This window comes from Janthinobacterium sp. DSP2-3-3 (assembly GCF_049897325.1).
Taxonomy (GTDB): domain Bacteria; phylum Pseudomonadota; class Gammaproteobacteria; order Burkholderiales; family Burkholderiaceae_D; genus Janthinobacterium.
This window is the reverse complement of record NZ_JAFCWA010000003.1, coordinates 286938-342665: the sequence shown is the minus strand read 5'-3', so window position 1 is coordinate 342665 and position 55728 is coordinate 286938. Positions and strand designations below refer to the sequence as shown.

General features: G+C 62.4%; 58 protein-coding genes (2 of these 58 running past the window's edge). 29 read left to right on the top strand and 29 right to left on the bottom strand.

Annotated elements, in window-relative coordinates:
• The 8 genes from ACP7DE_RS08320 to ACP7DE_RS08285 form a co-directional block, all read left to right on the top strand.
• Window positions 1-1081 carry the 3' portion of a flagellin gene (locus tag ACP7DE_RS08320; protein ID WP_426071647.1) on the top strand. The gene continues 410 nt to the left of window position 1, outside the view, so only the last 1081 of its 1491 coding nucleotides appear in the window; its start codon lies beyond the left edge, outside the window; its stop codon occupies window positions 1079-1081.
• An 84-nt stretch (window positions 1082-1165) separates the two neighbouring features.
• Entirely contained in the window at window positions 1166-1537 is a 372-nt protein-coding gene (locus ACP7DE_RS08315; protein WP_426071646.1) for a flagellar protein FlaG, read from the top strand.
• 231 nt (window positions 1538-1768) lie between these two features.
• Window positions 1769-4450, top strand: coding sequence for a flagellar filament capping protein FliD (fliD, locus tag ACP7DE_RS08310; RefSeq protein WP_426071645.1), 2682 nt, complete (start codon window positions 1769-1771; stop codon window positions 4448-4450).
• 21 nt (window positions 4451-4471) lie between these two features.
• A complete protein-coding gene (gene fliS, locus ACP7DE_RS08305) occupies window positions 4472-4918 on the top strand; it encodes a flagellar export chaperone FliS (RefSeq protein WP_426071644.1) in 447 nt (148 codons plus the stop codon).
• Between the two features lie 3 nt (window positions 4919-4921).
• Window positions 4922-5248, top strand: a complete 327-nt coding sequence (locus ACP7DE_RS08300; RefSeq protein WP_426071643.1) for a flagellar protein FliT — start codon at window positions 4922-4924, stop codon at window positions 5246-5248.
• Window positions 5249-5265: 17 nt separating this feature from the next.
• Window positions 5266-6444, top strand: a complete 1179-nt coding sequence (locus ACP7DE_RS08295) for a flagellar hook-length control protein FliK (RefSeq protein ID WP_426071642.1) — start codon at window positions 5266-5268, stop codon at window positions 6442-6444.
• A complete protein-coding gene (locus ACP7DE_RS08290; protein WP_426071776.1) occupies window positions 6437-6763 on the top strand; it encodes an EscU/YscU/HrcU family type III secretion system export apparatus switch protein in 327 nt (108 codons plus the stop codon). Before ACP7DE_RS08295 ends, ACP7DE_RS08290 begins: the two co-directional genes overlap by 8 nt.
• Window positions 6764-6788: 25 nt before the next feature.
• Entirely contained in the window at window positions 6789-7535 is a 747-nt protein-coding gene (locus tag ACP7DE_RS08285; RefSeq protein WP_426071641.1) for a flagellar brake protein, read from the top strand.
• 143 nt (window positions 7536-7678) lie between these two features.
• Here the strand turns inward: ACP7DE_RS08285 and fliE are convergent, their stop codons facing one another.
• Window positions 7679-7981, bottom strand: a complete 303-nt coding sequence (gene fliE / locus ACP7DE_RS08280) for a flagellar hook-basal body complex protein FliE (RefSeq protein WP_426071775.1) — start codon at window positions 7979-7981, stop codon at window positions 7679-7681.
• Between fliE and ACP7DE_RS08275 the strand changes: the two genes are divergently transcribed.
• The 14 genes from ACP7DE_RS08275 (at window position 7878) to fliR (ending at window position 19680) form a co-directional block, all read left to right on the top strand.
• Window positions 7878-8222 carry a hypothetical protein gene (locus tag ACP7DE_RS08275; protein WP_426071781.1) on the top strand — a complete coding sequence of 115 codons (345 nt, stop codon included), beginning with the start codon at window positions 7878-7880 and terminating at the stop codon, window positions 8220-8222. The genes fliE and ACP7DE_RS08275 overlap by 104 nt on opposite strands.
• 86 nt (window positions 8223-8308) lie before the next feature.
• Window positions 8309-10024: a flagellar basal-body MS-ring/collar protein FliF gene (fliF, locus tag ACP7DE_RS08270; protein WP_426071640.1), complete on the top strand. Its 1716-nt coding sequence runs from the start codon at window positions 8309-8311 to the stop codon at window positions 10022-10024.
• Complete coding sequence (gene fliG, locus ACP7DE_RS08265) at window positions 10017-11015, top strand: flagellar motor switch protein FliG (protein WP_034787109.1); 999 nt, start codon at window positions 10017-10019, stop codon at window positions 11013-11015. The genes fliF and fliG overlap by 8 nt, the downstream gene beginning before the upstream one ends.
• A gap of 43 nt (window positions 11016-11058) precedes the next feature.
• Window positions 11059-11772, top strand: coding sequence for a flagellar assembly protein FliH (locus ACP7DE_RS08260; protein ID WP_426071774.1), 714 nt, complete (start codon window positions 11059-11061; stop codon window positions 11770-11772).
• An 89-nt stretch (window positions 11773-11861) separates the two neighbouring features.
• Window positions 11862-13178, top strand: coding sequence for a flagellar protein export ATPase FliI (gene fliI, locus ACP7DE_RS08255; protein WP_243136568.1), 1317 nt, complete (start codon window positions 11862-11864; stop codon window positions 13176-13178).
• Between the two features lie 32 nt (window positions 13179-13210).
• The gene (fliJ, locus tag ACP7DE_RS08250) at window positions 13211-13651 is read left to right on the top strand and encodes a flagellar export protein FliJ (RefSeq protein ID WP_426071639.1); all 441 of its coding nucleotides are present in this window, start codon (window positions 13211-13213) and stop codon (window positions 13649-13651) included.
• Between the two features lie 19 nt (window positions 13652-13670).
• Window positions 13671-14957 carry a flagellar hook-length control protein FliK gene (locus ACP7DE_RS08245; RefSeq protein WP_426071638.1) on the top strand — a complete coding sequence of 429 codons (1287 nt, stop codon included), beginning with the start codon at window positions 13671-13673 and terminating at the stop codon, window positions 14955-14957.
• Window positions 14958-15143: 186 nt separating this feature from the next.
• The gene (fliL, locus tag ACP7DE_RS08240; RefSeq protein ID WP_426071637.1) at window positions 15144-15656 is read left to right on the top strand and encodes a flagellar basal body-associated protein FliL; all 513 of its coding nucleotides are present in this window, start codon (window positions 15144-15146) and stop codon (window positions 15654-15656) included.
• A gap of 6 nt (window positions 15657-15662) precedes the next feature.
• Window positions 15663-16649: a flagellar motor switch protein FliM gene (gene fliM / locus ACP7DE_RS08235; protein ID WP_034754035.1), complete on the top strand. Its 987-nt coding sequence runs from the start codon at window positions 15663-15665 to the stop codon at window positions 16647-16649.
• A 52-nt stretch (window positions 16650-16701) separates the two neighbouring features.
• Window positions 16702-17136 carry a flagellar motor switch protein FliN gene (fliN, locus tag ACP7DE_RS08230; RefSeq protein ID WP_034754038.1) on the top strand — a complete coding sequence of 145 codons (435 nt, stop codon included), beginning with the start codon at window positions 16702-16704 and terminating at the stop codon, window positions 17134-17136.
• On the top strand, window positions 17133-17747 hold the full coding sequence (gene fliO, locus ACP7DE_RS08225; RefSeq protein WP_426071636.1) for a flagellar biosynthetic protein FliO: 615 nt from the start codon (window positions 17133-17135) through the stop codon (window positions 17745-17747). Before fliN ends, fliO begins: the two co-directional genes overlap by 4 nt.
• Entirely contained in the window at window positions 17737-18513 is a 777-nt protein-coding gene (gene fliP / locus ACP7DE_RS08220; RefSeq protein WP_426071635.1) for a flagellar type III secretion system pore protein FliP, read from the top strand. Before fliO ends, fliP begins: the two co-directional genes overlap by 11 nt.
• 10 nt (window positions 18514-18523) lie before the next feature.
• Complete coding sequence (gene fliQ / locus ACP7DE_RS08215; protein ID WP_426071634.1) at window positions 18524-18793, top strand: flagellar biosynthesis protein FliQ; 270 nt, start codon at window positions 18524-18526, stop codon at window positions 18791-18793.
• Window positions 18794-18825: 32 nt separating this feature from the next.
• A complete protein-coding gene (gene fliR, locus ACP7DE_RS08210) occupies window positions 18826-19680 on the top strand; it encodes a flagellar biosynthetic protein FliR (RefSeq protein ID WP_426071633.1) in 855 nt (284 codons plus the stop codon).
• Window positions 19681-19689: 9 nt separating this feature from the next.
• Here the strand turns inward: fliR and ACP7DE_RS08205 are convergent, their stop codons facing one another.
• From ACP7DE_RS08205 to flgB, 13 genes are all read right to left on the bottom strand, one after another.
• Complete coding sequence (locus ACP7DE_RS08205; RefSeq protein WP_426071632.1) at window positions 19690-20949, bottom strand: MFS transporter; 1260 nt, start codon at window positions 20947-20949, stop codon at window positions 19690-19692.
• A 48-nt stretch (window positions 20950-20997) separates the two neighbouring features.
• On the bottom strand, window positions 20998-21441 hold the full coding sequence (locus ACP7DE_RS08200; protein ID WP_426071631.1) for a MarR family winged helix-turn-helix transcriptional regulator: 444 nt from the start codon (window positions 21439-21441) through the stop codon (window positions 20998-21000).
• Window positions 21442-21608: 167 nt separating this feature from the next.
• The gene (flgL, locus tag ACP7DE_RS08195; RefSeq protein ID WP_426071630.1) at window positions 21609-22850 is read right to left on the bottom strand and encodes a flagellar hook-associated protein FlgL; all 1242 of its coding nucleotides are present in this window, start codon (window positions 22848-22850) and stop codon (window positions 21609-21611) included.
• 51 nt (window positions 22851-22901) lie between these two features.
• Window positions 22902-24869, bottom strand: a complete 1968-nt coding sequence (flgK, locus tag ACP7DE_RS08190) for a flagellar hook-associated protein FlgK (RefSeq protein ID WP_426071629.1) — start codon at window positions 24867-24869, stop codon at window positions 22902-22904.
• Between the two features lie 88 nt (window positions 24870-24957).
• Complete coding sequence (gene flgJ / locus ACP7DE_RS08185) at window positions 24958-25887, bottom strand: flagellar assembly peptidoglycan hydrolase FlgJ (protein WP_426071628.1); 930 nt, start codon at window positions 25885-25887, stop codon at window positions 24958-24960.
• Between the two features lie 10 nt (window positions 25888-25897).
• A complete protein-coding gene (locus ACP7DE_RS08180) occupies window positions 25898-27013 on the bottom strand; it encodes a flagellar basal body P-ring protein FlgI (protein ID WP_426071627.1) in 1116 nt (371 codons plus the stop codon).
• Between the two features lie 2 nt (window positions 27014-27015).
• Window positions 27016-27666, bottom strand: coding sequence for a flagellar basal body L-ring protein FlgH (locus ACP7DE_RS08175; protein ID WP_426071626.1), 651 nt, complete (start codon window positions 27664-27666; stop codon window positions 27016-27018).
• Window positions 27667-27716: 50 nt separating this feature from the next.
• Window positions 27717-28499: a flagellar basal-body rod protein FlgG gene (flgG, locus tag ACP7DE_RS08170; RefSeq protein WP_099408910.1), complete on the bottom strand. Its 783-nt coding sequence runs from the start codon at window positions 28497-28499 to the stop codon at window positions 27717-27719.
• 72 nt (window positions 28500-28571) lie between these two features.
• Window positions 28572-29315, bottom strand: a complete 744-nt coding sequence (locus ACP7DE_RS08165; protein WP_426071625.1) for a flagellar basal body rod protein FlgF — start codon at window positions 29313-29315, stop codon at window positions 28572-28574.
• 57 nt (window positions 29316-29372) lie between these two features.
• Window positions 29373-30920 carry a flagellar hook protein FlgE gene (locus ACP7DE_RS08160; RefSeq protein WP_426071624.1) on the bottom strand — a complete coding sequence of 516 codons (1548 nt, stop codon included), beginning with the start codon at window positions 30918-30920 and terminating at the stop codon, window positions 29373-29375.
• 54 nt (window positions 30921-30974) lie between these two features.
• A complete protein-coding gene (locus tag ACP7DE_RS08155; protein ID WP_426071623.1) occupies window positions 30975-31673 on the bottom strand; it encodes a flagellar hook assembly protein FlgD in 699 nt (232 codons plus the stop codon).
• 15 nt (window positions 31674-31688) lie between these two features.
• The gene (flgC, locus tag ACP7DE_RS08150) at window positions 31689-32090 is read right to left on the bottom strand and encodes a flagellar basal body rod protein FlgC (RefSeq protein ID WP_426071622.1); all 402 of its coding nucleotides are present in this window, start codon (window positions 32088-32090) and stop codon (window positions 31689-31691) included.
• Window positions 32091-32092: 2 nt separating this feature from the next.
• The gene (gene flgB / locus ACP7DE_RS08145) at window positions 32093-32542 is read right to left on the bottom strand and encodes a flagellar basal body rod protein FlgB (RefSeq protein WP_426071621.1); all 450 of its coding nucleotides are present in this window, start codon (window positions 32540-32542) and stop codon (window positions 32093-32095) included.
• A 191-nt stretch (window positions 32543-32733) separates the two neighbouring features.
• On the opposite strand from flgB, the gene flgA reads away from it, so the two are divergent.
• The 3 genes from flgA (at window position 32734) to ACP7DE_RS08130 (ending at window position 34325) form a co-directional block, all read left to right on the top strand.
• Window positions 32734-33429: a flagellar basal body P-ring formation chaperone FlgA gene (flgA, locus tag ACP7DE_RS08140; protein WP_426071620.1), complete on the top strand. Its 696-nt coding sequence runs from the start codon at window positions 32734-32736 to the stop codon at window positions 33427-33429.
• 111 nt (window positions 33430-33540) lie between these two features.
• Window positions 33541-33849: a flagellar biosynthesis anti-sigma factor FlgM gene (gene flgM / locus ACP7DE_RS08135; protein WP_034754089.1), complete on the top strand. Its 309-nt coding sequence runs from the start codon at window positions 33541-33543 to the stop codon at window positions 33847-33849.
• An 8-nt stretch (window positions 33850-33857) separates the two neighbouring features.
• Window positions 33858-34325 carry a flagella synthesis protein FlgN gene (locus ACP7DE_RS08130; RefSeq protein WP_426071619.1) on the top strand — a complete coding sequence of 156 codons (468 nt, stop codon included), beginning with the start codon at window positions 33858-33860 and terminating at the stop codon, window positions 34323-34325.
• A gap of 52 nt (window positions 34326-34377) precedes the next feature.
• Here the strand turns inward: ACP7DE_RS08130 and ACP7DE_RS08125 are convergent, their stop codons facing one another.
• The 11 genes from ACP7DE_RS08125 to ACP7DE_RS08075 all read right to left on the bottom strand — a co-directional run bounded on the left by ACP7DE_RS08125 (window position 34378) and on the right by ACP7DE_RS08075 (window position 45706).
• Window positions 34378-35238: a hypothetical protein gene (locus ACP7DE_RS08125; protein WP_426071618.1), complete on the bottom strand. Its 861-nt coding sequence runs from the start codon at window positions 35236-35238 to the stop codon at window positions 34378-34380.
• 73 nt (window positions 35239-35311) lie between these two features.
• Complete coding sequence (locus ACP7DE_RS08120) at window positions 35312-35674, bottom strand: translation initiation factor Sui1 (RefSeq protein ID WP_426071617.1); 363 nt, start codon at window positions 35672-35674, stop codon at window positions 35312-35314.
• Between the two features lie 51 nt (window positions 35675-35725).
• Window positions 35726-36520 (bottom strand): flagellar motor protein MotD, encoded by a 795-nt coding sequence (gene motD, locus ACP7DE_RS08115; RefSeq protein ID WP_426071773.1) that lies wholly within the window; start codon window positions 36518-36520, stop codon window positions 35726-35728.
• Between the two features lie 5 nt (window positions 36521-36525).
• Window positions 36526-37272, bottom strand: coding sequence for a flagellar motor protein (locus tag ACP7DE_RS08110; RefSeq protein ID WP_426071616.1), 747 nt, complete (start codon window positions 37270-37272; stop codon window positions 36526-36528).
• The gene (locus ACP7DE_RS08105; protein WP_426071615.1) at window positions 37254-37985 is read right to left on the bottom strand and encodes an RNA polymerase sigma factor FliA; all 732 of its coding nucleotides are present in this window, start codon (window positions 37983-37985) and stop codon (window positions 37254-37256) included. Before ACP7DE_RS08105 ends, ACP7DE_RS08110 begins: the two co-directional genes overlap by 19 nt.
• A gap of 45 nt (window positions 37986-38030) precedes the next feature.
• Entirely contained in the window at window positions 38031-38894 is an 864-nt protein-coding gene (locus ACP7DE_RS08100) for a MinD/ParA family ATP-binding protein (protein WP_426071614.1), read from the bottom strand.
• Window positions 38887-40221 carry a flagellar biosynthesis protein FlhF gene (gene flhF / locus ACP7DE_RS08095; RefSeq protein WP_426071613.1) on the bottom strand — a complete coding sequence of 445 codons (1335 nt, stop codon included), beginning with the start codon at window positions 40219-40221 and terminating at the stop codon, window positions 38887-38889. The genes ACP7DE_RS08100 and flhF overlap by 8 nt, the downstream gene beginning before the upstream one ends.
• A gap of 261 nt (window positions 40222-40482) precedes the next feature.
• Complete coding sequence (gene flhA, locus ACP7DE_RS08090) at window positions 40483-42579, bottom strand: flagellar biosynthesis protein FlhA (RefSeq protein WP_426071612.1); 2097 nt, start codon at window positions 42577-42579, stop codon at window positions 40483-40485.
• On the bottom strand, window positions 42576-43769 hold the full coding sequence (gene flhB / locus ACP7DE_RS08085) for a flagellar biosynthesis protein FlhB (protein ID WP_426071611.1): 1194 nt from the start codon (window positions 43767-43769) through the stop codon (window positions 42576-42578). The genes flhA and flhB overlap by 4 nt, the downstream gene beginning before the upstream one ends.
• Window positions 43770-43908: 139 nt before the next feature.
• A complete protein-coding gene (locus ACP7DE_RS08080; protein WP_426071610.1) occupies window positions 43909-44907 on the bottom strand; it encodes a fumarylacetoacetate hydrolase family protein in 999 nt (332 codons plus the stop codon).
• Between the two features lie 88 nt (window positions 44908-44995).
• Entirely contained in the window at window positions 44996-45706 is a 711-nt protein-coding gene (locus ACP7DE_RS08075) for a pseudouridine synthase (protein ID WP_426071609.1), read from the bottom strand.
• 257 nt (window positions 45707-45963) lie between these two features.
• On the opposite strand from ACP7DE_RS08075, the gene ACP7DE_RS08070 reads away from it, so the two are divergent.
• Entirely contained in the window at window positions 45964-46350 is a 387-nt protein-coding gene (locus tag ACP7DE_RS08070) for a hypothetical protein (protein WP_426071608.1), read from the top strand.
• 382 nt (window positions 46351-46732) lie between these two features.
• Here the strand turns inward: ACP7DE_RS08070 and ACP7DE_RS08065 are convergent, their stop codons facing one another.
• The 4 genes from ACP7DE_RS08065 to ACP7DE_RS08050 all read right to left on the bottom strand — a co-directional run bounded on the left by ACP7DE_RS08065 (window position 46733) and on the right by ACP7DE_RS08050 (window position 49894).
• Window positions 46733-47734, bottom strand: coding sequence for a S49 family peptidase (locus tag ACP7DE_RS08065; RefSeq protein WP_426071607.1), 1002 nt, complete (start codon window positions 47732-47734; stop codon window positions 46733-46735).
• A 40-nt stretch (window positions 47735-47774) separates the two neighbouring features.
• Window positions 47775-48152, bottom strand: coding sequence for a Rieske (2Fe-2S) protein (locus ACP7DE_RS08060; RefSeq protein ID WP_426071606.1), 378 nt, complete (start codon window positions 48150-48152; stop codon window positions 47775-47777).
• Window positions 48149-48808, bottom strand: coding sequence for an HAD-IIIA family hydrolase (locus ACP7DE_RS08055; protein ID WP_426071605.1), 660 nt, complete (start codon window positions 48806-48808; stop codon window positions 48149-48151). Before ACP7DE_RS08055 ends, ACP7DE_RS08060 begins: the two co-directional genes overlap by 4 nt.
• Before the next feature lie 90 nt (window positions 48809-48898).
• Window positions 48899-49894, bottom strand: coding sequence for an RluA family pseudouridine synthase (locus ACP7DE_RS08050; protein ID WP_426071604.1), 996 nt, complete (start codon window positions 49892-49894; stop codon window positions 48899-48901).
• Between the two features lie 693 nt (window positions 49895-50587).
• Here ACP7DE_RS08050 and ACP7DE_RS08045 point away from each other — a divergent pair.
• From ACP7DE_RS08045 to moaA, 3 genes are all read left to right on the top strand, one after another.
• The gene (locus ACP7DE_RS08045; protein WP_426071603.1) at window positions 50588-53734 is read left to right on the top strand and encodes a ribonuclease E/G; all 3147 of its coding nucleotides are present in this window, start codon (window positions 50588-50590) and stop codon (window positions 53732-53734) included.
• An 88-nt stretch (window positions 53735-53822) separates the two neighbouring features.
• The gene (gene chrA, locus ACP7DE_RS08040; protein WP_426071602.1) at window positions 53823-55163 is read left to right on the top strand and encodes a chromate efflux transporter; all 1341 of its coding nucleotides are present in this window, start codon (window positions 53823-53825) and stop codon (window positions 55161-55163) included.
• Window positions 55164-55198: 35 nt separating this feature from the next.
• On the top strand, window positions 55199-55728 hold the 5' end (the start) of the coding sequence (gene moaA / locus ACP7DE_RS08035; RefSeq protein ID WP_426071601.1) for a GTP 3',8-cyclase MoaA. 592 nt of this gene lie beyond the right edge of the window; the window shows 530 of its 1122 coding nt (coding positions 1-530); it begins with the start codon at window positions 55199-55201; its stop codon lies off the right edge, out of view.

The following is a 55728-nucleotide window of genomic DNA, read 5'->3' as shown; positions in this document are numbered from 1 at the left end:
GCTCGACGGCAGCATGGGCACCGCCAACTTCCAGGTCGGCGCGAACGCCAACCAATTGATCTCGGCTAGCGGCGCCAACTTCCTGACCAACACCTATGGCGACAACCGCGTAGAAAACGATGCTGTAGCCGTTATCGCTACCTCAAACGTGACTGCCGGTTCGGTCAAAGTGGACGGTTCGCTGGGCAGCGCGACAATTACCACGGCGACCACCGACACGGCGAAATCGATCGCCGCCAACGTCAACAAGGCAACGGCGAGCACCGGCGTCACGGCAACGGCAAAAACCGATATGTCGCTCAAGTTGGGCGCTTCGGAGTCGTATTCGTTCACGATCGCCTCGGACAATACGGCAGCAAACGCCACCACCGTGTCCTTCTCCATGGGCGGCGGCACCACGGCTAGCGATTATGCATCCGGTATCAATGCGATCAATGCCCAGACCTCCAAAACGGGTGTGACGGCACAATATGACGCCACGAATAGCGGCATCAAATTGACCAATGCCTCTGGCAATGATATCAGCCTCACCAATAGCAAAGCTGCTGGCAACACCGTCTTCGCCACGGCGACCTATAAAGTCGACACGCCAACAGTGAAAGACGCGCTGACGACCTCGTTCACGGGCTTGACTGCAACCGGCACCAGTGCGGTAGCAAACGGCCGCATTACGTTCGACTCGGAAAAAAGCTACCAAGTCACGGATACCACCTCGGGCCTGTTGCCAGCAGGTGCAGCTGGCGCCAAGGGCGCATCCGTCTTGAAAGACGTCGCATCGCTGGATGTGACCACCTTCGACGGCGCGCAACTGGCCCTGAAAATCGCCGACGCCGCGCTCGCTTCGGTGAACAGCCAACGCGCCCAGTACGGTGCTTTGCAATCGCGCTTCAGCTCGGCGATTTCCAACCTGCAATCGACCACGGAAAACCTGTCCGCATCGCGCAGCCGCATCGTCGATACCGACTTCGCTGCGGAAACGGCCAACATGACCCGCGGCCAGATCCTGCAACAAGCTGGTACGGCCATGCTGGCGCAAGCGAACTCGCTGCCAAACGGCGTCCTGAGCCTGCTGCGCGGCTAATCTCCGATTAGTCAGGCAACAGCGTAGGACTCTGATTCCCCTGCCGGATTTTTTCGGCAGGGGAATTTTCACTAGGAGAGCACCATGACTATCGACACGATAGCGGCCGCCTCCGCGGCCAGGATGGACAAGAGTTATGTGTCTGCGGACACACCGCCGGCGCGCCCGGCAACGCTACGGGCCGCTACGGAAAACGGCACGGTTACACCACAGCAAGCCAGCAAGGAGCCCAGCCGGGAGCAGCTGGACAAGGCGGTATCGGCGCTGAACCAATCGTCGCAAATGAAGACGCAAGGCCTGGAGTTTTCCATCGATGAAGACAGCCAGCGCACGGTGGTGAAGGTCATCGACCAGGAAACCAAGGAAGTACTGCGCCAGATACCCACCAGGGAAGCCATGGAACTGGCCAAGACCTTTGACTCGACCAAAGGCTCGCTGATCAGTCAAAGCGCATAGTGATGGCGTTGCACACCGACTTGCAACAGCGTGGCAGCACGCATTGGCACGACCACGGGGCACGATAGCTTGGCTATCCGGCCCCGTCTTTTCGTTGTAAATTCAGTAACAACCACCTTTCTCTCGCCCGATTTTCTGCTCCCGCTGAAAACAGCGCGGTAAATCCCCCTCTCAAGTCTTGATTGATTCTGCCGATAACAGCTTATATTAGCGTTTTCCTAGGAGCATTCAGTGGCCATCACACCTACACTATCATCCGTTGGCATCGGCGCCGGCGCCAGCGGCCTGGACGTGGGCGCCATCATCGAAAAACTGATGACCGCTGAAGCGGCCCCCCTGGATACCTTTGACAAAAAAACGGCTTCCTATCAGGCCAAGCTCAGCGCGCTGGGCACCCTGAGCGGCGCCGTCAGCACCTTCCAGGGCTCGCTGTCGGCGCTGACCAATTCAAACAACTTCCGCGCCGTCAGCGCCACGCCGTCCGATCCGCTGGTGCTATCGGCCAGCGCCGGCGCCAAGGCCGTTGCGGGCAACTACAACATCAATGTTTCCCAGCTGGCCCAGGCGCAGACGCTGACGTCGGGCGGCATGGCCAGCAAGCTGTCGACCATCGGCAGTGGTGCCAAGACCACGGTTTCCTTCCAGCTGGGCTCGCTCGCTGGCGGCACTTTTGGTGTAACGGGCACGGTACTGAGCGGCAGCACCCTGCTCACGGGCGTGAGCAACGGCTCGGTGATCATCAATGGCACGGCCATTCCGACGGACGCCGGCACCAAGAGCGCACGCGCGCTGGCGGACGCCATCAACGCCAAGAGCAGCACCACGGGCGTGACCGCCACGGCCCAGCCAACGGCCAGCAACGCCAGCATGTTCAGCGGTTTCGGCAATATTGCCACCGGCGCGGACGGCACCTATTCGCTGTCGGTGGGCGGCATCGAGATCGTTACGCAGGGCAATGGCGTCGCCGCAGGCGGCGGCATCACTGCCGCCTCGCTCGATACGACGCTGGCAGGCCCGAATGCCGTCTCGAATGCGTTGGCTGCGGCGAATATTACCGTCACCGGCAAGGCCGCCGACGGCAACTTGCAATTCACGCGTGCCGATGGCTCCAACCTCAACATCGAAGAAGTGGTCACGGGCAGCGTCATGGGTGGTATCGGACACGCCGCCAATGCCGTCAACGATGGCTCGAATGTCACGCTTGCCAGTTCGATCACCCTGGCCTCGGGCAATGCCAGCCCCATCACCGTCGCCGGCAGCAACCCCGCGGCAGCCGGGCTGACCGCAGGCACGGGCGGCAGCTACATGAACACGGGCTTCACCCAAGATGGCACGCAGGCAACGGGTTCGGTGGTGATCGACGCCACCAACAACAACTTGCAAGGCATACGCGACGCCATCAATAACGCGGGCCTGGGTGTCACCGCCAGCATCGTATCGGACGGCACGGACAAACCGTATCACCTGGTACTCAGTTCGAGCAAGACGGGCGCCAATTCAGCCATGAAGATTTCGCTCAGCGGCAGCGATGGTCAGCCGGCCGACAGCGCCCTGAGCAATCTGCTGTCCTATGACGCTTCCGGCACGCAAAACCTGAAGCAAAACAGTGCCGCGCAAAACACCAACTTCAGCGTCAACGGCATTGCCATCACCAGCAGCTCGAACAGCGTCGATTCGGCGATCGAAGGCGTCACGCTGAGCATTACAAAGATAGGTAATTCCAGTTTATCGGTAGCCAAGGATACAACAACGGTCAAGACCAGCATCACCGCCTTCGTCAAGGCCTACAATGATCTGAACACCTCGATCAGCAAGATGACGGCCTTCAATCCCGATACCAAGAAGGGTGGCATTTTAATGGGCGACTCGACCGTTCAATCGATCCAGAGCCAGTTGCGCAGACAACTGGGCGCGCCGATTACAGGGTTGAGCAGTGGCATGAACACCTTGAGCCAGGTCGGTATTTCCTTCCAAAAAGATGGCAGCCTGACACTCGAGGCAAGTAAACTCGACAAAGCGATCAGCGCCAACTTCGGCGATATCGCCGGCCTGTTTTCGGCCATCGGCAAGGCCACCGACAGCAACGTCGCCTTCACCAGCTCGACGGCCGCCACCAAGCCAGGCACCTATGACCTGAGCATCACCACCATGGCCAGCCAGGGTTCGCTCACGTCCGACGGCGTATTGCCCGCCAGTACCACGATTGCCAGCGACACCACCTGGAATATCACCCTGAACGATACGGAGCCATCGGCGGCCAAGAATACGGCCCAGGTGTCGATACCGGCTGGCACCTATACGCCCGCGCAGATGGCATCGCTGATGCAATCGTCGATCAACGGCGTGAAGGCTTTTTCAGACAATGGCGCGACGGTCTCCGCGTCGATCGACGGCACCGGCAAACTGGTCCTGGTGTCGAGCCGCTATGGCTCCATATCGAACTTGGCACTGAGCAACGGCACGGGAACCGGCACGGAAACCCTGTTTGGCGCGGCCAAGCCCGTCAAGGGGGCCGACGTGGCCGGCACCCTGGGCGGGCAACCTGTGGTCGGCTCCGGCCAGACACTGACGGGCGCGCCCGGCTCGCAGGCGGAAGGCTTGAAAATTGAAGTGACTGGCGGCACCACCGGCTCGCGCGGCACGGTCAGTTTCTCGCAAGGCTATGCCTACCAGTTGAACAACCTGGCCACGTCCTTCCTCGGTACAAAGGGCATGATCACCGGGCGCACGAGCGGCATCAATGAAACCCTGAAGTCGGTGGCGGCGCAGCGCGACAAGTTCAGCGCGAAGCTGACCGACATCGAAGCGCGCTACCGCGCCCAGTACTCGCGCCTGGACGTATCCCTGAACAAATTGCAGGGCACGCAAACCTATTTGACCCAGCAGCTGGCCGCCATCGCCGCCAACCGTTAAGCCCCATCATCAGGAGAATATATGTTTGGAACCCAACAACGCGGCGTCAACGCCTACGCCAAGGTCGGCCTGGAAACGGGCATCGTCTCGGCCTCGCCGCACAAGCTGATCGTGATGCTGTACGACGGCGCCCTGGTGGCCGTGCTCAGCGCGCAGGTGCATATGAAATCGGGCAATATTCCGGAAAAGGGCAAGTCCATCTCGAAAGCCATCCAGATCATCGACAATGGTTTGCGCGCCAGCCTGGACAAGGAGGCGGGCGGCCAGATCGCCGAAGGCCTCGACGCTCTGTACGAGTATATGAGCGCGCGCCTGCTGATGGCTAACCTGAACAACGATATTCCCCTGCTGGAAGAAGTGCAGCGCCTGCTGACCGACTTGCGTGAAACCTGGAACGCCATCGGCACCACGCCCGCCGCCATCCCCGGCGCCGATTTGAAACGTATGCCCAGCCTTGCGAGCGCCTGACCCATGATGACCCATCAAGAAGTCCTGACCACCTACGAAACCATGCAGTCCCTGACGGGCCGGATGGTGACCGCCGCCAGCAACGCCGACTGGGACGCGCTCGAAGCGCTGGAGCAGCAAGTGAGCGCGCATGTGGAAGCGCTGAAGGCGAATGAAGCAAAAGTCGTGCTGGAAAGCGCCGGCCGCCAGCGCAAGGTCGCCCTGATCAAGCAGATATTGGAAGACGACCGCAAGATCCGCGACCTGACCATGCCGTGGATGGCGCATTTGTCCAAGCTGATCAACAGCACCGGCACCGAACGGCGCCTGGCCAACGCCTACGGCGCGTAAGCGCACACGGGGGCGCCATGTTGCCGAAGATGGAAGCCATCGGCATGACGCCCTTGACCCCGGTCAAGGCCACGCGGGCGACCGATGCCGTCGCCGACCCGCGCCAGGCTGAGTTCCAGCGCTCGCTGCAGGGACTGATCGGCAAATCCATGCAGGGCCAGGTGCTGGCCCGCATGGGCGACGGCAGTTACCTGGTGCGCGTCGCCGGCACCCCGGCCCGCATGCAATTGCCGGCCGGCGCCCAGCCGGGCACGGAGATTCCGCTGACCTTGATCGGCATCAACCCCCGCCCCTCTTTTCAAATCGGCGCTCACCGCGATCAGGCCGCCAATCCACTGCTGACCTACGCCGACGCCGATGCAGAACCCGACGCCTTTGACGCGCGCGGCGCCCAGGCCGGTGCAGCCCAGGCGGGCACGCGCGCCAGCAGCACGGCCGCCACACTGCTCAGCCGCGCACCTCTGACGCCGGCCAATTTGCTGCCCGCCCTGGCAGGCGATACGCCGGCGCCGGAACTGAGCACCACCGCGCGCGCCATCAGCACCGTGCTCAGCCAGGCGGAAAGCGTGCCCGGCGCGCCCCTGGCGCTGGTCGGCAAGACGCCGCTGATGGCCACGCCGGGAGCCGATCCGGCGCAGGTGGCGCAAAAGCTGCGCGACACGGTCGGCAGCAGCGGCTTGTTCTATGAATCGCATGTGGCCGAATGGGCCGAAGGCAAGCGGCCGCTGGCCTCGCTGCTGCTGGAACCGCAAATGCAAAAGGCCGCGCCGGGCGAGACGCCCAAGACGGGCACCGACCTGGCCTCGGCGCAACTGATCAATTTGCAGTTGCATACGCACGAACAGGCGCGCGTGCAATGGCAGGGCGAAGCCTGGCCCGGCCAGAAGATGCAGTGGGATATCAGCAAGGATGCGCCGGAAGGACAACAGCACGAAGGGCGCGACGGTGACGAGGAAGCGACGGCCTGGCGCAGCAATGTGCGCTTCCAGTTCCCCCTGTTGGGCGACCTGGCCGCGCACGTGGTGTTGCAGGGCGGCCGCGTGCACATCCAGCTGCAAGCGGGCAGCGAAGGCAGCGCCGACACCTTGCGCCAGCATGCGGCGCGGCTGGAAGCGTCGCTAGCCGCGGCCGGCTGGCCATTGTCGTCGTTGACGATCGCCGGCAAGCCCGAGGGGGCTGGAGAAGATGATGCTTGACGACACCAAGCGCAAGGTGCCGCAGACGGCCGTCGCCCTGGCTTACCAGAGCGGCACGCCGGCGCCCAAGGTGGTGGCCAAGGGCAGCGGCCTGATCGCCGACCAGATCATCAGCACGGCGCGCGAACACGGCGTCTTCGTGCATGAATCGAAAGAATTGGTGGCGCTGCTGATGGATGTCGACCTGGACCGCCAGATTCCGCCCGGCCTGTATCGGACGATTGCGGAACTGCTGGCCTGGTTATATCATATTGAAACTGCGAAGGGCGGCCCCATCCCGCCGCCGCCCGACACCAGCGTCAACCTCACCGATACATAGACAGGCATCAATGCAAGCACATATTATGGATTCCGGCCTCGAAAACTGGCATGACTTTGAAGTGGAATCGCGGCGGGAAATCATCGCCTTGCTGCGCAGCATCAGCGAAAAGAGCCAGCTGATCCGCATGCTGATCCACGGAGAATCCGATGTGTGCGTCACCTCCATCCTGGAAGTCGATGCCGAACGCAATAGCGTCATCCTCGACCGTTCCGTGAACGCCGACCAGAATCGGCGCATGGTGGCCGCCACCGGCATCTCGTTTGAAACCTCGCTCGACAAGATCCGCATCCTGTTTGCCAGCGCCCTGGTGGAAGAGTGCCTTCACGGCGGTACGCCCGCCTTGAAAATTGCCATTCCGGAAACATTGATCCGCTTGCAGCGGCGCGAGTATTACCGCATGAGCACGCCCGTGAGCAATCCCGTGCGCGTCTCGATTTCCCTGCCGCCCTCGCTGGGCGGCGCCGACACCCTGTTTCCGCTGGCCGACATCAGTTGCGGCGGCATCGCCATCCTGGACAATAAACTGATACTGGGCGAGACCATCGGCAGGGACTATCCCGGCTGTCGCATCGACTTGCCCGACGTCGGCATCGTCACCGCCACCTTGCAAATTCGCAATTCGCTGGACATGACCTTGCTGAACAATAAGCTGAACCGCCGCCTGGGCTGCCAGTTCGTCGACCTGCCGCGCAGCATGCTGGCGCATGTGCAGCGCTATATCACGCGGCTGGAGCGTGAAAGGAATGCACGCATGGCGGGGTTGGGTTAACACCTTACAAACCTACTGCGCGTCGCCATTTGCGGCCTGCGATGCTCACTGTACTAAAGTACAGTTCCGCTTCTCAGCCACAACTGGCTTGCACTCGCTACGGTTTGCAAGGCGTTCGTGACATACGAATACACTTGCCTGTATCAAACTTGCATATTCATGATCTCGTGATACGCCGACACTAATTTATTGCGCACCTGCACCGTCGCCTGGAATTCGATGCTGGACTTTTGCATCGACACCATCACATCCGACAGGCTGACCTTGTCGTCGCCCATGGTAAAGCGCTGGCCCAGCGCCGACGACGCCTTTTGCGCGCCGCTCACGGAGTCCAGCGCGCTCTTGAAGGCATCGGCAAAATTCACCTTCGCCGCCGGCATCTCGGTCTGGATCGCCGGTATTTTCGCCTCCGGCCGCGTGGCCGCCGACTTCAGTTGCGCGATCATCGCCTCGATCCTGCTGCTGTCGATACCGCCTGTTTTCACTTTGCCTCCCGATTCTCGTCGATTCCTGCCTGTTGCTTCCGGAGAACAAAACTCCAGTCAGCAAGGCAACGACGGGTACAATAACTTCCGTCACCTGTTGCCAAGGTTCCACAATACCAGTGCCAACGCCAGCCGCTCGGCCGAGCAGGCGGCAAAAGCGCCTTCTGTTTGGACGATTGAAGCGCGTGACAGTGGCGGATAATTCTGCATATCGCCCCCTCCTCCTGAGGAAGCGGCCCGCACGCATCACCCGATACCCGTCAATAACACGCGCCCCGGAAGGCAATCATGGCAGTAGCCGAAGAAATCGATGTGAACCGCTTACCACAGGAACCGGCGCCTGCCCGTTCGCCCGTGGAGTCCGTGCAAGCCTTCGCCAAGACGCCGATGGGCAAGAATTTCCTGCGTGGCCTGGGCGTGGCGGCACTGATTGCCATCGGCGTGGCTCTGTACATGTGGAACCAGCCACCCGAGTACAAGGTCCTGTTTTCCAACTATACGGACCGCGACGGCGGCGCCATCACCGCGTCGCTGGACCAGCTGGGCATCAAGCACAAGTTTTCCGAAGGGGGCGGCGCCATTCTCGTGCCCACCGAGCAAGTCCACGACGCGCGCCTGAAACTGGCCGCGCAAGGCTTGCCGAAAGGCGGCAACGTCGGCTTCGAGCTGATGGAAAACCAGAAGCTGGGCGTCTCGCAATTTTTGGAACAAGTCAATTTCCAGCGCGCGCTTGAGGGCGAACTGGCGAAATCGATCGAATCGGTATCCGCCGTCGACACGGCGCGCGTCCACCTGGCCTTGCCAAAGCCATCCGTCTTCGTGCGCGAACAGCAAAAACCGACCGCCTCCGTGCTGCTGAACCTGCATCCGGGCCGCGGCCTCGACCAATTACAAGTGAGCGCCATCGTGCACCTGGTGGCCTCCAGCGTGCCGGAATTGCTGCCGATCAATGTCACCGTGGTCGACCAGGCCGGCACCTTGCTGTCGAACCAGGAAAAGGACAAGGACCGTGCCAACGGCATCAAGAGCCTGGACCCGAACCAATTAAAGTACGTGCAGCAATTGCAGCAAAGCGTGATCAAGCAAGTCGAATCGATCTTGCTGCCCATCGTCGGCGAAGGCAATGTGCGCGCCGAAGCGACGGCCGATGTGGATTTTTCGCAAAGCGAGCAGGCGGCAGAAACCTACAAGCCGAACTCGCCGCCGGAAGCGTCCACCATCCGCAGCCAGCAAACGAACGAATCGACGGGCGCCGGCAATGCCAACCCGTCCGGCGTGCCGGGCGCCCTGTCGAACCAGCCGCCTGGCGTGGCCACAGCGCCATTGACGGCCGAGGCACCGGGCGCGGCACCGGGCGCACCGACGGCACCGACCCAGAAAGAATCGACGACAAATTACGAAGTTGACAAGACCGTGCGCTACGAGCAGAAATCCATGGGCGGCTTGCGCCGCCTGTCGGTCGCCGTCGTCGTCAACTACCGCCGCAGCTTCGACAAGGATGGCAAGGTCACGGTCAAGCCGATTTCTCCTGCTGAAATGGTCCAGATCAATAATCTGGTCAAGGAAGCGATGGGCTACAACAAGGAGCGTGGCGACAGCTTCAGCGTGGCCAACTCGCCCTTCGACGGCATCGATCGCGCGCCGGAAGGCAAGCTGGAGTGGTGGCGCGACCCGGCCAACTTGCCGCTGGCCAAGGAACTGGCGAAATTCCTCATCACGGCCCTGATCCTGCTGTATATCTTCATCAAGATCGTGCGCCCGATGCTGCGCCCCGTGATGCGCAAGATCGACGATTTCGGTGCCCCACCGCCCGTCATCGAGCCGGAACTGAGCAAGGACGGCGCAGAAAACGAAGTCCTGCTCAGCGAAGCCGAGCTGGAAGAACTGGAAGAAGATACGGCCCGCGGTTATCGTGAAAACCTGGCGATGGCCAGGAAACTGGCACAGGAAGACCCGCGCGTGGTGGCCAACGTAATCAAAGCATGGATAGGCAATAATGACTGAGACAACGGGACTGCAAAAAGCATCCATCCTGATGCTGGCACTGGGCGAGAGCGAAGCGGCCGAGGTCATGAAATTCCTCGGCCCGCGCGAAGTGCTGAAACTGGGCGCCGCCATGGCCACCATGAAGGGCATTGCGCACGAACAGGTGGTCGAGGTGCTCGACGACTTCCGCGCGCAGACGGAACTCAATTCCACGGTCGGCCTCGATTCGGACGAATATATCCGCCAAGTCCTCACCAAGGCGCTGGGCGACGACAAGGCGTCCGTGCTGCTGTCGCGCATCCTGGGCGGCAAGGATGCGTCCGGCATCGAATCGCTGAAGTGGATGGATTCGCAATCCGTGTCCGAGCTGATCCGCAACGAACACCCGCAGATCATCGCCACCATTCTGGTCCACCTGGAACGCGACCAGGCCTGCGAAATCCTCGGCCATTTCACGGACCGCCTGCGCAACGACGTGGTGCTGCGCATCGCCACCCTGGACGGCGTGCAGCCGGCCGCCTTGCGCGAACTCAACGATGTGCTGACGAAACTACTGTCCGGTAACGAAAACATCAAGAAATCGTCGCTGGGCGGCGTGCGCGCGGCAGCCGAGATCCTCAACTTCATGAGCGGCGAGCAAGAAGGCTCCGTGATGGACAATATCAAGAACTACGACAACGACATGGCGCAAAAGATCATGGACGAAATGTTCGTGTTCGACAACGTGATCGACATCGACGACCGCGGCATTCAATTGCTGCTGCGCGAAGTGCAGTCGGAAATGCTGATCATCGCCCTGAAAGGCGCCTCGCAAGAGCTGCGCGACAAGATCTTCAAGAACATGTCGCAGCGTGCCGGCGAGATGATGCGCGAAGACCTGGAGTCGAAAGGCCCCGTGCGCCTGTCGGAAGTGGAATCGCAACAGAAACAGATCCTGCAAATCGTGCGCCGCCTGGCGGACGAAGGGCAGATAGTACTGGGTGGAAAAGGCGAGGATTCGTTTGTCTAATTTAATACCCAAAGAGCAACAAACCGCATACCAGCGCTGGGAAATGACCTCGTTTGGCGACGAGCGTCCCAGCGTGGTGGCGGCGCGCAAGCTGCTCGAACCGGAGCCGGAAGCACAATTCGACCCGGGCGTTGATCCATACGGCGAGCTGCACGAAGAAGAGCTGGCCCCGCCGCTCGAGTATCCGACGCAGGAAGAACTTGACGCCATCCGCGAAGAAGCGCGCGCCACGGCCTTCGATGAGGGCCGCGCCGCCGGCTATGCGGAAGGCCACGCGGCCGGGCATGCCGATGGCCATGCCGCGTCGTATGCGGAAGGCAAGGCGACATCTGCCGTGGAGTTGGCGCATCTGCAAACCATCGCCGTCGACTTCGGCACAGCCGTGCACCAGGCCGATGAACTGATCGCCAATGACGTGATGGAACTGGCCTTGCAACTGGCCAAGGGCATGCTGAAAGCGGCCTTGCCCGTGCGCCCCGAGCTGATGCTCCCGATGGTGCGCGAAGCTATCGAATACTTGCCCGTGCTGCAACAACCGGCCTTGCTGATGCTTAATCCGGAAGACGCGCAAGTGGTGCGCGACGGCATCGGAGATGAGCTCGACAAGGGTGGCTGGCGTGTCATCGAAGACCCCAGCGTGGAGCGCGGCGGTTGCAAGATCGACACGGCCAGCAACCAGATCGACGCGCAGACGTCCACCCGCTGGCAGCGCCTGACACATGCGCTGGGCAAAGACCTGGACTGGCTGGCGCCGTGAGCGAGCCCGTCAAAGGCCCGGCTGCCCATGCGGCGCGCTGGCGCGCCTACCTGAGCGACTGTTCGGCCGTGGTCGGCTTCGTCGAACCGATGCAAATTTCGGGCCGGGTCACGCGGGTCGCCGGCCTGGTGATGGAAGCGGTGGGCCTGCGCCTTGCCGTCGGCGCCGCCTGTACCGTGCCGCTGCCGAATGGCGGGCGGGTCGAGGCGGAAGTGGTGGGTTTTGAAGGCGAGCGCCTGTTTTTGATGCCGCAAAGCGACGTCGAGGGCATCGTGCCCGGCACGCGCGTGTTTTCCGTCGAACCGGCCATTCCCCGCCCGGGCAGCGTGGCGCACCCGCGCCGCCGCCCCAGCGACCGCGCGCGCCACCTGCCGGTGGGCCCGCAACTGCTGGGCCGCGTGCTCGACGGCGCGGGTCGCCCGCTCGACCAGCTTGGTCCCCTGCTCACGACGGACAGCGCGCCCATCAATGTGCGCCCTGCCAATCCGCTGGGCCGTGCACCCATCGTGACCACACTGGACGTGGGCGTGCGCTCGATCAATGCCATGCTGACCGTAGGCCGAGGCCAGCGCATGGGCCTGTTCGCCGGTTCCGGCGTGGGCAAGAGCGTGCTGCTGGGCATGATGGCGCGCTACACGGAGGCGGACGTGATCGTCGTCGGCCTGATCGGCGAACGCGGCCGCGAGGTGAAGGAATTCATCGAGCAAATCCTCGGTGCCGAAGGCCTGGCCCGTTCCGTCGTCGTGGCCGCGCCGGCCGACACGCCGCCCCTGATGCGCCTGCAGGGCGCCGCGTATGCGACGGCCATTGCCGAGTATTTCCGCGACCAGGGGCAAAATGTACTGCTGATCATGGATTCGCTGACCCGCTACGCCATGGCGCAGCGCGAAATCGCCCTGGCCATCGGCGAGCCGCCCGCCACCAAGGGTTATCCGCCGTCCGTCTTCGCCAAGCTGCCCGTGCTGGTGGAACGGGCTGGCAACGGCGAAGAAGGCGGCGGCTCGATCACCGCCTTCTACACCGTGCTGACCGAGGGCGACGACCAGCAGGACCCGATCGCCGACTCGGCGCGCGCGATTCTCGACGGCCATATCGTGCTGAACCGCCGTTTGGCGGAAGCGGGACACTACCCGGCCATCGACATCGAGCAATCGATTTCACGTGCTGCCCACTCGATCACCACGCATGAACACCAGCAGCAGGCGCGCAAGCTCAAGCAACTGTATTCGCGCTATGAACGCAGCCGCGACCTGATCAGCGTGGGCGCCTACAGCGCCGGCACCGATCCCGTGCTGGACCAGGCCATCGCCCTGCATGAAAAGATCGAGGCGTTTTTGCAACAGCAAATTACGGAACGGGTCAGCATGGACGAGAGCTTGGGGCAACTTACCGCTCTATTCGACTGATTAGGGCTTGCATAGCGGGAATATAATCAAGCATGGCTTCTCCTTCCCAACTTGCAACCCTGATTGACCTTGCCCAGCGCGAAACGGATGATTGCGCCAAGCGTCTGGGCGCGGCCCTGAAAGCGCTCGCCGATTGCCGCGAAAAGCTCGACATGCTATCCGGCTACCGCGATGACTATGCCCAGCGTTTTGAGGCAAGTATGAGCAATGGCATTACGCCCACGGCCTACCGCAATTTCCAGGCCTTCATGGTCAAGCTCGACAGCGCCATCCTGGGCCAGCAGCAAGTGGTCGAGCATGCGCAAGCGCGCAGCGACAATGAAAAGATGCGCTGGCAGCTGGCCGAACGCAAGCGCATGTCATACACCACCCTGAACAACCGGGCGCTGGAACAGGCGCTGAAGCTGGAAAACAAGCGCGACCAGAAAGCAATGGATGAGCACGCGGCGCGACAAGCCTATTACAAACGCTAAGCAACACTGAGGCAGCATCATGCAAACCCTGCAAAACCCGATTTCCCAGATTGTCTCGCCAAACGCCACGCCGGGCGCCGCCAACCGCAGCCAGCCGCCCAGCAGTGGCACGGCGGGCGACTTCCAGCGCACCTTGAACCGCCAGATCGAGCAACGCCAGGCCAGCCGCAATTTGGAGCAAGCAGCACCGGCGGCGCCCCGCCCCGCCAGCCCTGCCGCCACGCCGGCACCCGCCCAGGCGCCGACCAAGGAAACGAAGCCGGCGCAAGCCGGCACCGAACCGGCAGCCAACAGCGAACAGCCATCCGCGCCTGCCACCGCGGCAGCCGTGCCCGCCAGCGGCGATGCTTCCAGCACCGCGGCCGAGGCAAGCGTGCCCGCTATCGCCACCGCGACAGCACCGCAGCCAGCCGATCCGGCCGCCGAGATGCTGGCCTTGGTGGGCAGCATCCAATTAGCCATCCAGCCGCCAGCGGCAGCAGCCAAGGCCGTGCCGGAACTGCCCGCGCGCGCCAGCGTCAAGGCCGACGGCAAGGGCCTGACAACAGCGCCATTACTGGCAGCCGGCCAAGGCAGCGTCAAGGCTACCGCCACTGTCGTCGCGCAAGCCGACAGCGGCGACTTTGCCGACAGCCTGGGCCAGGCCCAGAGCAAGACAACAGCCACGCCCGGCACCAACGTGCCGACCGGCAAGGCCGAGCCGGGCAAGCTGACCATCGATGCCCAACTGGCAGCCACCGCCAGGGCTGGCACCGCCGTGGCCGAAGCTATCATCAAGGAAACGCCAGCCGACCTGAGCCGCCTGGCGGCCCAGTTGCAGCCAAGCGCGCTGCAGCAGGCTGCCGCCGCCGTGGCCGTGCCGGCAGACAAGCTGACGGGCCGGGTCGGCACGCCGGCCTGGGACCAGCAACTGGGGCAGAAAGTCGTGTGGATGGCGGCCGGCGGCGACCAGAGCGCCACCCTGACCTTGAATCCGCCCGACCTGGGTCCCGTGCAAGTGGTCCTGACGGTCACCAATGACCAGGCCGATGCCGCCTTCATGTCAGCCCAGCCCGAAGTGCGTCAGGCGCTGGAAGCGGCCATGCCGCGCCTGCGCGAGATGATGAGCGAAGCGGGCATCGCCTTCGGCAACGCCACCGTCTCGGCCGGCACGCCGGAACAGCAAAACAATGGCGAACGGGCCGCCTCGGGCGGGCGCCGCGGCAATGGCCAGGGCGGCGACGTAGCGGGTGGCGAGATCGCCATCGCGCCAGCGGCAGGCGGACGCAGCCGGCCAAGCCTGGGTGCCGTGGATACCTTTGCCTGAGGATAATTCGTCGTCCACACGCCACTGGCGCGCCCCACAGCGTAACTTTTCGTCTAAAAACAGCGAGTTGAGGGCGCTTCCGCCCTCTTTTCACCGCATCCTTCTGCGCAGAATTTGCCGATAATGACATAATGGCGTCGTGATCCACTTCCATGCACTTGAGTACCATTGAAAGCAAATCCAAAAATGAAAGCAGATCCGAAAGCAGATGCAGGCCTGGCCCCTGCCGGCGCCTCGAAAAAGAAGCTTCTGATCATCGTGCTGGCCTCGGTGCTGGTGGCCGGCGGCATCGGTGGCGGTGCCGCCTGGTACTTCCTGCATGGCAAGGCTGATAAAGAAGAATCGGCGCCCACCAAGAAGAAAAATACCGCTTCCAAGGCAGGTCCGCCTGTCTTCGTGCCGATCGATTCCTTCACCGTCAACTTGCAGCCGGAAAATGGCGAGCAATACCTGCAAATCGCGTTTACCTTGCAGGCCAGCAGCCCGGAAGAAATGGACTTGATCAAGGTCAACATGCCGAAAGTGCGCAGCCGCTTGCTGCTGCTGCTGTCCGGCAAGAAGGCATCCGAACTCAATACCGTGGAAGGCAAGCAGCAACTGGCGGCCGAAATCATCAATCAGGTGAACCAGCCGTTCGAGGACAAAGGGCCGGAGCAGGACGTGACGGACGTATTATTTACCGCATTCATCATTCAATAAGCAGCCATGGCCGATAATTTCCTCTCCCAGGAAGAAGTCGATGCCCTTTTGAAGGGCGTCAACGGAGACCAGGACGACGCGCAGGCGCCGGAAGATGTCACGGGAGTTCGTACCTACAACCTGGCAACCCAGGAGCGCATCGTGCGCGGCCGGATGCCAACGTTGGAAATTATCAACGAGCGTTTCGCCCGTCTGCTGCGCGTGGGCCTGTTCAACTTCCTGCGCCGCAGCGCCGAAGTGTCGGTGGGTTCCGTGCGCGTGTCGAAATACAGCGAGTTCATCCGCAACCTGGTGGTGCCGACCAATTTGAACCTGGTCCACATGAAGCCGCTGCGCGGCACGGCCCTGATGGTCTTCGATCCGGGCCTGGTCTTTCTGCTGGTCGACAATCTGTTTGGCGGCGACGGACGTTTTCATACGCGTGTCGAAGGGCGCGACTTTACGCAGACGGAGCAGCGCATCATTTTGCGCATTCTCGACATCGTCTTTGAAGCCTACACCAAGTCGTGGGAGCCGGTCTTCCCCGTCGAATTCGAATATATCCGCTCGGAAATGAACACGCAGTTCGCCAACATCGCCACGCCGAACGAGGTGGTGGTGGCGTCCACGTTTACGGTGGAACTGGGCTCCGTTTCCGGCCAAATCCACTTCTGCATGCCGTATTCGATGATCGAGCCGATCCGCGATTCGCTGACCTCCAGCCTGCAGGGTGAAGCGCTGGAAGTGGACAAGCGCTGGATCCGCCTGATGACGCAGCAGATCCAGATCGCCGAAGTCGAACTGGTGGCCTCGCTGGGCACCGCGCGCGTCTCGTTCGACGAAATCCTGAACATGAAAGTGGGCGACATCATTCCTCTCAACATTCCCGAACTGATCGCCGCCACCGTCGACGGCGTGCCCGTCATGGATTGCACCTACGGCGTGTTGAACGGACAATATGCGCTGAAGGTCGAAAAGTTGCTGGCGAATGCCGACAATATGAATAATCATTAAGTAATGCACTCGGGCCGCGCTGCGGTCCGCATCTGTACAACAGGAGAAACACATGTCTGACAACCAAGACGACCAAAGCGCGGAAGACGATTGGGGCGCGGCCATTGCCGAGCAGGCCAAGGCGGAAGCCGAAGCACTGCAAAACCAGGCTGCCAATACGGCCAGCGCGGCCAGCGCCGCCGTATTCAAGGACTTTTCCAAGCAGGCATCGAAGTCGGAAACACACAACGATATCGATTTCATCCTCGATATCCCCGTGCAACTGACGGTCGAACTGGGCCGCACCAAGATCGCCATCAAGAACCTGCTGCAACTGGCGCAGGGATCCGTGGTCGAGCTCGACGGCCTGGCGGGCGAACCGATGGACGTGCTGGTGAACGGCTGCCTGATCGCCCAGGGCGAAGTGGTGGTGGTGAATGACAAGTTTGGTATCCGCCTGACGGACATCATCACGCCTTCCGAACGTATTCGAAAATTGAATAAATGAAGCCTGGCCTGTTGATTTCCACCTTGCTGCCGCTGGCAGCGGCGTGCTTTATCGCCCAAGCCGCACCGGAACCTGCATCGGCACCGGCGTCCACGCCGGCGTCCGCAGCGGTGACGGCAGCAGCGCCGGCGGCCAGCACAGTCAAGCCCCCTGCCGAAGTGGCAACTGAAAAACCCGCTACCGCCGCTGAAGCGGCGCCCGCGCCTGCCGCCGCCCTGCCCGTCATGCCACCCGGCGCGCCCATGACGATGGCACCGACGAGTTCGGCCGGTAGTTTGCTGCAAACCATCCTCGCGCTGGTGTTCGTGCTGGCCCTGCTGATCGGCCTGGCCTGGTTCATGAAGCGCTATGGCCCCAAGGTGATGGGCGGCAACAACAAGATGCGCGTCGTCAGCTCGCTCAACCTGGGCGGACGCGAACGCATCGTCCTCGTCGAAGTGGCGGACCAGTGGATCGTCGTCGGCGCCTCGCCCGGCCGCATCAACGCGCTGGCCACCATGCCGCGCCAGGAAGGCGAGCCGCCGCAACTGGCCACGGCGCAAAACGGCCCCGCGGCCGCCAATTTTTCCGAGTGGCTGAAACAGACCATCGAAAAACGCAATGGGAAATAAGCAGCAGATGGCGTGGTCCAACGTGAAGACTCCCCTGACCTGGCTGCTGGCGGCCGTCGCGCTGGCCTTGCCGCTGTGGGCCATGGCCCAGCCGGGCATCCCGGCCTTCAACAGCACGCCGGCGCCGGGCGGGGGACAGAATTACTCGCTGCCGGTGCAGACGCTCATCCTGATGACGTCGCTCACCTTCCTGCCGGCGGCCCTCTTGATGATGACCTGCTTTACGCGCATCATCATCGTGCTGTCCCTGCTGCGCCAGGCCATCGGCACGCAATCGGCACCGCCCAACCAGGTGCTGGTGGGACTGGCCCTGTTCTTGACCCTGTTCGTCATGGGTCCCGTGTTCGACAAGATGTATACGGATGCCTATCTGCCTTACCAGGAAAACAAGATCAGCATGCAGCAAGCCATGGACAAAGGCGTCGATCCGCTGAAAACCTTCATGCTCAAGCAGACCCGCCAGGCCGACCTGGCCCTGTTTGCCAAGATGTCGCGCTCGCCGGCCCTGCAAGGTCCGGAAGACGTGCCGCTGCGCATCCTCGTGCCTGCCTTCGTCACGAGTGAACTGAAAACGGCGTTCCAGATCGGCTTTGCCATCTTCATCCCGTTCCTGATCATCGACATGGTGGTCGCCAGCGTGCTGATGTCGATGGGTATGATGATGATGTCACCGGCCACGATCTCGCTGCCGTTCAAGCTGATGCTGTTCGTGCTGGTCGATGGCTGGCAACTGCTGCTGGGCTCCTTGTCACAGAGTTTTTACTAGGGGAAATACGATGACACCCGAAAGCGTCATGACCCTGGGCCGCCATGCGATGGAAATCACCCTGATGGTGGCCGCGCCCATGCTGCTCGTCGCCCTCATCATCGGCTTGATCGTCAGCATCTTCCAGGCGGCCACGCAGATCAACGAGTCGACCCTGTCCTTCATCCCCAAGCTGGTCGGCATCTTTGTCGCCATCGTCGTGGCGGGCCCGTGGATGCTGTCCGTCATGCTCGACTACATGCGCCAGGTATTTACCGGCATTCCAAACCTGGTAGGCTGAGTTGCTGCAGCGCCCGCCATTGTGCTGACCTTATGCTAACCCTGTCGAGCATCGAACTGAATACCTGGATCGCAGCACTGCTGTGGCCGCTTAGCCGCATCCTTGGCCTGATTGCGGCCGCTCCCCTGTTCGGCAACGCGGCCGTGCCAGCCAGCGTGAAGGTGACCCTGGGTGCGCTGCTGGCCATGATCATCGCCCCCACCGTACCGGCCCTGCCTGCCGTCAACCCGATGTCCTTGCCCGGTTTGCTGATCCTGACGCAAGAGATGCTGGTGGGCCTCGCCATGGGCTTTTCCATCCGCATCGTGTTTTCCGCCATCGAAATGGCCGGCGAGCTCAGCAGCCTCACCATGGGCCTGGGCTTCGCCTCCTTCTTCGACCCGCAAACCAAGGGCCGCTCGTCGGCCATCAGCCAGTTTCTCGTCATGCTGGCCACGTTGATGTTTCTGACCGTTAATGGCCACCTGGTCTTGCTGGCGGCGCTGGCGGAAAGCTTTGTCAGCCTGCCGATTTCATCGAGTCCCATCAGCGGCGGCGGCTTCCAGCAGTTGGCGGCCTGGGGCGGGGAAATCTTCCGTTCCGGCCTGCAGATTTCGCTGCCCATCATCGCTGCCTTGCTGCTGACCAACGTGGCGCTGGGCATTTTGACGCGCGCCGCGCCGCAGCTGAATATTTTCGGTATCGGCTTCCCCGTCACCCTGGGCGTGGGCTTGCTGGTGATCGGCATGGTCCTGCCCTACCTGGCCACGCCCTTCCAGAACATGTTCCTGCGCGGCATAGAAACGGCGCGTTTGCTGCCGCGCGGCTTTGCCACGCGCGACCGCCCGCCCCCGCCCGCGCCGCAGAACCCCTTGCGTCCCGCGGCGCCGGCAACACCGGCGCGATGAGGCCCGGCCTCAAGACTGGTCGCTGCCGAGCGCCAGGCGCCAGCGCCGCACATCGAGATTCACACGCAACTGTTGATGTTTGACCAGGTAGCGCACGCCGACCAGCGCCGCCGCCAGGCCCGACAGGGCGGCTATGCCCAGCGCCCAGCGCGGGCCGAAGGTATCGGCCACCCAACCAACGACTGGCGCGCCCAGCGGCGTGCCGCCGGCCGAGATGGCCAGCAGGATGGCCATCACGCGGCCCCGCATGGCGGACGCCGTCGACAGTTGCACACTACTGTTGACGCTGGTGGTAAACGTTTGCGCGGCGATGCCGATGACCACCAGCATCATGCCGAACAGCCAGTAATTGGGCATCACGGCGGCCAGCGCGCAGGCCAGGCCGAACAGCGCAGCGGCGCCCAGCAGCAAGGCCAGGGTGGGCTGGCCGCGCCCGGCCGCCAGCAGGGCGCCGGCCACGGAGCCGCAAGCCATCACGGAACTGAGCACGCCATACTGGCCGGCGCCCGCATGGAAGGCCGTCACCGACATGGTCGACAGGAAAATCGGAAAATTCAGTCCGAAGGTGCCGATCAGGAACAGCATCAGCAGGATGGCCATCAAGTCGGGCCGCTGGCGCACGTAGCGGAAGCCCTCGCCCAGGCTGGCGCGCGTGGCCTTCAGGCGCGGCGCGCGGCGCAGCAATGCCACGCGCAGCAGCAACAGTGAACCGATCACGGCCGCAAACGAGACGGCGTTGATGATGAAGACCCAGCCGCTGCCGACGCTGCTGATCAACAGCCCCGCCACGGCAGGGCCCAGCATGCGCGCCGCATTGAACGAAGTGGAATTGAGTGCCACGGCATTCGTCAAATCTTCCTCACCGACAATTTCGGAAACAAAGGTCTGACGCACGGGCGAATCGAAGGCCGTCACACAGCCCAGCAGGAAAGCAAACACATACACGTGCCACAGTTGCACAAGGCCGCTGATGCACAGTATCCCGAGTCCCAGCGCCAGCAAGCCCATGGCCGCCTGCGTACACAGCAACAATTTCCTGCGGTCGAGCAGGTCGGCCGCCATGCCCGTCAGGGGCAGCAACAGTAGTTGCGGGCCGAATTGCAAGGCCATGACGATGCCGACGGCGCTGGCATTGTGCTGCGTCAATTCGCTCAGCACCAGCCAATCCTGCGCCGTGCGCTGCATCCAGGTGCCGATATTCGACACCAGGGCGCCAGCGGCCCAGATACGGTAATTGGGAATGCGTAGAGAACGGAATGTGTTGCTCATCTGGGCGTGCGGGCTCCTTGCCGGGGTCGGGGTGGATGGTTCAGCGGATCACTGCGCCAAGCGTTTGAGTAGCGCCACCGCATGGTTCAGTTCGGTGACTTCGTCCGGCGTGAGCCGGGTTTCAATGGTGCGCGCCAGCCAGTCTTCACGCGCGGCGCGGCTGGCCGCTATCCAGGCACGGCAACTGTCCGTCAGGGTCAATAGCGTCTGCCGGCCATCCAGCGGGTCGGGCGAGCCCGTCACCAGCTGCGCCTCGCTCAGCGCCAGCACCGTGGCGGCCATCGACTGGGGCCGCATGCCTTCGGCGCGCGCCAGGCTGCTGGCGGTGGCCGGGCCATCGCGCTCAAGGCGGCTCAGCACGGACGCCTGCGACATGCTGACATCCCCCAGATGCGCTTCCTCGCGCAGGCGGCGGCGCAATTTTCCGATGAGAATGCGCAAGTCGCCGGCCAGCTGCAATACGTGTTCGTGCTCTTCTTGTGGGGTGTGCATGGGAAGCAGGTAGTGGATCAACAAGCTCCACTATAACAGATGCACAGGTAGACTGCACAGTTTGCCTGTTCATCTTATCAAGAGGAGCATCTTGCGGACGCAAAAAAGCCGGGGCGGGAGATGCACTCCCTGCCCCGGCTTGCCGGTCATCCTGCGATGCCGGCCGCCTAACTGATGTAATTGAACAGCGACAGGCCCGAGATCGAGGTGAACGTTTTCTGTGCCGCCTGCAGGGTGACTTGCTGCTGGCTGAAGTTGGAAATGGCTTTGACCATGTCCAGGTCCTGCAGGTCCGACAGGGTGGTGGCGTACTGGATGTCGAGGTCGTCGCCAGCGCTGTCGAGATAATCGAGTTCCTTCATTCGGGTACCGACTTCCGCGCGCAAGGACAGTACATTGTCGTAGGCCGTGTCGAGAATATTATGCGCGACGTTCAAGCCGTTCGTCAGGCGCGCCTGGCCCGCATCGCCGCTGCCTGGCTGGCGCAGCACGCCGATCAGGTTTTTCACGGTGGTAAACAGCGATTCCTTGGCGCTCGGTTCCAGCGTAAAGCTGTCCTGGTCGGCAGGCTTGCCCGTGATGTTCACTTGCTGGCCGTCGAAGGTGATGGTGTCGCCCGCCTTGTAGGCGATGGGCACGGCGGGATTTGGCACCGTCTGGCCCAGCGTGGCGTCCGTGACGGTGTACGTGGTGACAGCGTCGGTGCCCGTGCCGGTGACCTTGAAATCGATCGAATACTTATGCCCCGTCAATACTGACGGATCCGTCACCGTGCCGCCCGAAACGATGCCCGAGCCGCCGCGCGTAAAGTTGGCGGTGGCGGCCGCCGTGGTGAACTTGCCATTGCCGGTCAGGTTATTCTCGAACACGGTGGCACCGGAATCGCTGGTAGCGAGGTAACGCGCCGAGCCCACCTGCAATTCGCGCTGGCCCTGGTCGCCCACATAAGCGGCGCCCGTCGGCGTCTGGCTGAATGGCTGGGTGGTGGATTTATAGCCGGAAAACAGGTAGCCGCCGGCGCCGTCGGCCGTGTTTGCGATGCCCATCAAGTCGGTCAGCCGGCCTTCCAGCTCCTTGGCCAGGGTATCGCGGTCGACATCCTTGAGGGAAGGATTACCGGCCTTCACGACCAGGTCTTTCACGTCGGCGATCAGCGCAGTGGTGCTGGCCAATGCCAGCTCTTCCTGCGACAGGAAATTCTTGGCGTTCGAGCGGTTCGTCACGAACTGGGTATTGATCGATTGCGACTGCGTCACTTCCAGCGCGCGCGCCGAGGCGATCGGATCGTCGGCCGGCGTCAGATTGCGACGGTTCGACGACAGCTGCATCTGCGTACGGTTCAAGGCGCCCTGCAGATTATTCAGCTGCGAGCTGCCCTGGTCATAAATCATTCGTGTGCTGATGCGCATGATGCTGCCCTTCCAGAAAGCCGCCGCGCACTACGTCGCGGCGAAAATTGATTAACGTCCCAGGCCGATCACCACATCGAACAGGGTGCTGGCGATCTGCATGACCTTGCCGCACGCCTGGTAGGACTGCTGGTAACGCAGCAGGTTGGCCGCCTCTTCGTCGAGGTTGACGCCGGAAACGGCCTGCTGCTGGGTGCTGGTCTGCTGCAGCAAGGCCAGGCTGGCCAGGCCGCTGACCTGTACTTCACGTGTCTTGTTGCCCACGAAGCTGACGGTTTGCGCATACGAACCCTGGAACGTGGCATTGCCGCCATCGAGGATATTCTTCGTCTGCAAGCCCGCCAGCAGCGCGGCGTTGCGGTTGTCGCCCACACCACCCAAGTTCGGCGCAATGGTGAATTTATCGCCCTGCGCCGGCGCGCCCGTCATGCTGACATTGATGCCGCCAAAGCTGAGGCTATCGCCTTCCTTATACGGGATGTTTGCCGTCCCGGCAGGATAGGTCGTGGTGGCGCCATTCAAGCCCTTGACTGTCACCGCCTGGCCGGCCGGGAAACCCGTCAGCGAGGTGGTCGCCTTGTCATATGTCAAGGTCAGGGGACCCGTCAGGGTATTGCCCGGGGTCAGGTATGCCTTGTCGACGGAGCCTGCACTGAGCTTGCCCGTGCCCGTATTGGCCACCGGCGCCGAGGTGGCGATGGGAGCGGCGGCGGCGATCTTGTTGCGGTCGGTGATCAGCACGGCCATGCCGGCCGCACCATTCGCCGTCGGCTTGATGACGTAGTTGTCGCCTTGGGCGGCCGTGCCCGCGATCGAGAAATCGACGCCGTCGATGGTTTGCGGCCCCGTTTGCGGATACGGATTGATGATGGTGTGTGCGCCGTCGGATTCGCGCGTCACCACATAGTTGCTGCCGTCGTATTTCAAGCTGTAATCGCTGGCCGTCAGCTTGGTGGGGTCACTGACCTTGGCCGACAGCACGGTGGTGCTGCTGGCGTTGTTGCCGCGGTCGGCGCCGATCACGGGGTCGGGTATCTTGAAGAAGTCGCCGCCCATGGCGCCATTCAAGTCCTGCCCCAGCTTGTGCTGGTCGTTGAAGGTGCTGGCCAGCGCGATGGCCACCTTGCCCAGGGAGTTCTGGACATTGTCCAGGGTGCCGCTGCGGAAATCCAGCAAGCCGCCCAGCGAGCCGCCGGTGAGGGAGCTGTCCGGCAGCACGCTGACGGTACTGCCCGTAACATAGCCCACCTCGATGCGGTTCGGGTCCGTCCGCGAAGGCGTGGCCGCCAGCTCGAAGCTGCGGTCCGCCACCACCAGCGGCTGGCCCGCGCCGATGGAAATGGTCACGGTATTGTTGGCAGCGGGTTGCACCGTCGCCTTGACGTATTTGTTCAATTCCGTGATCAGCTGATCGCGCTGGTCCAGCAGATCGTTGGGCTGGTTGCTGGCATCGACCGACAATTGGGAAATCGACTTGTTCAGCTCGGCGAGCTGCTTGGCATAGGTGTTAATCACCGCCACATTCGACGTGATCTGCGAATTGACGCCGTCGCCGATCTCCGTCAGGCGCGCGCTCAAGCCCTGGAAACGGGAAGTGAGCGAGCCGGCGCTCGACAGCAGCGCCTGGCGCGAGGCGACCGAAGACGGATTGGCGCTGAAATCCTGCACGCCCTTGAAGAAATCTTGCAGGGCGGGCGACAAGCCCGCCGTGGGATCGGCCAGCAAGTTGTCGATCTGGCTGATCTGCGTGTAATAGCTATCGAGCGCGCTGGTGGCGCTTTGTGCGGCATTCACCTGGGTGGCCATGAAACTGTCGTACTGGCGCTTGATCTGCGACACTTCCGTGCCCGTGCCGACGAAGCCATAACCGGCATAGTTCGACTGCGAAGTCTGCTGCAGCACCGTCTGGCGATTGTACCCGGGTACATTCGCATTGGTGATGTTATGCCCGGTCGTCGACAGGCCCACCTGCGCTGCAAGCAAACCGCTCTTACCGATGCTGAGTAGATTCGAAGTCATGGTGTCTTATTGGTTACCGTCAAATGTATTTACGGCAGCCGCGGCGAAAACTTGAAGCGCGCGGCTTGCACAAGGGTAGGGAGGCGGATTAACCGACCAGCGAATGCTTGATGATCTTTGTCAATTTGGCAGCGTAATTCGGGTCCGTCGCGTAGCCGGCCTTTTGCAAACCTTGGGCGAACGTGCTGGCGTCGCCCGCGCTGGCGAGCACTTTTTCATAGCGCTTGTTGTTGGTAATCAACTGCGCATAATCCTTGAAACTGTCCGCGTAGCTGTCATAGGCGCGGAATTTTTCCACCTTGCGTTGCGCCTTGCCATTGACATATTCCGTGGTGACGGCTTCTGTGACCTTGCCCTTCCAGTCGCCCGTGGCCTTGATGCCAAACAGGTTGTGGCTGCTGCTGCCGTCGCGGCTGATGATTTCGCGCTTGCCCCAGCCCGTTTCCAGCGCCGCCTGGCCCAGCATGAACTTGGCCGGGATGCCGGTGGCGCGACTGGCTTCTTCCGCATGCACGCCCAGCTTTTCCTGGAAGGCGCGCACGTGCGGCGCCTGCGTGGCGTTGGCCTTGTCGCTCAGGGTCTTGCCGGTGGCGGTGGCGCTGGCCGCGCCTTCGGTCAGGGCGCCCTGCTGCTGGCGGAACGCGGCCAGCGCCTGCGCGATACTCGACGCGCGGGGCGATGCCGCTTCCGCCGTGCCATCGACAGCCAGCGCCTGGCTGGACGATGACAGTTGCCGCATCAGCACGTCCGCCAGGCCCGTGCCCCGCTTGGCCAGGTTCTGGCTCGTCTGCTGATCCAGCATCGAGGTGTACATCTTGCTTTGCTGGCTATCCATGATGCCGTCCTGCGGCGAGGCTTCGCGCATGCTTTTCATCATCATATTGATGAACATGGCTTCAAATTGCGTGGCTGCCTCTTTCAGGGCGGCAGGGTCCTTCGCCTTGGCGGACTGGCGCAAGCCATCCATGCCCTTGACGTCATAGGCGGCGGTATTGCTGAGGTCGGTTTGGCTGATCATGGCGTACCCATCAAATGATTTCAAGTTCGGCGCGTAGCGAACCTGCCGCCTTCATCGCCTGCAGTATGGCCAGCAAGTCTTGCGGCGAGGCGCCGATGGCATTCAAGGCTTTCACCACGTCGGACAGCGAAGCGCCGCCCTTGACCAGCATGACCTTGCCCGGTTCCTTCTTGATATCGATCTGTGCCGTCTGCGTAACCACCGTGCGCCCGCCCGACAAAGGCGCCGGCTGGCTCACCTGCGGCTCGACATTGATGGTGACGGACAGGTTGCCGTGCGAAATGGCGCATGTTTCCAGGGTCACGGATTGGTTCATCACCACGGAACCGGTGCGCGCATTCATGATGACCTTGGCTGCCAGGCGAGCCGGATTGACTTCAATGCTTTCCAGCTGGCCCAGGAAGGTCACACGCTGGTCGCTGCCGCCCGGCGACTGCACCTGGATCACGCGCCCGTCCAGCGCGGTGGCCGTGCCGGCGCCGTAGCGGCTGTTGATGGCGTCGACCACCCGGCTGGCGGTGGAAAAATCGGTGGCGTTCAACTCCAGGCGTATCGTATTGTTGGCGCCCAGCACCGAAGCGACGCTGCGCTCGACGGTGGCGCCACCCGAGATGCGTCCCACGCTCAGGTGATTGACGGTGACGGAGCTGCCGGCCGCCTGCGCGCCCACGCCGCCGACCAGCACGTTGCCCTGCGCCATGCCATACACCTGGCCATCGGCGCCCTTCAATGGCGTCATCAATAACGTGCCGCCGCGCAAGCTTTTCGCATTGCCCATCGACGACACCGTCACGTCCAGCATCTGGCCCGGCTGGGCAAATGCGGGCAAGGACGTCGTCACCATCACGGCCGCGACATTCTTCAATTGCAAGCTGGTGCCTTGCGGCAAATTAATGCCTTGCTGCTGCAGCATCGCCGCCACGCTCTGGATGGTAAATGGCGTTTGCGTGGTCTGGTCACCGCTGCCGTCGAGGCCGACGACGAGGCCATAGCCCATCAGCTGATTCTGGCGCACGCCGGCGATGCTGGCCAAGTCTTTCAGGCGCTCGGCCTGTGCCAGGGGCGCCAGCATGGCGGCCGCCAGGCCGCAGATGACTAAAAAGCGGGGAAAAGTAAAAGTTGCCATGATCAAAACGGCAGCAGGCTGAGGAAGAAGCGCGACGCCATCGAGGCCATTTCGGCACGATCGATCTGGCTGTTGGTGCGGTATTCCACGCGCGCATCGGCCACCTGGGTCGAGGGCACGACGTTGCCCGTGCCGATGGTGTCCGGATTGACCATGCCCGAGAAGCGGATGAATTCCGTGCCCTTGTTCATGGCGATCTGTTTCTCGCCGGCGACGATGAGATTTCCGTTTGGCAAGACCTCGATCACCGTCACGCCGATCGTGCCGCTAAAGGTGTTGCTGGCGGACTGGTTGTCGCCATCGGCAAATTTCGTCGCGCCATTCGCCGAGACGCTGCCGCCCAAGCGGCCCTGCAGCATGCCTGGCGTGCTGAAGCCCACGCTGCCGGACTTGTTGCCGGAACTGGCGCCCGCCTTGACGGCATTCGTGCGTTCGGTGATGGCGATCGTCATCATGTCGCCCACATGGCGCGCGCGACGGTCTTCAAACGCGGGACGGTAAGTCGACGGCTGGTAGATGGAGCCGTTGCTGACGACCACCGGTTCGGGCATCGGCGCGCGCGTGGTGGTCGGATATTGCACGATCGAGGTGGGCGTGATGGCGCAGCCGGACAGCAGGACTGCGGACAACAGGGCGATGATGGGGTATTGCATGACGAACCTCCGCTGCCATCCGGCGGCGGATGGCATGACGACTATGATAATTAAAGTTGCGACAATTTCTGCAGCATTTGATCGGATGTGGTGATGGCCTTGCTGTTGATCTCGTAGGCGCGCTGCGTCTGGATCATGTTGACCATTTCCTCGGCCACGTTGACGTTCGAAGTCTCGATATAGCCCTGCATCAGCACGCCGGCGCCATTCGTGCCAGGGGTGTTGGTTTGCGCCACGCCTGAGGCGCCCGTTTCCATGTACAGGTTTTCGCCCTTCGATTCCAGGCCGGCGGGATTGACGAAGGTGGTCAGCTGCAGGGAACCGATTTGCGATGGCGCCACGGTGTCGGGCAAGGTCACGGAGACGGTGCCGTCGCGCGCCACGGTCAGGCTCAGCGCATTGGTCGGCACGGTGATGGCAGGCTGGATGACGAAGCCTTCGGAGGTCACCAGCTGACCGTTGCTGTCGGTCTGGAAAGAGCCGTCGCGCGTATAGGCGGTGGCGCCATCGGGCAGCAGCACCTGGAAGAAACCGGTACCGTTGACCATCACGTCGCGCGAATTGCCCGACGCCTGGGGATTGCCCTGGGTATGGATGCGTTCGGTAGCCACGGTGCGCACGCCCGTGCCGATCTGCAAGCCCGACGGTAGCTGGGTTTGCTGCGAGGATTGCGCACCCGGCTGGCGCACATTTTGATACAGCAAGTCTTCAAACACGGCGCGCGACTTCTTGAAGCCGGTGGTGCTGACATTGGCCAGGTTATTGGCGATCACGTCCATCTGCGTCTGCTGCGCTTCCAGGCCGGTCTTGGCTATCCAAAGGGAACGAATCATGTTTTTTCTCCAATAACAGCGCTTGCCAGCCCTGTAAACAATTTCTATGTGACCATTATGCGACCGGCTCTATCAATTCAAAGCGAGGATCTGGGTGGCTTTCGCCGCGTTATTCTCGGCATTCTTCAACAAGCTCATTTGTGTTTCGAACTGGCGCGCCAGGGCGATCATGCTGACCATCGAGTCGACGGGGCTGACATTGCTGCCTTCGAGCGCGCCCGTGGTCAATTTGACGGCCTGATCGGCTTGCGCCACCGTGCCATCCTTCAGACGGAACAGGCCGTCGTCGCCGCGCACCAGTTGCTGCTCGGGCGGATTGACCAGTTTGATGCGTCCCAGCACGGTCGATGGCCCCGGCGGCACATCGGTGGAAATCGTGCCCACCGTGCCATCGCCGGCAATCGTTACCGTCACGCCCGGCGGAATGGCCAGCGGACCCGTGTCGCCCTGCACCATCAAGCCCGATTGCGTCTGCAACATGCCGTTTTCATTGAGCTTGAAGGCGCCGTTGCGCGTATAGGCTTCGGAACCGTCGGCCGACTGCACCGCGATCCAGCCGCCGTTTTCCACGGCCACGTCGAGCGCGCGGCCCGTATGCTGCATGGGACCCTGCGTGAAATCGGAACCGACCGTCGAATCGACGACGAAGGCGCGCGTCGGCATCATGCCATCGGCCACCACGGGCACGGCGCGAAATGAGTCGAGCTGGGCACGGAAACCCGTGCTGGTGGCGTTCGCCAGGTTATTCGCGGTGGTCGCCTGCTTGTCCAGGATGTGCTTGGCGCCAGAGCCGGCGGTGTAGATGAGACGGTCCATTTTTTCTTTCTCCCAAACCAACAATAAAATCGGGGGCATATGCCCCCGGTCAACTTATTAGCGGAGGTTGACGAGTGTTTGCAGCACCGAATCCTGCGTCTTGATGGTCTGCGCATTCGCCTGGTAGGCGCGCTGGGCGGTGATCATGTTGACCAGTTCGGCCGTCAGGTCGACGTTCGACACTTCCACGGCCGAGGCGCGCAAGTCGCCCAGGCTGCCCGAGCTCGGCTCGCCCGTCATGGGGCTGCCCGAGGTCGAGCTTTCCGCCCAGGCATTGTTGCCCAGCGGCTCGAGGCCATTCGGATTGGCAAAGTTGGTCAACACCACCTGGCCCAGGTCGCGCGTCTTGCCATTGTTGTACTGGCCCTGGATCACGCCATCGGCACCCACCACGAAACGGCTCAGCTGGCCGGCCGCGTAGCCATCGGCCACGGTGCGTTTTTCGCTGGTGGATGAACTGAGCTGGGAGGAATTGGTGAAGTCGACCTTGATCGCCAGGTTCGCGTTCGCACCCGTGGCGGGGAACACGGGCAGGTTGACCGTCACCGGCAAGGTTTGCGGTGGCGTCAGGGCCAGCATGGCGGCCTTGTCCAGGCTGCCGACGCTGTTGAACACCAGCGAAGCCGACCTCACGGCGGGCACTTCCGTCACCGAGGCGATATTCTTGTCGATCTGGTCGGGCGTCAGGCTGGAATTGACGCCGTTGGGCACGGCACTGCCATACGTGGCGCTGATGGCGTTCAACTGGGCCGTGCTGGCGCCGGCCAGGACGGCGGCGGCGCGCACGGCCGCGCCGGCCGCATTGCCGTAGGCGACGGCGGCGGTCGTGATATTCGCGGCCACCAGCGGCACGGCCGTGACGGCGGCCTGGTAGGAGGCGCGCGCGATCAGCGAGGCGGAATCGGTCTGCGCCGCCGCCGCCACTTTCGCGCTGGTAATTTCCTTGCCGTCAGTGGCCGTGTAGACATCCCAGGTATTGGTATTCGTCTTGACGTAGAAATTGGACATGGTGTGGGAATTGCCCAAGGAATCGAAGACCGGCACGGGGAACTGCTTGGTCCACGAGTTTTGCTCGCCCACGCTGAACGGCACCACGGTCGGCATGGCCGATTTGGAATCGAGGTTGACCTGGGTATCGACCTTGGTAGTCGCCTTCGGCGCCATGTCGGACGGGTCGATCTGCAGGGGCACGGTGGCGCCGGCCAGGATCTTGCCGTTCACATCGGCCGGATAGCCCGTCAGCTGGGCTTTCTGGGCATTGATGATGAAGCCGCTCTTGTCGACCTGGAACTGGCCGTTGCGCGAATACTGGATGGCGCCGTTTACGCTGGTGCGGAAGAAACCGCCGCCATTGATGGCGATATCGAGCGGATTCGACGAACTCTCCAGGTTACCCTGGTTGAACAGCTGCGCTACTTGCGACACGGCCACGCCGATGCCGGGCTGGTTGCCGCCCACGCCATACAGCGAGTTGGCATAGATGTCGGCAAACTGCGCCTGCGACTGCTTGAAACCCACGGTGGCCGAGTTGGCGATGTTGTTGCCGATGACGTCCAGCGATTTGGCGGCGCCATTCAAGCCGCTCAGGCCTTGTTGGAAAGACATTGTGTTCTCCTGGTAGAAAATAGGGGTAGAGGGTCTACGCTACAAATAAGCGGCTTACAAAATCTGTTTCACATCAGCCATGGTGATGCTGCCCACGCCCGGCACATTCAATTTCACGCCACCCGCGCCCGTCGACACGCTGGCGACCGAACCGAACATCAGCGCCGCGGCATCCGTGAGCATGGCGCCGCCGCGCTTGGCTTCCACCGAGAAGGTGTAGGCGCCGTCCGGCAGCACGATATTCTTGCCATCCTTGTCGAGGTTGGCGGTAGAGCCGTTCCAGCCCAGCGGCAAGGTACCCGCATCCTGCGGGCCCAGGTCGATGGAATGGACTTCCTTGCCCGTGCCGTCGTAGATGATGACCTTGACGCTGTCGGCCGGCGTCGCCAATTCCACGCCCAGCAGAGCCGCGCTTTTGCTCAGGGTGATGTTCTTGCCTGCCGTCAACACGCCGTGGCCGATAATATTGGCCGCCTGCATGGATTCGGCCTGCTGGTAGCTGGTTTTCAGCGTTTCCAGGGTGGTATTGAGCTTGTTGACGCCCGTTACCGTGGACAGCTGGGCCAGCTGGCTGGTCAGCTGTGCATTGTCCAGCGGGTTCATCGGGTCCTGGTTTTGCAGCTGGGTCACCAGCAGGGTCAGGAATTTGTTCGTTTCCTCCTCGACGCTACCCTTCGCGGCCGTCGTCTTCTTCGGATTCATTGTCGCCATCAGGTCGGTGACGGTGGCGGTGCTGGTATCGATGGTTGCCATAATAGTCAGTCAGCCTTATTGGCCAATGGTAAGGGTTTTCAGGAGCAGCGACTTGGCCGCGTTCATGGTTTCCACGTTGGTCTGGTAGGAGCGCGAAGCCGACAACATATTGACCATCTCGTCGACCGTATTCACGTTGGGCATGGTGACGTAACCCTTCTCGTCGGCCAGCGGATTTTTCGGGTCGTAGACCAGCTTCATCGGCGACGGGTCTTCGATCACCCTCTGCACCTTGACGGCCGTGGCGCCGTTGGCCATGGGCACGGCCTCGAACACCACCTGCTTGGCGCGGTAGGCTTCGCCCGTGGCGCTGGTGGCGCTGTCGGCATTGGCCAGGTTGCTGGCCACCGTGTTCAGGCGCTGCGCCTGGGCGCTCATGGCCGAACCGGACACATTAAAGATATTAAATAGCGACATGATTATTGTCCTCCCTGGATGGCCGTCAACATGCCCTTGATCTGCGAGTTGAGGAAGGTCACGGCGGCCTCGTAGCGGATGGCGTTGTCGGCAAAGGCGTTGCGTTCGAGATCCATATCCACCGTATTGCCGTCCACGGCGCCCTGGGCCGGCGCGCGGTACAGCAACGGCGTGCCGTCGGCCAGGGTCTCGACCTTGCCGCCCGTGCTGCCACCGGTGGCGGCGACGCCCTTGCCCGGCATATGCTGCGGCGCCGTGCCTTTCAGGGCCGGCTGCACGCCATCCTTGCGCGCCATCGCACCCTTCAGTGCGCTGGCGAAATCGACATCGCGCGCCTTGTAGTTGGGCGTATCGGCATTGGCGATATTCGAGGCGAGCAATTCCTGGCGCGTCGAACGCAGGCTCAGCGCCGTCTCGTTGAAGCGCATGTAATCGTCGAGTTTCCCTATCATGTCAGGCTCCGGAAAGATCTGCCACTGGCGCCTGAGATGGCGGAAGGATGGCGATATAGTGATGACAGGAAACATAGTACGGCGCCCAACGGCAAGGCCATCGCCGGATCAGACCTTACTTTTACCCCTTAATCGGCGCTTCGATCAGGGCGGCGCCCACTATCATGGCAGTATTCCAGAGGCCTATCCCCATGAAAATACCGCTCGCACTCCTTCTCGCTCTTGCCGCCCTGCCACTGCTGGCGCAGGCGCAAAACGCCGGCCGGCAGACGCCGGAAGCGCTGCGCAACAGCGTGGAACAATTCCTGCAGGTGCAAAGCAATGGCTTGCCGGGCAAGGTGACGATCAGCGTCGGCGCCGTCGATCCGCGCCTGAACCTGGCGGCTTGCCCCGCACCGCAAGCATTCATGGCACCGGGCGCGCGCGCCTGGGGCAAGACCACCGTGGGCGTGCGCTGCACCGCGCCAAGCAACTGGACCATCTATTTGCAAGCCAACGTGGCCGTCGTGGGCGACTACGTGGCCAGCGCCGTGCCGCTGGCACAAGGGCAAGCCATCGATGCCAGCCAGTTGGTGACGATGCAGGGCGACCTGGCCGCATTGCCGGCAGGCATTGCCACCGACATGGCCCAGGTCGTGGGCGCCAGCACGAATATTTCCTTACCGCCAGGTACGCCGATGCGCCTCGACACCCTGCGCCGCAAGCCGGTGGTGATGCAGGGCCAGCTGGTGCGCGTCGTTTCAAGTGGCAACGGTTTCCAGGTAGCATCAGAAGGACGCGCCATCGGCAGCGCCGGCGAGGGCCAGACGGTGCAGGTCCGCACGCAGAGCGGCCAGCAGATCAGCGGCGTGGCGCGCGCCGGCGGCATGGTGGAGGTCGCCTTTTAAATACGGATGGACAGCGATATTGTGGTCTGGCGCACTAAAGTTTCGGCAGAAGGTGCCGATAATGACACATATCCCGGAGTTTCTTGACTTCGACCAGACGAGGATCACGCTGTGAAAATTACCGATAACACCATTAAAAGCAATCCCGGCCTGCCGGTGGCGCCCGCGAATACCTCGGGCGCCCGGAATGCCGAGAAAGCCCAGGCAACACCGACGACGTCGGACAATGTACGCCTGTCGCCGCAAGGACAGGCATTAGCGGCCAGTGCAACTGCCGGCAGCGGCGCCGTGTTCGACACGAAAAAAGTCGAACGCATCAAGCTGGCGATCGCCGACGGTCAGTTCCAGGTCAACTCTGAAAAAGTGGCGGACGGTCTCCTCGACACAGTCAAGGACTTGCTGCACTCACGCAATAGATAGGTTCCCCCATGCAATCAGTGACTCCGTTTTCCAGCCTGCGCGACGAGCAACAGCTCATGACCACATTGCTGGCATTGATGAAAGAAGAACAGCGGCATCTGGTTGCGGCTGACATCGATGCAATCACGGAGCTCACGGCGCGCAAGACGGCACTCGTAGGACAATTGAGCCAGCTGGCGGCGCAACGCCACCAGGCGCTGGCGGCAGCCGGTTTCACGGCCGCCGAGGCGGGCATGGAAGACTGGCTGGTCGGCGCCAGCGAAGCCGAAGCGGCATCCCTGTGGAAAGCCCTGCTCGAGACGACGCGCGAAGCCAAGGAACAAAACCGGCTGAACAGCTTGCTGGTCAACAAGCACATGCTGCACACGCAAGGCGCCCTGAACGCCATGCGCCCCACGGCCCAGAGCGGCAATTTCTACGGCCCCAGCGGCCAACCGACGACCAACACGACCAGTCGGCGCGTCGTCATCGGCTAATCCCTTATTTAACAGTGCCCCCACCCCGGCAAGGCGCAGCGGCCTTGCCAGCTCAACCATGCGCGGGTCGCCCCGCATGCTGGCGAAATTTCGCCGCGATGGCTTGCCCCTTCGCTGCGGCGGCAGCTTGCTGCTCCGGCGTCAGTTCCGCCTGCAGCCAGTGCCAGTATTCATCCTGATACGGATTGGTGACGCCGGGCGCGAGGATATCGTCGTAGACGAGGCGCAGGGCCAGCAGGTAGCCATACGCTTGCGGCGCATCTTTCTGCACCACCTCGCCATCGCGCAGATACGCCATCATCAGGCTAGCCACGCTGGAGAGGTCCGCCTCGTCCGCCTGCACCGTCAGCTGGGCGATGGCTTGCCGCTTCCATGCCTGCACCAGCGGATCGTCGGCACGGTTGCGCAGCGCGCTGCGGTCGCCGAACGGGCCTTCCGACAGGAACAAGGTGGCGGCGCCCGGCACGCCCGCCTTCGCAGCGGTGGCCAGGTAAGCGAGGCGGTCTTCGCGCTGGCGCTGCGTCAGGCCCGCGCACAGCTGCTGCTGGGCGGCTTTTTCTTCCGCCGTCATCTCGCGTCCCAGCTCCAATTCCATCCCCGGCAAGCGGCTTTCGCGTTGAAAAACGATGCAGTCGTCAATCAGGTTGAAGGCCGCATACGCGTCTTCCGCTCTGCCGCTGGCGCCCAGGCGTTCGAGCCGCTGCGCCAGGGACGCGAGAACGGGCGGCTGGGCCGCAGGGACGGAGGCATCAATATTCAAATACGATTCCAGGCTGCGTCCCGCTGGCGCGCTGGCGGCCGTCGTGGTGGCAGCTCCCGGCGCGCCGCCGTCGGACGCGGGCCAGTACGCCAGCGCCAGCGCTGCCGCGATGGCAGCGGCGATGGCGATGCCGGTAAGTTTGATATTCATCATGAAGTGGCGCGCGTGGACTGGAAACGCACGTTACCACAGGCACGCGGCACAGTCCCGCACGCACGCGAGCCGACTAGCCGCCGGCCTTTTTCGCCTGGTGGCCCAGCTTGGCCAGCGCGGCCAGGATGGTGTCCACGTGGTCGCCCTGCACTTCGATCACGCCATCCTTGACCGTGCCGCCCGAGCCGCACTGCGTGCGCAGCTGCTTGCCCAGCAAGGCCAGCGCAATGGCGTCCAGCGGCAAGCCTTTGACCACGGTGACGCTCTTGCCGCCGCGCCCCTTGGTCTGGCGCGATACGCGCACCACGCCGTCACCGGCAGGTGCCGCCTTGGCTTGCGCCTTGCACGCGCATTGCGCCAGTGGCTGGCGGCATGCGGGACACATGCGGCCCGTTTCGGTGGAATACACGAGACCGCCCAGGGAACTGCTTTTCATGATCGAGAGATAAAAAAGGGAGAAGGCCGCGATTGTACCAAGCGTCGGGGTTCAGTTGGCGGGAGCCGGCGCAGGTGCAGGTGCAATGGGCGCCGTCGGCACTTCCGTCACCGTTTCCGGGATGCCGGACAAAATCGTCACGGCGACCCTGCGGTTGCGCGCGCGTCCTTCCGGCGTGGCGTTCGGCGCCACGGGAATGTTGTCGGCGTGGCCCACGGCCGTCAGGCGCGAGGCTTGCACGCCGCTGGCGATGAACAGGCGCACCACGGCGCTGGCGCGCGCGGCCGACAATTCCCAGTTCGAGGCAAAGGTCGAATTACTGATCGGCTGGACATCCGTATGCCCCTCCACCTGCACGTCGTGCGTATCATCCTTGAGCAGCACGGCCACCGCGCGCAAGGCCTGGTCCGATTCGGCAGTCAGCCCTGCGGCGCCCGGGTCGAACAACACGCTGGCATTGATTTCCACGCTCACGCCGCGGCTCGTCTGCGTCACCCTGACTTTACCTTCCTTGACCAGCGGTGCCAGGGTGGACGTCAGGTCCTGCGCCAAACGCGTCATGTGTTCGCGCTCGCGGCGGATGGCTTCCGTGCGACGTTTCAGGGCGGGATTGGGCAGCGGGATCGCCTGCGGCGCTTCCATGATGATGGGCGGCGCGCCCTTTTCCAGGCTGAAGGCCTGGCCGATGGCGTTCTGGAAGACGCGGTACTTGCCCTCGTTGACTTGCGAAATCGCATACATGACAACAAAGAAGGCGAACAGCAAGGTGATGAAGTCGGCGTACGAGATCAGCCAGCGGTCCTGGTTGTCCGGCTCCTCGTCATACTTCCTGCGCGCGCGCCGCATCATGCTCAGTGCTCGTGCAGCAGGCTGGCCACGCGCTCTTCGATGATGCGCGTATGGTCACCCGTGGCGATGTCGTACAGCACGGCGGCCGTGATTTCATACTGCAGCACGCGGCGCGAGACGATGGCTTTGAGTTTATTCGCCACCGGCAGGAACAACAGATTGGCCAGGCCCACGCCGTAGATGGTGGAGACAAAGGCCACGGCGATGCCGCTACCTAATTTACTCGGGTCGGTGAGGTTTTCCATGACGTGGATCAGGCCCAGCACGGCGCCCAAAATACCGATGGTGGGCGAATAGCCGGCCGCCGATTCCCACACCTTGACGGCCTGGCGCTCGGCCAGCTCGTAGGCGGAGATTTCCACGTCGAGCAGCTGGCGTAGCTTGTCGGGGGCGATACCGTCGACGATCATGCGCAAACCCTTGGCGTTGAAGCGGTCGGCCGTGTTTTCCATCAGGCGCTCGAGCGCCAGCGGGCCGTCGCGGCGCGCCGTCAAACTCCATTGTCCGATGTCACGCGCCAGCGCGGCGCGCGTGTCGGCCGGCGGCAGGAAGACCCAGCGCAGCATTTCGAGGCCGCGCACGAAAGTGCGCAGCTGCGTTTGCAGCAGCACGGCGCCGAAGGTGCCGACAATGACGATGGCAAAGGCGGCCGGCTGCAGCAGGGAGGCCATCTTGCCGCCTTCCAGTGCCTGGCCGACCAAGAGGCCCGCCAGCGCCAGCGCCAGCCCGATTACGCTGGACCAGTCCACGCCAGCTCCCTCAAAGTTGCGCGCAGGCGCGCGACGGCCTGGGTATGCAGTTGCGAGACGCGCGATTCGGAGACACCCATCACCGCGCCGATCTCCTTCAGGTTCAGCTCTTCTTCGTAATACAGGCCCATGAGTATTTTCTCGCGTGGCGGCAGCGCGTCGATGGCATCGATCACGGATTGCCGGAAATCGGTATCGAGCAGGGATCGCAAGGGGTCGCTGTCCTCGTCCACGCAATGGCGGTCGAGGAAGCTGTCATTGCCGTCCGGGTCATGAAAGTCTTCGTAGTACAGCAATTGGTGGCCGCCGCCGTCGCCCAGCATTTCCTGGTAGTCGGGCAGCGACATTTTCAGCAGTTTCGCCACTTCCGACTCCGTCGGCGGGTGGCCCAGGCGCTGCTGCAGGGTACTCATCGCCTCTTCGATCTTGCGCATGTTTTGGCGCATGCTGCGCGGCAGCCAGTCGCTGGTGCGCAATTCGTCAAGCATCGCGCCGCGGATGCGCAGCACGGCATACGTTTCGAACTGCGCGCCATGCGTCTCTTCATAGCGGGTAATGGCGTCGAGCAGGCCGATCATGCCGGCCTGGATCAGGTCATCGACCTCGACCGAAGGCGGCAATTTCGCCTTCATATGGTGCGCCAGACGCTTCACCAGCGGAATGTGCTCCGTCAGCAAATAGTCCTTGTTCGATTTCCCTTTGACCGTGTACATAGGCTGCTTATTGTTTTAACTGCTATCGTGTGCTGATTGATGGAATCAGACGCTGAACTGGTGCGGGCTCCCCGTCTGGTACAAGGTGCCACCAAGCACCGGCGCCGCCGAACGGGCCAGCCGCTCGGCCAGTCCGCGAAACGCCACCGAGGCTCCCGCCAGCGGAAAGGCATCGACCACGCTGCGGCCCAGACGCGCCGCGCGGTGCAGATACTCATCGGCAGGCACCGACCCCATCGAGGTCAGTTTCACGGCCAGGTAGCGGCTCGCCGCCTGCGCCATATTATCGTATACCACCTTTGCCTCGGATTCGGAAGCGCCGGTGACCAGAATGCCAAACGGACGGCGTCCCAGTTCCTGGCTCAGGCGCTTGATCAGGCAGTACGCCGCCTTGATCGAAGTGGCGCTGGTCGAGACTTGCACCACGATGTCGGACGAGGCCATCAGCGGCACGGGGAAGCAATCGCCCTGGTCGGCCACGACGCCGTCGACCAGCACGATGCCGCTCTGGCGCGCCAGCACTTCGAAGGTCTTGCCCAGGCGGCGCAGTTCTTCCTCGCCCGCATAGTCCATGCTGTCCATCAGGTGGTTGCGCGCCCCCAGGCTGGCCACGCCAAAGCCTTGCGGCACTTGGTGGATGACCTGGTTCAAGGCGCACTGCTGGCGCGCCACGTCGCGCAGGCTGGCGCCGTGCGCCAATCCCAGGCGGGCAGCGACACCATCGCTGCCGCCACTGGCGTCGAGCAGCAGCACATCATTGCCGCCGTAGGCCAGCGAGGCGCCCAGGTTGACCAACATGGCACCTTTGTCATCTTGCGGCGTGGCCGATAAAAATGTCAGCACGCGCGGCTGCGGGCCGGCCAGCATGCGGCGCAAGCCTTCGGCCTGGTCGAAATCGAAATTAGCCAAGGTGCACCCCGCGCGCTTCATTGTTGCGGGCGGCCGCCTGCGCCATCAGCAGCGGCAGTTCGGCATCGGAAAACTGCGTCGCCGCCGCATCGCGCTTGAGCTTGAAGGCGCGGTCGATCAGGTAGCCGCGGTCGGCCAGGTACAGATCTTCCGGCACGCGCTGGCCGTTCGACACATAAAACAGGTTCAGCTTCTGGCGGATCACCACGTCGAGCACATTGCCGATCGAAGCCGCTTCATCGAGCTTGGTCATGATGCAGCCGGCCAGGCCGCTGCCCTGGTAGGCGCGCACCACTTCATTCAGGGTTTCCTGGGTCGCCGTGGAATTCAGGCACAGCAGGCGTTTCACATCGGCGCCGGCGCCCGACAGCATGGCCACCTGTTCCGTGACCATCTGGTCGCGCTGGCTCACGCCCACCGTATCGATCAGCACCGTGTGCTTGTTTTTCAATTCTTTCAGGGCGATGCGCAAGTCCGCTTCATCCTTCACCGAATGCACCATCACGCCGAGGATCTTGCCATAGATGCGCAACTGTTCATGCGCGCCGATACGGTAGGCATCGGTGGTGATCAGGGCCAGCTTTTCCGGGCCGTGGCGCATCACGCAGCGGGCAGCCAGCTTGGCCGTGCTGGTGGTCTTGCCGACGCCGGTCGGCCCCACCAGCGCGAACACGCCGCCCTGCTCCAGCATGGCGTCTTCATTGGCCACCGTATTCAGGTTACGGCTGAGGACGGTCTTGATCCAGCGCATGCTTTGCGCGCCATCGAGGCCGGCGGGCAGCTTGTCGATCAGATAGCGCGCCAGGCTGGCCGAAAAGCCGGCCGCCAGCATTTCGCGCAGCACCACGGCTTTTTGCGGCTCGCGCTGCTGCGTCGAGCCCCACGAAATTTCCGCCAGTTGGGTTTCCATCATGCCGCGCATGGCGCGGATTTCATTCATCATGCCGCTCATCTCGGCGGCGGCATTCTCTTTGACGTGCGCCAGCGCGCTGGCCATCATCTGCTGCATGCGGGCCATGTCCACTGGCTCGGAAGAAGCCTGGCGCGGCGCTGGCTGGCGTTGTGTCGGGGTAGCCGGGCGCTGGGCCGGGGCTGCCTGACGCTGCGGCGTGGCGAACTGGGTCTGCAACTGGGGACGGGGCTGGGCCATTTCGGACGCGGCCGGCGGCGAGGCCAGCGAAGCGGCATCGTCATTGGCCAGCGCGAGGATTTCCACCACGCCATCGGCCTGGCGGTTCGACAGGATCACGGCATCGGGGCCCAGCGCTTCGCGCACCTTGCGCAGCGCATCGCGCGACGAGGCGCCCGTAAATTTCTTCACATTCATGACCGGCCTCCCAAGGCGGGGGTGGCGCAATATTGGCTGAACTGTGTGACCATCGTCGACTCCTGTTGCTTGGGTGCTGTCTTCCACATGGACACAGATCACCCGGACAGTTTCCATTATTAGCGATGCTTGGAGGAAACGATCGAAGGAACAGGATGGGAAAGTACCCGTTATTCAGTTTGCCAGCAGGAAATTGATGCTGAAAGTCAAGAATCGGGGCACCGTTCTCGCAGGAACGGCGCCACGATGCATATTGAACAACTATTGTGCGCCCACCAGGCTGGTGACGCGAATGGTCTTGGTTTCCGGCACTTCCGCATGCGACAGCACTTTCAGCTGTGGCAAGGCGCGGCGCAGGAAGCGCGACAGCAAGGCGCGCAGCGGCGCCGGCACCAGCAGCACCGGCGTCAGGCCCAGCGCTTCCTGTTGCTGGGCAGCCAGGCCCGCCTGGTGCGCGATGGTATCGGCCAGGCCCGGCTCGATGCCGGCACCATCGCCGCCATTGCCCATGGCTTGCATCAGCAGGCGTTCCAGGCGGCTGTCCAGGGTCATCACGGACAGTTCGGCCGCGCCGGGGAACAGTTGCTGCACGATGGCGCGCCCCAGGGATACGCGCACCAGCGCCGTCAGCTCGTTCGGGTCTTGTGTATTGACAGTATGCTCGGCCAGGGTTTCGATGATGGTGCGCATGTCGCGGATATGCACGCCCTCGGCCAGCAGGTTCTGCAGCACCTTTTGCAGGGCCGACAGCGACAGCATCTTCGGCACCATGTCTTCCACCAGGCGCGGTGCATCCTTGCCCAGGTGGTCGAGCAGGGACTGTACTTCCGCGCGGCCCAGCAGCTCGGAAGCGTGCGAGGTGATCAGATGATTCAAGTGCGTGGCTACCACGGTGCCCGCATCGACGACCGTATAGCCCATCGATTGCGCCTGGTCGCGCAAGCTCGCGTCGATCCAGGTGGCGGGCAAGCCGAACGCCGGGTCGCTGGTGGCCAGGCCCGGCAAGGTGCCGCTGGCCATGCCGGGATTAATCGCCAGGAACTGGCCGTTGAACGCTTCGCCCACGCCCACTTCCACGCCCTTGAGGGTGATGCGGTAAGCGGACGGCTTCAATTCCAGGTTGTCACGGATATGCACGGGCGGTGCCAGAAAGCCCACTTCCTGGGCAAATTTCTTGCGGATGCCCTTGATGCGCTTGAGCAATTCGCCGCCCTGCGTCTTGTCGACCAGGGGAATCAAACGATAGCCCACTTCCAGGCCCAGGGTATCGACGGGCATGATGTCTTGCCAGCTGGCTTCTTCCTGCTCGGGCGCCACGGTGGCTTGCGGCACGTCGGCCGGCGTCTGCGCCGCCTCTTTTTCCTGTGTGCGTTTCTTGCTAATCAGATAGGCGGAGCCGGCCAGCAGCGCGGCCAGCAGGAGGAAGACCATGTTCGGCATGCCGGGAATCAAGCCCATGCCGCCAATGATGGCGGCGGTAATGTACAGCACTTGCGGCTTGGCGAACAGCTGGCCCACCAGCTGCGTGCCGATGTCCTGATCGCTGGCCACGCGCGAAACGACGATACCGGCCGCCGTGGAAATGATCAGCGAAGGAATCTGCGCCACCAGGCCGTCACCGATGGCCAGCAGGGTGTAATTTTTGAGCGCGTCGGCAAAGCCCATGTCATGCTGCAGCAAACCCACCAGCAAGCCGCCGACGATGTTAATCACGGTGACCATGATGCCGGCGATGGCGTCGCCGCGCACGTATTTGCTGGCACCGTCCATGGCGCCATAGAATTCCGCTTCCTGCGCCACTTCCGTGCGGCGGCGGCGCGCTTCGTCTTCGCCGATCAGGCCGGCATTCAGGTCGGCATCGATGGCCATCTGCTTACCAGGCATGGCGTCCAGCGCGAAGCGGGCGCCAACCTCGGCGATACGGCCCGCACCCTTGGTCACCACGGTAAAGTTGATGATCGTCAAAATGATGAACACCACGATACCGACCGTGTAATTACCGCCAATCAGGAAGTGGCCGAACGCTTCAATCACCTTACCGGCCGCGTCGGCGCCCGTATGGCCTTCCGTCAGCACCACGCGCGTGGACGCCACGTTCAGCGACAGGCGCAGCATGGTCGACACCAGCAGGATGGTCGGGAACGCCATGAAGTCGAGCGGCTTGACCGTGTACAGCGCCGTCAGCAGCACGATGATGGACAGCGCGATATTGAAACTGAAGAAAATATCGAGGATGAAGGCCGGCAGCGGCAGCACCATCATCGCCAGCAGCATGATGATGATGATCGGCGCGGCGAGGCCCTTGCTGGCGTTGCTGCCCATTCCGCTGAGCCAGGCTGGCAATCTCAGGCCGTTCATGGTGTACTTCCTTTATTCTTGTTTGCTGCGTCTGCTGCGGCCTTGATCTGCGATGCGGGGTCGAGCGGATCGAGCTCCGGCGGCACGTCGAGTTTTTTCGGCTTGTCGGGCCGCTGGCCATGGCCACTGCCGTAGCTGCGCAGCTGGAATACATATGCCAGCACTTCGGCCACGGCGCCATACAGCGCCTCGGGAATCTCGTCGCCGATGTCCGTGTGCTTATACAGCGCACGCGCCAGGGCCGGCGCTTCCAGAATGGCGACCTTGTGTTCGCCCGCCAGTGCGCGGATCTTCGCCGCCACCTCGTCGATGCCCTTGGCCACCACCTGCGGTGCGCCGCGCGAATTCTCGCCATACTTCAAAGCCACCGCGTAGTGGGTAGGATTGGTCACCACCACGTCGGCCGTCGGCACGTCGGCCATCATGCGGCGGCGCGACATTTCATGCTGCATCTGGCGAATTTTTGCCTTGATCTGCGGATTGCCGTCCGATTCCTTCGACTCTTGCTTGACTTCCTGCAAGGACATTTTCATCTTGTTGGCGTAGTGCCACATCTGGTACGGGCCGTCGATGGCGGCGATCAAGCCCAATGCGCCCACGATCATCAAAAAGGCCGTGATCAGCAGGCTGATCAAATGGGCCGAACCGGCGCGCAAGGATTCGACGGACAGGCCCAGCACGGCGTCTTTCTGGTGCTGCATCACCATCCAGGCGACGACGCCGACGACGATGGTCTTGGCGACGGCCTTGAGCAATTCCACCAGCGCATTCTTAGAAAACATATTGCCCAGGCCGCGAATCGGGTTGAGCTTGCCAAAATTGGGGGTAAACGCCTTGGAACTGAACAGCCAGCCGCCCACCAGCACGGGCGACGCCAGGGCGACGAGCATGATGGCCAGCGCGTATGGCAGGCAAGTCAGCAAGACCGAGCCCACGTCGTAGCCAATGCGCAACATCATCGCGTCGGGATTGAGGATTTGCTCCCGGTCCAGGGTCAAGCCCGACACCATGACGGCCGTCAGCCGCCGCACGATGGCGTCGCCGGCAAACCACAGACAGCAGCCGGACGCCATCAGCACCGTAAACGTTGCCACTTCACGCGATCGCGGAACATCGCCTTCCTCACGCGCCTGCTCGAGGCGCTTCGGTGACGCGGCTTCGGTCTTTTCTGCGTCGCTGTCTTCCGACATCAATCAACTCCGGTGAAGTCCTGCTGCCTGGTTAGGCGCAATACGGACTGGGCATGACGCATTATCGGTTCAATGACCGCAACGCCATCAAGGGAAAAGGAGGGCTAATCCCCTGCTTTTCCTTTGCTCTCAAGTAACCTTAACGCGACTTGCGCGTCTCGGCCTGTTTCAACGTTTGCTCTATCGCACCAAACAGCGACTTGCCGTCATCACCCAGCATTTCCAACCGAACAACATCACCGAACAGCAAATAGGGCGTACTGGCGACGCCATCGGCGATCATCTCCTGGTTACGTCGCTCAACGATACTGGAAAACCCCTTCTTGACTTCCTTGTTGGCGACGCCGCCCGCACTCAGCACGCTGCCGGCGCGCGCGTTGCGCGTCTGGCACAGATGGGCAAGCAATTGCGGATAATTAAACGCCATGTCAGCGCCCGCGTGGGGCTGGCCCGTCAATTTGCCGTTCAGGCTGCAACGCAGGGCGTAATGCACCTTGCCGCCACGCCATGCATCGCCCAGCTCGTCGGGCGTGATGGCCACAGGAGAGCAGGCCATGGCCGGTTTCGCCTGCAGGAAGCCGTAGCCACTGGATTGCTCGTCGGGCGCCAGCTTGCGCAGGGTAATGTCGTTGACCAGCATCAAGAGCTTGATGTTCAGGTGCGCCTGGTCCGGCGTCGAGCCCATGGCCACGTCGTCCATGATGGCGGCGATGCCTGCCTCGTAATCGATGCCCCACTGCTCGTGCGCCAGGCTGATGTTGTCGTGGGCGCCGAGGAAATCGTCGCTGGCGCCCTGGTACAGGCGCGGCGCCTCGCGCAAGTTGGCGGGCGCCTCGCTGCCCGCCGCCTTGCAGGCCCGCTCGATCTGCTGCAGGTACGCGGCGCCAGCCACGCGCAAACTGCTGCGCGGCAAGGGTGCCATGCAGTTGGCCGCATCGAACTCGAAGGCGCGATGACCGCGGCCGTTATTGATGGTCTGGTACAGCAAGTCCAGCTGGGGCGCGATGAAACTCCAGTCGTCGAGCGCCTTTTGCAGGGTCGAGGCGATGCCATCGGCCAGATGCGCAGTTTTCAAGTCGCGCGAGACGACAGCCAACTGGCCGTCGCGCGTGCCATCCTTCAGGGTAGCTAATTTCATATGCGGGAAACTTCGTCAAATGCAGGCAATTAGGGACTAAAGACGCCAAAAAGCCGGGACATTCCCGGCTTTGGCGGTCAGGAGGGATTTACGCCAGCAGCGCGATTTGCTCGGGCGTCAGATAGCACCACTCGCCTTCGGCAATGCCCAGCGATTCCAGCGTCAGGCTACCGATGGCGGAACGGTGCAGCGCGCTGCAATGGTTGCCGGCGGCGGCCAGCATGCGCTTAACCTGGTGGTATTTGCCTTGCTCGAGCACGATTTCCAGCTGGAATTCTCCGCGCTGGACGCAGACCAGGGCGGCCAACGGGGCCGGCTCATCGTGCAATTGCACGCCAGCCAATAGCTGCACTACCAGTTCATCGGTCACGGGCTCTTGCGTGGTAGCCTGGTAAATCTTTGGAACGTGACGCTTCGGTGACGATTGTGCATGGATAAAGGGGCCATCGTCTGACATCAGCAGCATGCCGGTCGTATCGTGGTCGAGCCGGCCGACGGGCTGGACTTCACGCCAGGTGAACTGTTCCGGCAGCAGGGTCAGCACGCCAGGGTGATGACTGGGCTTGCGCGAGCATTCGAAGTTGGCGGGCTTGTTCAGCGCCAGATACAGGTGCTCACGGACCACCCACTCTTCGTCGAACACGTGCAGCACCAGGCCTTCGGTCTCGACGGTGGTGCGGTAATTGGTCTGGGTGACGCCATCGATGACGACATCGCCATCCTCGATGAGGGAACGACAATATTTGCGGGTGCCAAAACCCTGCGATTGCAGGATGCGGTCTAGGGATAATTTACTCATGGGCGTGACTTTACCAGAAGCGGCTGGCAGCGTGAAGCGGCGGCGCGCGCCGCCTGCGCCTGGCGGTGGAACGCGCGCCAGCCTTGCGCAGGCACAGATATGGCGAAGCACAAGGTGAGATTTCGATATAAATGGCCAATTCCTTTGAGATATATCAAGCGCTCGGAATATCGCATTGATAGACTGAAACTTCATTAGGAATCCGCCTAATGTACTTTAGGAATTGTGGCAGTCGCCACCCCTCATAAGGACATCGTATGAAGCATACCGATACCATCGCCTTACAAGGCAGCATCGCCGACATGCGTCAGCGCATCGCCGCGGAACAGGCGGCCATGCACAAGGTCAAACTCGGCGTGGCGCGCTGGAGCAACGCCCCTGTGCCGCAGGATGCGGACGCGCCGCCAGCGCCAGCGCGCCAGACGCACTGGCATGCAGAGGCGCAATGCCATTTCATGTGCTGGCTGGAACAGGGCGGCTTTGCGCACGCGGATGCAGATGCAGATGCAGATGTAGCAATCGACAACGTCAGCGCACCCGCCACGGCGGACACGCCGCCCGATACCGGCAGCACAGCAACGGCGCCGGCCCGGCAAGCAGCCACCCCGCCCCTGCCCGCCCATTGCAACGGCTGCGCCGCCTGAGCGCCGCCATCGAACCAGCCATGCCCCGCCCTCGCATGCCTACCTTGCCAGCTCGCCCAGACAACGCAACAATGTCGATTCACGCCAGCACATCCAGCACGAACGACGCACAAAAGGAAACGGCGGCATTGCGCCGCCGTTCCCAAGCCCCAGCGGGACTTTAGTGAGGAATGTAAATTCACTCAAAACCACATCTGCGATGCGGCGAGTAGTTCCAAGACCTACCAATCAAGTTAGTACTGACAACATAGTTGATATATCGCCCCTCCTTGAAAAGAACTACGTTTTCAATATAGCCCAAGCAGCCCGTTTTTCAAGCCAAAATACCACCTTATTGAAAATCATTCTCGACTGGCTTGCCCGCCTGCCAAGAGTGATGTCCTCAACGCAATGCCGGTTGTGACTGCTGCACGGCTGCCTTCATGGCACCGGCGCCCATGGCGGCGCCAAATTTCTTCAGCACCCGTTCCGGCAAGCCTTCATGCTGCGTGTAGTCGACGATGTCTTCCGCCTTGACGACGTCGCGCGCCACGCTGTCGACCGTGCCGAAATCATCGGCCAGGCCCATTTCCACGGCTTTCGCGCCGGTCCAGTACAAGCCGGAGAACGTGTCCGGCGTTTCCTTCAGGCGCTTGCCCCGTCCCGTGCGCACCACGTCGATGAATTGCTGGTGGATTTCATTGAGCATGCCTTGCGCATACGCCTTGTGTTTTTCGCTCAGGGGGCTGAACGGGTCCATGAACCCCTTGTTCTCGCCCGCCGTCAGCAAACGGCGCTCGACGCCCACCTTTTCCATCACGCCAGTAAAGCCGAAGCCGTCCATCAGCACGCCGATGGAACCGACCACGCTGGCCTTGTTGACATAGATGCGGTCGGCGGCGGCGGCGATGTAATAGCCGCCCGAGGCGCACATTTCATCGACCACCACATATAAAGGCTTATCCGGATAGCCCTTGCGCAGGCGCTGCATCTCGTCGACGATCATGCCGGCCTGCACGGGACTGCCGCCCGGACTATTAATATGCAGCACCACGGCCACGGAACCGGCATCGGAAAAGGCCTTGTCCAGCGCGGGGATGACGACGGCGGCCGAGCCGCTGCCTTCGGACTCGATGGCGCCGCTGATATCGATCAGGGCCGTGTGGCGGCCCAGGGTTTCGCTGTCGTCGGCCGTGTTGTAGTCATAAAACACCCACAGGGCGAACAGCACGATCAACAGGCCGAAGACCTTGAAAAAGATGCTCCAGCGGCGGTGCGCGCGTTGCTCTTGCAAAGTGGCAAATACCAGCTTTTCCAGTACGTCGCGCTCCCAGTTCCCCGCAGGGGCGCCGTGGCCGGCGGCTGGCGCGCTGCTGTCCAGCTTGTCATTCGTGTTATCGCTCATGGTTCACTTTGCTTAAATTACAGAAGGCCTAAACCCGGCTTCAGGCTGGCAGCGGCTGGACATACTCATCGGGTTGCCAGTACAGCTGGCCATCGCGCTCGGTCACGGGAATCGGGCGCAAGCGGCCACCCTTGCAGGGACCGCCCGCGCACAGGCCGCTCTCCGGCACATAGATGGCGCCATGCGTCGAACACATCAGATACAAGCCGCTGGACTCGAAAAACTCGCCCTCGGCCCAGTCCAGTTCGATCGGCACGTGGGCGCAGCGGTTCAGGTAGCCATACGCCTTACCGCCATGGCGCACGACAAAGCCGGTGGTCGCTTCGCCACCGGCCGAGACGGGAAAGCGCACGCCCTTGCCGCCATCGGCCACCGCATCGGCGGCACAAATGAATACGTCGACAACATCGCTCATCATGCGTGCTCGCTCAGCCATTGGTGCAGCTCAGCCACCGTGGCGGCCGAATACAGGGGCTGGCAAGCCTGCAATTGCTCCACAGGATGTGCCCCATACTCTACGGCAATACCGGCCGCGCCTGCATTGCTTGCCATCAACAAATCATGACTGGTATCGCCAATCATCACGGTGCGGCGCATATCCTGACCCAGTTCGCGCGTCAGCTCTTGCAGCATGGCCGGATGGGGCTTGGAAAACGTTTCATCGGCGCAGCGCGTCGCATCGAACAGCGACAGCAGCTTGACGGCATTCAAGGAGCGGTTCAGGCCGACACGGCTCTTGCCCGTGGCGACGGCAAGAAAGTACGCTTGCTGCGACAAGTCCTGCAGCATTTCTTGCACTCCAGGAAACAGGGTCAACTCATGGTCGCGCGACAGATAGTGATAACGGTAGCGCTCGGCCATGCGCGCATGGTATTTCGGCTCGACATCGGGCATCACCAGCTGCATGGCTTCCTGCAAGCCCAAGCCGATCACATGCGAGGCCAGCAACTCGGTGGGAATTGGCAAGCCCAGGTCTTTGGCCGACGCCTGGATGCACTTGACGATGGTCGAGGTACTGTCTATCAGGGTACCGTCCCAATCAAAGACGATCAGATCAAATTGCTTTCTTGCCATGTTTCCCGACGGCAAAGCCGCCGACTCCTTGAGAATGAATGATGGCGACTGGCTACCTTGTGAGTAGTGTCGCGTGCACGCGGTGAATACTTATCGTGCAGCAACGGCCAATGGTTTGCCCAAGCTTACCAAGAAACGCTCGCATTCGGCTGCCAGCGGCGCGTTCAGGGTCATACTCTTGCCCGTCTCCGGGTGCGTAAACGTGATCTGATGGGCGTGCAGGAACATGCGCTTCAGGGCGCCGCGCGTGCTGTCGGCTTTCAAGAGGGCACGGTTGAGGGCAAAGTCGCCATATTTATCGTCGCCGGCGATGGCGAAACCGGAGGAGGACAGGTGCACGCGGATCTGGTGCGTGCGTCCCGTCTTCAATTCCGCTTCCAGCAAGGCGAAGTTGTGATATTTATGCAACAGTGAAAACACCGTGTGCGACGCCAGGCCATCAGCCTGCACGGCCACCCGGCGCTCGCCTTCGGCCGTCGTATATTTATGCAACGGCAGCTTGATATGCTGGCGCGCATTCTTCCAGTCGCCCGCCACCAGCACCAGGTAGCGCTTGTCGGTGACGCCGTCGCGCATCTGCTCGTGCAAATTCGTCAATGCGGTACGTTTCTTTGCCAGCAACAACAAGCCGGACGTGTCGCGGTCCAGGCGGTGCACCAGTTCCAGGAACTTGGCGTCGGGGCGCGAGGCGCGCAATTGCTCGATCACGCCGAACGAGACGCCCGAGCCGCCATGCACGGCCACGCCGGCCGGCTTGTCGATGACGAGCAGTTGCGCATCTTCAAAGATGATCTTGAATTCGGCGGCCGGCGCGCCCGTGGGGGCCTTTTCGGCCACGCGCACGGGTGGAATGCGCACCACGTCGCCGGCGGCGAGACGGTACAGCTGATCGATACGGCCTTTATTAACCCGCACTTCTCCTGATCGCAAGATCCGGTAGATGTGGCTTTTAGGCACTCCCTTGCACACTCTTAATAAGTAGTTGTCGATGCGCTGGCCTGCTTCTTCCTCGGCGATCGTTACGAATTGGGCTTGCGGCTGAACCGGGGGTGTTGAAGGGGGAACAACATCATTTTGACTCTTCATTTACTATGTCTTCCCAGAAATCTCTCTAAGTCCTTCATTTTGAATATATAATTGTTTTTGCTGCGGCCCTGGCTGCTGCGAGTGTAAGAATAAAAGCACATTTTACACAGGGGCGTCTCCACCGGCCTCGCCAAATTGCAAATTCGGTGGAAAAAAATGTATATGCACCATCCCTGCGCGAATCAAGGTTGCACCGTAGTTGTAATCGGATAACGCGTGGAGATGCTGAAGTGAGTGTGGGATTATAAGGATAAGTACCCGTTAGCGCGACTTATCGAGTCGGGCTCGCGGGTTGATGAAGTTGATAACGCTTGCCGTTTTCGCCAAACCCCGTATGCGGCCACCTGAGGTTGTCGATGAATAGGCTGAGGCCAAGCCTCGCCATCGCGATCCCTGTAATGAGCCGGCTGACGATTTGGCTCTGAATTTGCTGACCACTTGCATTCTCTGCCCCCGATATAGTTCATTCTCATTCGGGCTGTTTCAGATGAGTTGCAGGTGTCCTGTGCACTCGGCATGACGATTGACCTCACCGCGCCTGTTGCGGCCGTAACGTATACCTCGTACGCGTTGTTGCTCCGCACGCTAAGGCATTTCCCCCGCCAACACTCCCGTTCTCGCATATATCCCTGTACTTTCGCCGCTTCCCCGGAAGCGGCTTTGAGATGGCCTACGGGTCGCGGAGTTATAAAAATGAAACGCATGTTGTTTAATGCCACGCAGCAAGAAGAACTGCGCGTAGCGATTGTCGACGGACAAAAACTGATCGACATCGATATCGAGACAGCCGGGCGCGAACAGCGCAAATCCAACATCTACAAGGGCGTGATCACGCGCATCGAGCCTTCGCTCGAAGCGTGCTTCGTCAGCTATGGCGAAGACCGCCACGGCTTCCTGCCTTTCAAGGAAGTTGCCCGCACGTATTTCCGCGAAGGCGTCGATGTGCGTAACGCTTCCGTCAAGGAAGCGCTGCGCGAAGGCCAGGAAATCATGGTCCAGGTCGAAAAGGAAGAGCGCGGCAACAAGGGCGCTGCCCTGACCTCCTTCGTTTCACTGGCCGGCCGTTACCTGGTATTGATGCCGAACAATCCGCGTGGCGGTGGCGTATCGCGCCGCGTGGAAGGTGAAGAGCGCCAGGAATTGCGCGAAACCATGGATAAACTGGACTTGCCTGCCGGCATGTCCGTCATTGCCCGCACCGCCGGCATCGGCCGCAACGTCGATGAACTGCAGTGGGACTTGAATTACCTGATGCAACTGTGGCGCGCCATCGAAGGCGCCGGCAAGTCGGCCAATGGCGCATTCCTGATCTACCAGGAATCGTCGCTCGTCATCCGCGCCATCCGCGACTACTTCCAGCCCGACATCGGCGAGATCCTGATCGACACCGACGAGATCTACGACCAGGCGCACCAGTTCATGAGCCACGTGATGCCCGACATGGTGCACCGCGTAAAACGCTACAGCGACGACGTGCCGCTGTTCTCGCGCTTCCAGATCGAACACCAGATTGAAACGGCGTACAGCCGCACCGTGCCACTGCCATCGGGCGGCGCCATCGTGATCGACCATACCGAAGCGCTGGTCTCCGTCGACGTCAACTCGGCCCGCGCCACGCGTGGCGCCGACATCGAGACGACCGCCTTCAACACCAACTGCGAAGCGGCCGAAGAAGTGGCCCGCCAGCTGCGCCTGCGCGACTTGGGTGGCTTGATCGTCATCGACTTCATCGACATGGAAGTGGCAAAAAATCAGCGCGAAGTGGAACAGCGCTTGAAAGATGCGCTGCACCATGACCGTGCCCGTGTACAAATGGGCAAGATTTCCCGCTTCGGCCTGATGGAACTGTCGCGCCAGCGCCTGCGCCCTTCGCTGTCCGAAGGTTCGCACGTAACGTGCCCGCGCTGCTCCGGCACCGGCCACATCCGCGATACCGAATCGTCCGCCCTGCAGGTGCTGCGCATCATCCAGGAAGAGGCGATGAAGGAAAACTCGGCCACCATCCACGTGCAAGTTCCCGTCGATGTGGGCGCCTTCCTGCTGAACGAAAAGCGCGGCGAAGTGCTGAAAATCGAAAACCGCCACCGCATCGCCGTGATCCTGATCCCGAACAAGCATCTGGAAACGCCGCATTACAAACTGGAACGCATCAAGCACGACGATCCGCGTCTGGAAGACAGCCAGGCCAGCTACAACCTGGCGGAAAGCGCTGAAACCGACATGGCTTACAGCAAGCGCCAGAAGGAAGAAGCCAAGCCGCGCCAGGAAGCCGTCGTCAAGACGATCACGCCTGACCAGCCGGCACCGCTGGTCGAACGCAAGCCTGTCGAAGCGAAACCGGCTCCGGTGGCCGCGCCTGCCGCACCACAGGGCCTGATTGCCAAGATCATCAGCTTCTTCACTGGCGCCCCGGCACCGGTGACGCCAGCGCCCGCCCCTGTCGCACCAGCCAAACCGGCCGGCGCCGACCGCGGCGACCGCAACAGCCGTGGTCCGCGTGGCCGCGGCCGCAACGGCAAGCCTGGCCGCGAAGAACGCGAACCAGGCCAGGGCCGTCCGGCCCTGGACGATGCAGCGAAAGAAGCGGAAGCACTGGAAAAAGCGGCCCGTCCGCCACGCCCACCGCGTCCGCCACGCGAACCGCGTGAAGCCGGCGATACAACGGCGGCACCACGCGAACGCGGTGAACGTCCAGAGCGCGCCGAGCGTCCTGAACGCGCAGAACGCCCGGAACGCGCCGAACGTCCGCCACGCCAGCCTCGCGAAGGGCGTGAACCACGCGCCGACAAGGCTATTGTTGCTGAAGTGAAAGCGGATGAACTGGCCCTGGTTGGCGCTACCGCCAGTGCCGTCAACGTGGTCGTGCCATCGGCAGGTCCGGACGCTGATGCAGCACCAATGAGCTTGCTGAAAGCGCCGGCAAATGCCGGTCCTGAAGGCGAAGAGACGGAAAACGACGTGGAAGGCGAAGAACCGCGCCGCCGCCGTCGTCGTGGTGGCCGCAACCGCAACCGCCGTGACCGCGAAACTGGCGAACTGATCGAATCGGCAAATGGCGACAACGAAGGCCAGGACGCGCCCGTAATCAGCTTTACGGTCGCTCCGGCGCCGGAAACTGCCGCTGCGGTCGTTGCCGATGCGGCGCCAGTGGCCGTCGTGGCCGCCGCCGCTGTCGTAGCCGTCGCCACCGCGCCGGTGGAAGCTGCGGTCGTGGAAGTGGTCGAAGTGGCCAGGGTCGTGGACATCGCCAAGGTCGAAGAAGCCGCTCCTGCCGCTGAAGCCGCGCCAGTTGCTGAAGTGATCGTACCGGCAGCCCCGGTCGAAGCGGCTGCAGCGCAAGCTGAACCAGCCGCTGCCGAACCGGCACCAGTTGCCGAGTACAGCTTTGCCGAGAAAGCGGAAGCTGCACCTGCACCTGCGCCTGCGCCTGCGCCAGCGGAAGTCATCGTCGAAGCCTTGCCAGTGGTGGAAGCTGCACCGCTGGTCGAAGCCATCGCCGTGATCGAGGAAGCACCAGCGCCAGTGGCTGAAGCGGCGCCTGCCGTGGTGGAAGCCGCTCCGGTGGTGGTCGAAGTTGCTCCCGCCCCTGCTCCGGCGCCTGTCGTAGCTCCTGTACCGGCTTCGGCACCGGCTCCAGCGCCGGTGCCCGCGCCGCTGGACTTGAACGCAGTGCTCGGTTCAGCCGGCCTGACCCTGGCTGCCACCGATCCGGAAAAACTGCGCCTGGCGCAGGAAGCGGCGGCCAAGGCCGTCGCCCCGGTACGCAAGCCGCGCGAACGCAAGCCATTGCCGCCGCAATCGGATGAGCCGTTGATCCAGGTCAACACGCAACGTCCATAAGCGCGCCGGGTTCGCCCAGCCGCCAACGATGAAAGGGGAAGCTCAGGCTTCCCCTTTTTTACGTCCACATCTTTGCCAGCTAGCCGCCATGCACGAGAACGCCAACCTTCCCCGTCCCGCCCCCGTCAGCCTGCGCAGCGCCTTCTGGTACTGGCTCAAGCTGGGCTGCGTCAGCTTTGGCGGCCCGGCCGGGCAAATCGCCATGATGCATGCGGAATTGGTGGAAAAGCGGCGCTGGATTTCCGAGCAGCGTTTCCTGCATGCCCTCAATTACTGCATGCTGCTGCCGGGGCCGGAAGCGACCCAGCTGGCCATCTACATCGGCTGGCTGATGCACCGCACGCGCGGCGCGCTGGTGGCGGGCCTGCTATTTCTGCTGCCCTCGCTGCTGCTGCTGATCGTCCTGTCCTGGCTCTACATGGCGTATGGCCACATGAGCGCCATCGCCGCCATCTTGTACGGCATCAAGCCGGCCGTCGTCGCCATCGTACTGGCGGCCGCCTGGCGCCTGGGCCGGCGCACCTTGCGCAGTCCCGCCCTGATCGCCATCGCGGCGGGCGCATTTGTCGCCATCGCCATGCTACAGCTGCCATTTCCACTGATCGTGCTTGCCGCTGCCCTGCTGGGCATGGCGGGCGGCCACTGGCTGCCGGCCCACTTTCATGCCGGCGGCACGCCGCATGGCGGCGCGGCCCGCTATGGCGCCGCCCTGATCGATGACGACACGCCCACGCCAGACCACGCGCAGCTCAAATGGCCGCGCCTGCTGGCCACCTGCGCGCTGGGCCTGGCCCTGGCCTTCCTCGCCTGGCTGGGCCTGGCGCTGGCGGGCGGCGCGGACCAGCCACTGGCGCAGATGGGCATGTTTTTCAGCAAGGCGGCCCTGCTCACGTTCGGCGGCGCGTATGCCGTGCTGCCCTACCTGGTGCAGGGCGCCGTCGACCACTACCACTGGATCAGCAGCGCGCAGATGATGGATGGTCTGGCGCTGGGCGAAACCACGCCCGGCCCCCTGATCATGATCGTCGCCTTCATCGGTTTTGTCGGCGGCTGGAGCCATGCCTTGGCGGGTGAACACCTGTGGCTGGCGGGCGTGTGCGGCGCGCTCGTCGCCAGCTGGTTCACCTTCCTGCCCTCGTTCATCTTCATCCTGGCCGGCGCGCCGCTGGTGGAAGCGTCGCGCGGCAACCTGCGCCTGAGCGCGCCCTTGACGGCCATCTCGGCGGCCGTGGTAGGCGTCATCGCCAGCCTGGCCCTGTTCTTTGGCCACCATGTCTTCTGGCAAGCAAACCCGCTGCCGCACTGGGACTGGCTGGCCATCGCCATCGCGCTGGCGGTCGGCGTGGCGCTGATCAAGTTTCAAATGGGCACCATCAAATTGCTGCTCGCCTGTGCCATCTTCGGCCTCGTGCTATCGTATCTGCCTTGAACGACCTAACGTAACTAGTAACTGGCATCATTTTTATGGCTGACAAGATTATCTACCTCGCCGAGGCCCGCAATGGGGCTTTGCTGATCCCCGCGCAACTGGAAAGTCCCAGCGGCAACGTGACCGACAGCCTGGGCCGGCCCCTGCACGACTTGCGCATCTCGATTACCGACCGCTGTAATTTCCGTTGCGTATATTGCATGCCGAAGGACGTGTTCGACAAGAATCACGTGTATTTGCCGCACACGGATTTGCTGTCGTTCGAGGAAATCACGCGCATCGCGCGCCTGTTCGTCGCGCACGGCGTGGAAAAGATCCGCCTGACGGGTGGCGAACCGCTGCTGCGCAAGAATATCGAAAAGCTCATCGCCATGCTGGCAGAACTGCGCACGCCATCGGGCCAGCCGCTGGACCTGACCCTGACGACCAACGGTTCCTTGCTCGCCAGAAAGGCACAAGTGCTCAAGGATGCGGGCCTGAACCGCGTCACCGTGTCGCTCGACTCGCTCGACGACGCCACCTTCAAGCGCATGAATGATGTCGATTTCGCCGTGGCCGACGTGCT

Bases quoted from the DNA above. Each gene is read 5' to 3' on its own strand.
- ACP7DE_RS08315 (WP_426071646.1), top strand. From the start codon at position 1,166: ATGACTATCGACACGATAGCGGCCGCCTCCGCGGCCAGGATGGACAAG.
- fliS (WP_426071644.1), top strand. From the start codon at position 4,472: ATGTTTGGAACCCAACAACGCGGCGTCAACGCCTACGCCAAGGTCGGC.
- ACP7DE_RS08300 (WP_426071643.1), top strand. From the start codon at position 4,922: ATGATGACCCATCAAGAAGTCCTGACCACCTACGAAACCATGCAGTCC.
- ACP7DE_RS08295 (WP_426071642.1), top strand. From the start codon at position 5,266: ATGTTGCCGAAGATGGAAGCCATCGGCATGACGCCCTTGACCCCGGTC.
- ACP7DE_RS08290 (WP_426071776.1), top strand. From the start codon at position 6,437: ATGCTTGACGACACCAAGCGCAAGGTGCCGCAGACGGCCGTCGCCCTG.
- ACP7DE_RS08285 (WP_426071641.1), top strand. From the start codon at position 6,789: ATGGATTCCGGCCTCGAAAACTGGCATGACTTTGAAGTGGAATCGCGG.
- fliE (WP_426071775.1), bottom strand. From the start codon at position 7,981: ATGATCGCGCAACTGAAGTCGGCGGCCACGCGGCCGGAGGCGAAAATA.
- fliF (WP_426071640.1), top strand. From the start codon at position 8,309: ATGGCAGTAGCCGAAGAAATCGATGTGAACCGCTTACCACAGGAACCG.
- fliG (WP_034787109.1), top strand. From the start codon at position 10,017: ATGACTGAGACAACGGGACTGCAAAAAGCATCCATCCTGATGCTGGCA.
- ACP7DE_RS08260 (WP_426071774.1), top strand. From the start codon at position 11,059: ATGACCTCGTTTGGCGACGAGCGTCCCAGCGTGGTGGCGGCGCGCAAG.
- fliI (WP_243136568.1), top strand. From the start codon at position 11,862: ATGCAAATTTCGGGCCGGGTCACGCGGGTCGCCGGCCTGGTGATGGAA.
- fliJ (WP_426071639.1), top strand. From the start codon at position 13,211: ATGGCTTCTCCTTCCCAACTTGCAACCCTGATTGACCTTGCCCAGCGC.
- ACP7DE_RS08245 (WP_426071638.1), top strand. From the start codon at position 13,671: ATGCAAACCCTGCAAAACCCGATTTCCCAGATTGTCTCGCCAAACGCC.
- fliL (WP_426071637.1), top strand. From the start codon at position 15,144: ATGAAAGCAGATCCGAAAGCAGATGCAGGCCTGGCCCCTGCCGGCGCC.
- fliM (WP_034754035.1), top strand. From the start codon at position 15,663: ATGGCCGATAATTTCCTCTCCCAGGAAGAAGTCGATGCCCTTTTGAAG.
- fliN (WP_034754038.1), top strand. From the start codon at position 16,702: ATGTCTGACAACCAAGACGACCAAAGCGCGGAAGACGATTGGGGCGCG.
- fliO (WP_426071636.1), top strand. From the start codon at position 17,133: ATGAAGCCTGGCCTGTTGATTTCCACCTTGCTGCCGCTGGCAGCGGCG.
- fliP (WP_426071635.1), top strand. From the start codon at position 17,737: ATGGGAAATAAGCAGCAGATGGCGTGGTCCAACGTGAAGACTCCCCTG.
- fliQ (WP_426071634.1), top strand. From the start codon at position 18,524: ATGACACCCGAAAGCGTCATGACCCTGGGCCGCCATGCGATGGAAATC.
- fliR (WP_426071633.1), top strand. From the start codon at position 18,826: ATGCTAACCCTGTCGAGCATCGAACTGAATACCTGGATCGCAGCACTG.
- ACP7DE_RS08205 (WP_426071632.1), bottom strand. From the start codon at position 20,949: ATGAGCAACACATTCCGTTCTCTACGCATTCCCAATTACCGTATCTGG.
- ACP7DE_RS08200 (WP_426071631.1), bottom strand. From the start codon at position 21,441: ATGCACACCCCACAAGAAGAGCACGAACACGTATTGCAGCTGGCCGGC.
- flgL (WP_426071630.1), bottom strand. From the start codon at position 22,850: ATGCGCATCAGCACACGAATGATTTATGACCAGGGCAGCTCGCAGCTG.
- flgK (WP_426071629.1), bottom strand. From the start codon at position 24,869: ATGACTTCGAATCTACTCAGCATCGGTAAGAGCGGTTTGCTTGCAGCG.
- flgJ (WP_426071628.1), bottom strand. From the start codon at position 25,887: ATGATCAGCCAAACCGACCTCAGCAATACCGCCGCCTATGACGTCAAG.
- ACP7DE_RS08180 (WP_426071627.1), bottom strand. From the start codon at position 27,013: ATGGCAACTTTTACTTTTCCCCGCTTTTTAGTCATCTGCGGCCTGGCG.
- ACP7DE_RS08175 (WP_426071626.1), bottom strand. From the start codon at position 27,666: ATGCAATACCCCATCATCGCCCTGTTGTCCGCAGTCCTGCTGTCCGGC.
- flgG (WP_099408910.1), bottom strand. From the start codon at position 28,499: ATGATTCGTTCCCTTTGGATAGCCAAGACCGGCCTGGAAGCGCAGCAG.
- ACP7DE_RS08165 (WP_426071625.1), bottom strand. From the start codon at position 29,315: ATGGACCGTCTCATCTACACCGCCGGCTCTGGCGCCAAGCACATCCTG.
- ACP7DE_RS08160 (WP_426071624.1), bottom strand. From the start codon at position 30,920: ATGTCTTTCCAACAAGGCCTGAGCGGCTTGAATGGCGCCGCCAAATCG.
- ACP7DE_RS08155 (WP_426071623.1), bottom strand. From the start codon at position 31,673: ATGGCAACCATCGATACCAGCACCGCCACCGTCACCGACCTGATGGCG.
- flgC (WP_426071622.1), bottom strand. From the start codon at position 32,090: ATGTCGCTATTTAATATCTTTAATGTGTCCGGTTCGGCCATGAGCGCC.
- flgB (WP_426071621.1), bottom strand. From the start codon at position 32,542: ATGATAGGGAAACTCGACGATTACATGCGCTTCAACGAGACGGCGCTG.
- flgA (WP_426071620.1), top strand. From the start codon at position 32,734: ATGAAAATACCGCTCGCACTCCTTCTCGCTCTTGCCGCCCTGCCACTG.
- ACP7DE_RS08130 (WP_426071619.1), top strand. From the start codon at position 33,858: ATGCAATCAGTGACTCCGTTTTCCAGCCTGCGCGACGAGCAACAGCTC.
- ACP7DE_RS08125 (WP_426071618.1), bottom strand. From the start codon at position 35,238: ATGATGAATATCAAACTTACCGGCATCGCCATCGCCGCTGCCATCGCG.
- ACP7DE_RS08120 (WP_426071617.1), bottom strand. From the start codon at position 35,674: ATGAAAAGCAGTTCCCTGGGCGGTCTCGTGTATTCCACCGAAACGGGC.
- motD (WP_426071773.1), bottom strand. From the start codon at position 36,520: ATGCGGCGCGCGCGCAGGAAGTATGACGAGGAGCCGGACAACCAGGAC.
- ACP7DE_RS08105 (WP_426071615.1), bottom strand. From the start codon at position 37,985: ATGTACACGGTCAAAGGGAAATCGAACAAGGACTATTTGCTGACGGAG.
- flhF (WP_426071613.1), bottom strand. From the start codon at position 40,221: ATGAATGTGAAGAAATTTACGGGCGCCTCGTCGCGCGATGCGCTGCGC.
- flhA (WP_426071612.1), bottom strand. From the start codon at position 42,579: ATGAACGGCCTGAGATTGCCAGCCTGGCTCAGCGGAATGGGCAGCAAC.
- flhB (WP_426071611.1), bottom strand. From the start codon at position 43,769: ATGTCGGAAGACAGCGACGCAGAAAAGACCGAAGCCGCGTCACCGAAG.
- ACP7DE_RS08080 (WP_426071610.1), bottom strand. From the start codon at position 44,907: ATGAAATTAGCTACCCTGAAGGATGGCACGCGCGACGGCCAGTTGGCT.
- ACP7DE_RS08075 (WP_426071609.1), bottom strand. From the start codon at position 45,706: ATGAGTAAATTATCCCTAGACCGCATCCTGCAATCGCAGGGTTTTGGC.
- ACP7DE_RS08070 (WP_426071608.1), top strand. From the start codon at position 45,964: ATGAAGCATACCGATACCATCGCCTTACAAGGCAGCATCGCCGACATG.
- ACP7DE_RS08065 (WP_426071607.1), bottom strand. From the start codon at position 47,734: ATGAGCGATAACACGAATGACAAGCTGGACAGCAGCGCGCCAGCCGCC.
- ACP7DE_RS08060 (WP_426071606.1), bottom strand. From the start codon at position 48,152: ATGATGAGCGATGTTGTCGACGTATTCATTTGTGCCGCCGATGCGGTG.
- ACP7DE_RS08055 (WP_426071605.1), bottom strand. From the start codon at position 48,808: ATGGCAAGAAAGCAATTTGATCTGATCGTCTTTGATTGGGACGGTACC.
- ACP7DE_RS08050 (WP_426071604.1), bottom strand. From the start codon at position 49,894: ATGAAGAGTCAAAATGATGTTGTTCCCCCTTCAACACCCCCGGTTCAG.
- ACP7DE_RS08045 (WP_426071603.1), top strand. From the start codon at position 50,588: ATGAAACGCATGTTGTTTAATGCCACGCAGCAAGAAGAACTGCGCGTA.
- chrA (WP_426071602.1), top strand. From the start codon at position 53,823: ATGCACGAGAACGCCAACCTTCCCCGTCCCGCCCCCGTCAGCCTGCGC.